The organism is Lysinibacillus capsici (assembly GCF_003367505.1).
Lineage (GTDB): Bacteria > Bacillota > Bacilli > Bacillales_A > Planococcaceae > Lysinibacillus > Lysinibacillus capsici.
The window spans coordinates 1-57,671 of the sequence record NZ_PXXX01000002.1 but is presented as its reverse complement, the minus strand read 5'-3'; the positions used below and the strand labels follow the sequence as shown (position 1 = coordinate 57,671).

Below are 57,671 nucleotides of genomic sequence, written 5' to 3'. Positions count from 1 at the left end.
AAACATTTAAATAGGTACTATAGTGTTTATTACGTCTAAAAATATGAAAATAGAATGTAAATGTTAGTAGTCTATCCTTTTAAATTTTGCGCAAAGCTCGCTAATTTTTCAGCTGAATTTGTTACCTCAGTAAATGAAGTGCCTAATTCACTTAATATGCCTACAATTGCTTGTATTTTTGTTGCCATACACTCATTTTGATCTTTTGCTTCTGTCATGGCTCCCAATATACTCGTAAATTGGCCTTCAGTTTGTAACATATTTTCTTCACCTGCTGCAACTTCATCTTGAATGTTGGTCAAAGAATACTCTAATTTCTCTGTTCGTTCACCTGTCTTTTTCAATAACAAAGCCACCGCTGTAACAGATTCTTTTGTCTGAATTGATAATTTACGTACTTCATCGGCCACTACGCTAAAGCCCTTTCCCGCTTCCCCAGCACGTGCTGCTTCAATTGCAGCATTTAAAGCCAATAGATTCGTTTGATTCGCAATATTGGTCACAACACTCATAATTGTTTCCATTTCCTTAGACATACCTGATAATTGTTCAATATTTTCTTCTATATCATGAAGAGAATGACTAATATTGAGCATATTTTGTGATTGATTTTTTAAACGCTCGCGACCCTCAAGTGCTTGGTTTTCAGCCAGTGTAGACACATCGAGTGATTTTTTTGCCAAATGTTTAATTTCGTCAGATTGCTTACTTAAGCAGCAAAAAGAATTATTGGTTTCCTGCGAGATAGCTGCAAGTGCTTCCGAAGAATCTACAATCTGTCGTTCAATCGCTTCTTTTTCATGAACCATTTTTTCTTTCAGTTGTTCCACAGTGTTTTCAAAAGCTTCTAAAACGAGTTGTTGCTCAAAATTACAAATTTTCGATATAGCTCTGATCGTATTAAATTGATCTTGTGGAAATTCTATATTTTTTTCGACTAAATCAATAAATGATATCGATAAATCTTGGAATGCGCAGATATACCACTGTGTTCTAAGCCCAATGTGGACATGCACCTTTGCAATTTTTACACGCCTTTGGTAATACATCTCATCAATGGTTCCGTTAAACATTTCAATAATATGTTGCCGTAATGTTACTTTAAGCTTTTCTACAGAACTATGATGACTGATAATATCTACCAAATGATGCTCTGTTCCAATCATGTTGTAAAAACGGTTTACGATGTGATCTACATTATCCATAACTATTGGCTGGAAAGCTTTTAAATATTGTAAGTCGTTCTTCGTTAAGTTCAGCATTTCAATTTGCTTCGCCATCGATTGACGAGAGGACAAATCCATTTTCACTGTGTATTGCTGTAAATCCAATACCTTCGTCTTTCTCTGTTTTTGAAAAATCACACATCTTCCCTCTTTCATTCCGTTTACTTTCATCAGGCTGAGAAACATCAAATCCCTTTTAACATATTGATGGATACACGAAAAAATACCGATAAAATCTGATTAGTCAGATTTAATGGTTACATTCGATAGCGCAATTCCGTATGACAAACTTCCTCCAAAAGTATGTCGGGTACCCCTTTGCTCAATTTATCCTAAGGTCATTTGCTCTCAGCAAACAGATATAGTCCCTACATGACTAACAGTAAATTATTTACGTATGCTTCTTTTCAAAATCACTCATTTACATTAATCATTTTATAAATGACTGTCAATCTTATTAATACCATTATTTTACACAAAATGTATAAAAAGTCCTTGTTGTTAAATAAAGCGTAATAAACTATAAAAAAGCTACCACAATATTATTGGGTAGCTTTTTTAACTATTTTTTTGTTTATTATGCTTACTTGCTTTATATTTATTCTACTTTTTTATCGATCATCTTCAAATTTCACTATACTAATATTTTTTATCCTCAATCATGATCTATCTAAATACTCGTAAACAGCAGTCTATTTTAGACCAAAATACCCTCATACCGTAGCAACATAAATAATTCTAAAAGCCTATGTTTTTTTAACACTAAATTTACAATCCTTTAAGTTCCTGTAATATTTTAGCCGCTTCTTCGGATCCTGCATCTGCCGCGAGTCCATACCATTTAATAGCTTCTTTCAGATTTCTATCTAACCCTGTATCTTTATTAAAAATATGCCCCAACTGTAGCTTGGCTTCCACATCTCCTTGAAGTGCAGCCTGCTTAAACCAATGAATACCTTTTTCGAGATTGCGTATTCCTGCCAGACCATTACTCCATATATAACCTAAATCATAAAAGGCGTCTACATGATATTGCTCCGCAGCTCTTTCATACCAAAACAGACCACGATTGACATCTTTCGCTTGGCCTAAGCGTCCCTCTAAATAAATTCCACCAAGTCGATATTGTGCTTCCACATACCCTGCCTCAGCTGATTTTTTATAGGCGTTAAAAGCTTCTTTCTCATCTACCTCAACGCCTAACCCCTGCTCATAAATTATTCCTAACGTAAACATTGCCTCTGCCACATTCTTTTGTGCAGCATAATCAAACCATTTTTTTGCTAATGTATAATTCGTTGCTACGCCCTCGCCATTAAAGTACATATCTGCTAAATTATTGGCAGCATCCGCATGTCCCTGCAAAGCTGCTTTTTCATAGTATGAAAAGGCAAGGGAATAATTTTCCTCCATACCTATGCCCCCAAAGCAAAAATTCCCAAGCATATATTGAGCATCTGCATTTCCCTGGGCAGCGGCTAGCTCAAACCATTTCAATGATTTTTCAGGTTGAAAATGTTTACCCTCTCTAGAATTATAGTATTCACCCAGTTGATATTGGGCATCCCCATCCTGCTCTTCAACCGCTTCTTTATACAAATCAATAATGAGCTCATGATCTAAGTCCTCTTCATCTAGAGCAGCAACTTGTTCATCTTGATGGCGAAAATACCACTCTACAATATCAAGCACATCATCTACTACTTCTATACTGTTTTTTAACTTTTCTAGCGAAGAAATTTGCCAAATGAGTATATAGATAGGCTGTGGAATGGCATCGCGCAAGACATCATCATATTCTGCCAACAGCGTTAATACATTCTCCTGTATCGATTGAGATTGCACTGTATGAACAATCTGTAAATGACGTTGTTGCTGTTCTTTTAATAACCCTCGTACTACTTGATACAGTATTTTCTGCAAGGCTGTTAGGTTAACTTCAGCGAATGTAAGTAATTTTATATTTTGAGCAAACCACTGATCTTGAGTTTGTGTAAGATTTTGTAGGGAAATTATTCGTTCTTTATTTCGCTTGGCTAAAATTTGCTCGTACATTATTTTCCTCCCTTGCACACTATGTAAAAAAACTGCCTTACCACTATTATATGGAAGACAGTTGAAGTTTGGTTACACATATGCTCTCAATAGTAAGCCTACGAATAGCGTAATAATTAAAAATACTGTGACATGGGTCCATTTATACATGGCTAATAAACCTATAAATTCTCGTGTGAATGCATTAGGAACATAGTAAAAAGCAGTTTTTGAGCCAATCCCCTCGGCATCTAATGCTGCTTTCCTAGCATAAATACTTGCACGAAACACATGGAAATTATTCGTAACAAAAATGGAACGATAGTTCTCTCCATGAGAATGGTGTTCCATTATTTGCTTTGAAAAGATCATATTTTGTTCTGTATTGGCTGAACAATCCTCCATTATTATCTTGTCAGTCGGAATATGATGTACTTCTATTAGGTATTGTTTCATTGCATATGCTTCTGATACCTTTTCATCATTTCCTTGACCACCAGAGACAATGATATAAGGCTTCATCTCATACTTTATATATTGCTTTACTGCTTCATCTAAACGGCTTGCTAAAAGTGGAGGTACTCTATCGCCAATTAATCCTGAACCTAATGCAATAATGTAATTTGGTTTATAACGTATTGGTGTAAGAAGATACAATATTGAATAAGCAAGGACACTAGTGTATAAGAACATTGTATAACCAAAAATTAAAAACGCATAGAAGAAAAGAATATGCCAAAACACATTTTCAATTTCAATAAAAATGACGAATACATACCATAACATCATAATAACAAAACTTAGCCCTAATATGGCTAACATTAAGTTACGGAATTTGCGTCCTTCCTTTTCTAATAATACTTTACTATTGAAAAACATGGCTATTGATAAAATAAACATAATACTTGGAAAGCTTCCTAATATAATGAATATCCCCATTTCAGAAATAATCCCCTGATCATTTGGTAGCAATAAAGGATAATGAATAATAAACGCTCTGACAATATATATCCCTATCACGCCAAGGGCTACAACGTTGAGAAAGCGCCTTTTTTCTGTTAGGTACAAAATGATAAAAATGGTAAGGAAGATTGATAAAGTTAGTAGCATTTTTTCACTCCTTCCTATTGCATAATTTCTACAATCATTACATCTGCCACTATTTGTCCATATTTTTTGATATAGCTTAATTTTTGAAAGCGTTTGTTTTATTTTTTAATATAGTTCATGTAATATTACTATATAAGAACTAGTTTATGATTAGATTAAAAATTATATTGGAGGAATGTATGTAATGAAAAAAATTCTTGCCGCTCTTTTTGCAGCGACACTGATATTTTCGACTGTTGGTGCAACATTATTTATTTCTGATACGCCAACGGCAGAAGCTAAATCCTATAAATCGGGTAAAAAAGGCTTCTCTAACAATAATAATAGCTCGAATATCCAAAAATCGGATACTACTAAAGATCAAAACAATGCAACAACAAATAAAAACAACTCAACATCTACTAATAAAGCAGATACTACTAAAAAAGGTGGTTTTTTCTCAGGTGGTCTGATGAAAGGATTAATGCTTGGCGGACTTGCTGGATTATTATTCGGTAGTCTATTTAGTGGTATGGGTATACTGGGGAATATTTTAGGTTTACTTATTAATGTGGCAGCAATTGTTGTTATTGTGATGCTTGTTGTGAAGATAATAAATATGTTTAAAGATAAAAAGCGCAAAGAGGAAGCACAATGGCACAAATAATCAACGAACAAGATATTATTAATGCTATTTGTTTATCTCAAGCCTACTATCAAAACATTCGCCCTGAGGATGTTCTTGTTGAATTAACTTACGAGGATGATGCAGGTTTTGGTGCAGAGGTCGAAGTCAACGGTCAAATCGAGGTGCTTAATACAGCAGCCATGATTGGTGCCTTACGTGTTTGGATCAAGGATGTTCTACACGGTGATCCATTCTCGACAGGGATTGAACTAGTTTTAGATGACGAAGAAGGCATTATTGCCAAACTATCATAAATAAAAAAATAGCAGTACAATGAATCGTCCAAAAAATTCATTGTACTGCTATTTTACTTTTTCAAACGTTTTTTAACCTCTTCTTTTTCTTCTTCATTCAGAGAAAAATCTACGATAGAGCGTCCCAGCATTAATAACATGATAAACATTACTCCTGTACCAACAATTAAATAAATCATTGTAAATACTTTAGAATAAGCCGTTGTTGGATATAGTCCTGTTTCGACTCCAGTTGGAATTAAGCTCACTACAGCAAAATACATGGCATCCAACCAGTACCATCCTTCTGTCCCCTTGTAGAATAGAGTTCCTGATAGAATGATTAAAAATAGTGTAGTAAACAATGATAGGAACTGTGGACGTTTAAAGGACCTCCACAGTCCTTTTCCTAATCTTTTAGCAGATAATATAAATGACAGCATCCCATTCTCCTTTATTTAGATAGACTATATTCGTTTCTTACGAAAACATCAAAAGGTAGAGGAGAAAATCCCCCTACCTTTTAATGATTATTGAATGAGTAGCTGACTAAGATTGGTAAATATTTTAGCTGCTTGACCTCTTGTTGTGACAGCCTCAGGTGAAAATTTCCCTCCATCCCCTGTCACGATTCCTAATTCATACAGCATTGTGATTGCACGTTTGGTTTCTGCATTATATGAAGCGACATCTACAAATGGCACATCGCCTTTTGCAATATACGGCTGATTAGATTGCTGTTCATAAGCGCGATGAATCATTAAAGCTAATTGAGCGCGTGTCACAGGGTGTCCAGGCTTAAATTTCCCATCTGTTCCTTTAATAAGACCATGTACATATGCTGCCGCAATTTCTGCCTGTGTTGCTGCATCATAATTTTCGATATCAGTAAATGGTGCTTTTTCTTCTGTAGTTAAGCCAAGGCTTCTTACAAGAATAGCTGCAGCTTGGGCACGTGTTACACTACTCTCAGGTCTAAATGTCCCATCAGTATAGCCGTTCATTATACCTATATTTGCAGCTGTTTGAATATAATCTTTTGCCCAATGATTCTGTGTATCTGTAAAGCTAACTGTTCCTTTCGTAGTGAAAGTTACTGTAGGATTTTGAACACTTTCATTACCAGCAGCATCAATTGCTTTGATAGATACATTGTAGGTTGTATTTTCTATTAAATCTTTGAGCGTAATTGTAGTAGTGTCAGCATTTAATGTTGAAGTTAATTTTCCATTCACATAGACAAGGTAATTTGCTACGCCTACATTATCTGTCGCTTCTTGCCAGCTAACCTTAACAGTTGTACGATCTTTTACCTCTACTCCAATAGCCTGCGTGACATCCCATAAAGAGCTTGTTTTAATGATTGGTAAAAATGCTTCATTTGCTACTGCTAAATAACCAGCTTCACTTAAATGAATATTTTCAGGGTTTGGTAGATAGTTGGCAACATCCTTTGCAACAACATCATATGTAGGAACAAAAATAGCGCCCGCTTTTTCAGTAGTTGTTTTAATTGTTGCATTCAATGTAGCTAATAACAAATTAAATTGTTTTTGTAAGTTCTCACTATAGTATGGGAAGGAATTATAATAGCCCATTACATATACTTCAGCTTGTGGATTAATCTTTTTGATTTCAGATAGAATAGTAGCAATGTTCGATACAGCTTCTTTAGTAGCTTTTATGATAGCCACAGTGTCAATTCCCGTTGCTTGAGATTCTTTTAATATTGGCAATAGATCATTTGCCCCAGCTGTTAATGTGATGATTTCAGCTTCTTTAATAGAAGCCCGTAACTTTGCCTGTTCGTCTGTATAGCCAAAACCAGTCACTGTTTTTGCAACATCATTTTGTAGATCAGCTAAAACATTTTTAGTTGTGTAGCCTGACATAGCAAAGCCCTTATTAAAGGAAGTAAGGAAGCCGTCTTGCTGTAATGCCTGTGCAATAAAATCGGTATAGCCTAATCCAATTACACCTACTTCATTCATCCCATGTGCTAATGAATCACCAAGTGCCACATAATCGGTTTGTACAACCCAACTTGGTGCTATATGGTCACCCTGTCCTTCTTCTGCACTAGCTGCTACAGGTATAGCTAATTGCAAAGCCAATACACTTGAAGCTAAAAAACGAAATTTCTTTGATAATCGCATTTACTCTCTCCTCTACTTATAAAATAGTCGTTATTTTCACTATTTTACTAGAGGAACGATAAAAATAGGTTAAATTACAACAATCTTTTTGAAACATTTCATTTTTTATCTAATTAACCTGTATCTTTCCATAAATCCCACCACCACCAACTTCAATGGCTAATTGGCCCTTTCTCGCTAAATCGATTAAATGGGCTAGTTTATGTGGCACAATTTGTTCAAGCTGGTCGATTGTTACACGATGCAAAATATTCATTTCTGTACCAAATGCTTCGATTAAACGTTCCATCATTTTAGGACCAATACCTGGAATGAAATCAAGTGGTATCTGATGAATATAAGGTGGTCTATTTCGTTTATTGGGAAAGTCTTCAGATAGCTCCTGTATACGGGTAGCTACTCCCTTTATAATTTGAGTACTCCCACATCTTGTACAAATGGTAGCCTCTTTACTTAGCTGTTGACTACATTTTGCACAAACTGTTTGATGATATTTGCCAAGCAAAGGGTTTAGGCCATAATTGGCTATTACCGCTCGTCCCTCTTGCTCATGCAGGGCCATTTTTAATTCTGTAAAATTCGCTTCTGCTAATCGTAACTTTTGATACTCTCGTGCTAATTTCCCAAGCGAATGTGCATCAGAATTGCTAACGAATGTATATGCTTGTAATTCTTTAATATGACTTACCATATTTGTATCAGAGCTTAAACCTAATTCAATACCATCAATAAGCTGCGGATCAAAGACTTCAGTTAAACTTCGACGAACCCCTTTGCCAAACAAGCTTTTAAATGGTGTAAATACATGTGCAGGAATAAAAATACCTCCCAATTCATGTACCTTTTGCTGCAAGGTCTGACCATCACAATAAATACGCTGTGAACTTAAATGGATATTCTTCATATGTTGTGACATCCATTCTGAGAACAGCTTCATGAGCTCTAGTGTAGGAAAGTAAGCAAGCACATGAATAGGACCCTGACAATGTTGATCATAAATTTCGATCTCTGATCCGGGAATTAAAGTTGTTTCCTGAAATCGCAGACCACCTTCTTTAAGTTCTTGTAGTTCTCCGTGTTCAATCATCCTCACCATTTCTTCGATTACTTCAGGTGAGTGACAGTCAATGATCCCAATGATGTCTAATCCCTTTCTTGCACTAGCCGTCTCTAAAATTCGTGCTAATGTTAACGTTTTACTGCCAGTAATTTTCACTGCCCTTCCACTAGAAGTACGTCCAATATGAATATGTAAATCAGCATAGAATTCATTCAATTCAAACACTCCTTTAAATACATTCTATAAAACGAAAATACCTTACATTACTGCAAGGCATTTCTCACTTCATTATGATGGATGATTTGTAGTAGTGCTATTATTTGACTCAAAAGCGCCGGAACCGTGTGATGGTGTGGAGGAAGCATCATAGGCAACTAATGTTACACCAATCTTTTCTTCAAGCTCATTAATTTTTTCTAGTTGCTGCGGGTCTAATTGTGCAAACTTAATTTCTTTCATGGTCATCAATCCTTTCAATTATACAATTCCCCGAAATATAGAAAATATACTCCTTCGCATAATTGTGGAATTACGAACGAACATTGGATAATAAAAAATGACTGATAATCAGTCATTTTTTATTGACATTATTTTTCTTATTCTATAACATAATAATTAAGTAAGGCAAAAGTGAGGGATTGCATGTCAAAAGAAGAAAAAATTATTCAAGCTGCCATTGAGGTTTTTCGAGAAAAAGGTATAGAAAAAACAAAAGTTTCAGATATCGTTAAAGCTGCTGGGATCGCTCAAGGAACATTTTATCTTTATTTCCCATCACGCCTTTCTGTTATGCCTGCTATTGCAAAAAATATGGTAGAAAGAATTATTGCTACCTTAGATGAAGGTATTTCAAGTCATAAGCCCTTTGAACAGCAACTTGAAGAGGTTGTGGAAATGGTTTTCTTAATCACGAAAGATTATGGAGATATCGTTGCACTTATTTATGCAGGTATTGCGCAAACTGAGCATTTAAAAGAATGGGAAAATATATATGCACCCTATTATGACTGGATGAGTCATTTCTTATTATCTGGCCAGCAACAGGGAATGATACGTGATTCAATTGACCCAACACGTTCTGCTAAACTGATGATTGGTCTAATTGAATCTGCTGCTGAACAAATTTATTTATTTGATGATAGCAAGGACGAAACAATGAAATTGCTCAAGCTTGAGCTTATAGACTTCCTATCTCACGCACTTGGCCTACGTCACCCATAAAAGTGACGTTCTCTTTTACCTCGAAAATGACTGAATGTCAGTCATTGTATTACCTAATAGAAAGGATTTTATTGATGAAAAAAGAATGGATGTACGTCGTTTTAACAAGTTTATTTGAATTGCTTTGGGTATTTGGCTTTAACGTAGCAAGCTCATGGTGGCATTGGATAATTATTGTGACAATCATTGCTATAGATTTTCATTTCTTATCGAAGGCTTGTGAGAGCTTACCTACTGGTACAGTCTACGCTATTTTCGCTGGAGCAGGTGCAATCGGTACCACATTAATGGATATTTTCATTTTCGAAGGAGAATTTAATGCCATTAAAGGACTGTTCATGATTATTTTATTATTAGGTGTGATTGGTCTAAAATTAGCGGATAATTCCTCTAAAGAGCAGATGCAAACGAAAGGAGAGAATGTATAATGGGTTGGATACTTATTATCTTAGCTGCATTGTCTGAAATTATAGGTGTGGTTGGCTTACGCTTCTATAGTCAGCATAAAACATTACGAAACTTAATGTTTTATATTGGTGGTTTTGGTGTGTCTTTTGCCCTTTTATATGCATCCTTCAACTATTTGCAGTTAAGCATTGCCTATGTTGTTTGGGTAGGAATTGGTACTGTTGGAGCTGTACTCGTAAATATCATTTTCTTTGGCGAATCTAAAAATCTATCACGTATTATCAGTATCATAGCAATTATCATAGGTGTAGCAGGCTTAAAAGCAGTATCTTAATGGCTTTACAATATAGGACGCCACTCTTAAATCGGAGGCGTCCTGTATTCATTTATTTAAAATGGCATGAAATGGGAGTAATTAAGATAAAAATTCATAAATACCATCCGCTATAAATTCTGCAGGTCCACGCATCCAGATATGGTCATTGTCAGCCCATCGAATGACTAAGTCACCGCCCCTAAGTTGGACTACTATCTCTTCTTCCTTCTGACAAAAACCATTTAATATAGCAGCCACTACCGCTGCACAAGCACCTGTCCCACATGCCTCTGTTATACCCGAACCTCGTTCCCAAACGCAGCATTTTAATGCCTTCTCATGAACAACCTCTACAAACTCAACATTGCAACGATAAGGAAATCTCATATCGTTTGCTATAATACCGCCTAATGTTCTTAATGGTGCTTGCTCGATCGCATTCACAAAAACTACGGTATTGGGATTGCCCAAAAACAAAGCTGTTACTAAAAGAGATTGTTGGGGTAAAGGAAATATTTCATTGATGACAAGCTCATTTGGGTTTCCTAACATCGGAATGTCTTTGCGCAATAAGAGAGGTTTGCCCATATCGACAATCACTTCTATTACACGATTGTCTTGCACCACTACCTGTGCCAGCATAATCCCGGATTTCGTTTCAATCGTAATTAGCTCTTGTCGTACAATATGACGTTCAAAAATATACTTAGCAACACAGCGAAGACCGTTACCACAATTTGTCCCCTCAGATCCATCTTTATTAAATACACGCATACCACAGTCAGCAATTTTAGAGGGTTGGATAATAATCAATCCATCTGAGCCAATACCAGTATGGACATTGGCCATTTTTTGAGCCAATTCACAAAAGATATCTTCCTTGTAATCATGTTGGAAAAGATCAAGGTAGATATAGCTGTTACCAATACCATGCATTTTCGTAAAGGCTATTTGCATACAGTCACTCCTTAAAGGATGTTTTATGTATCTAATAGAAGATGACACTTTTCTATATTTGGCTAAACCCCTTAGTGAACTGTTCAGGAACATATGTAAGATACGGCTTCCCTGTCATTGGATGTATTTGAATATCCGCAAAAACACCAAATACATCTTGCAGCACTGTTGGCGTAAGTACTTCCTCTGGTGTACCATGACAAACTATTCGCCCTTGCTGTAAAACGTAAATTTGATCGCAATACATAGCAGCAATATTCAAATCATGTAAAGCTGCTACTACGGTTAAATGCAAAGTCTGAATTAAATCCATAAGTTGAAGTTGATGTTGAATATCTAAATGATTCGTCGGCTCATCTAATATTAATATCTGTGCTTGTTGAGCGAGTGCCCTTGCAACCATGACACGTTTTTTCTCGCCACCAGAAAGCGAACTAAAGCTTCGTTTCTCTAAATGCGATATGCCCGTTTGCCTAAGAGCCTCTTTAACAATTTGAAAATCTTTCTCTTGATCAAGCTCTAACAGCTTTTTATGTGGGGTTCTTCCCATACTGACTAAATCATGCACAGTGAAATCAAATAATACGGGTGTCTCTTGGCTTACAACAGCCAAATTTTTCGCAATTGCTTTACTTGATTGCTTTAATATATCTTGCTCATTTAATACTACTGATCCACTTTCAGGTTTTAGGAGACGATACATATTTTTTAACAATGTTGATTTTCCGCTCCCATTAGGACCAATTAATCCAACAAATTGCTTTTCTTTTATTTGAATGCTTACATCATGCAGTATACGCTGATCGTAAATGGAGAATGATACTTTTTTCGCTTCTAATGTCATGGAAGTTAATCTCCTTCACCGAAAGAATAGTTGTTACGACGGAGAAGCCAAATGAAAAATGGTCCTCCACAAAAAGCCGTAATAATACCAATTGGCATTTCCTGAGGAGCAATAATAATTCGAGCAAAGGCATCTGCCCATACTAAGAATATTCCACCTATTAAAGCACTGATAGGTATTACGTATTTATAGTTTGAGCCCACAATTAAACGCACAATATGGGGAATAATCAATCCCACAAATCCTATAGAACCACTAACTGCGACAAGCACACCTGTTAATAGAGATACTAGTAGTATTAACTGAATACGGAATTGCTGAAGATTAACGCCTAATGTCACTGCCGCCTCTTCTCCTAGTAATAATAAATTTAAATTGCGATAGTGTAGCCACAGTAGCCCAAATACAACCAAGAATACGAAAGCTGGAATCACAATATTATTCCATTTGGCTCCAGCTAAACTACCTAGCATCCAAAACATAACAGCCTTTAAGGCCCCTTCTTGCTTTGACATCATTAAAATAAAGTTAGAGATAGCCGTTAAGATAAAGGACACAGCCATGCCTGCCAATAGCAAGCGGAAAATAGAGACACGTCCCCCAACACGTGATAAGAAAAAGACAAGTGCAATGGCAAGTAATGAACCAAGGAATGCGGATACTGAAAGAGCGTAAATACCTAAAAATGAAAAGGCTCCTAAAATAATCACAGAAGTAGCTCCGACAGCTGCCCCTGAAGAAATCCCTAGAATATACGGGTCTGCAATAGAATTACGTACTAGTGCCTGAATGGCTGCCCCTGCAATAGCTAACCCCGCTCCTACTATCGCAGCTAGCAAAACACGAGGTGCTCTTATTTGCCAGATGATGATTTCCTGAGAGCGACTCCAATCTTGCTCGATCGAATTTTGTATAAAAGGAATTTTAGAAAGAATAACTTTCCATACATATAACGGTGTAACTGAAACTGAGCCAACCATTACAGCAAAGGTCATTGAAACAATTAATACCATGAAAAGTACGAAGGAAAATAACATAAATTTTTTATTCATCTGTTTTAAACTCCTACTGAATATTGATGAATGAAGCAATAAAAAAAGGTATCCCATGCGAAAATGCGCATAGAAATACCCAAGATTAAACAAAGTCAGAAAAATATCCAGCTATTGTCCGTAATTGCTTGCATCCTCGTGGGCATTACAGGTATTACTAAATGGCAGGTCTCCTGGCTTCGATTCACTATCCTATAATTGCCTTCCCATTCTTAAACAGTGGCAAATCATATTATAGGATTCCTCGTTACAGTTGCGGGACAGCGTCGGACTTCCACCGACTTCCCTTTTAAGTGACATTCAAAATGTCACACCAATAGTATTTGAAGTTATAAAATTGTGACGGTTCTATCATACATTTTTATAGATAGATAGTCTACTTCAATTTAATTCAGCAATTGAGTTAACTTATATAAATAATAAGGTTGACACAAATACATTCGTTTTTTACACTAGCAGTAATAACTTATAAAACGAGGTGAAATCATGGCAACTGTTACACAACATAGTCACCATAAGTTAAGAACTGTTGACATTACCTACATTGGATTATTTACAACGTTAATGATGGTGGGTGCTAATATCACTTCCTTTGCACCTTTTATGGTAGTTGGTGGTGTACCCATTACGCTTCAAACCTTCTTTGCAATTTTAGCAGGGCTTATTCTTGGTAGTAGAAAAGGTGCGCTCGCCTGCACAATTTATATGTGCGTAGGATTGGCAGGAGCTCCTGTCTTTGCTCGTTTCGGTGGTGGAATTGGCCAAATTTTAAGCCCTACCTTTGGGTTTATTATTACATTTATATTTGCGGCATTTGTTGCGGGGTTAATTGTAGAACGAAGCAGAACAAAGAAAAGTTTTATCGTAGCTGCTTTGGTAGCAACGGCTATAAATTATTTGATAGGAACAAATTGGATGTTTTTTGCCTATAAGCTATGGGCAAGTGCGCCAGAGAATTTTTCATATAAGCTCGCTTGGCTTTGGATGATTCCTCCACTACCAAAAGATATTATTTTAGCTATTTTTGCTGGTATCTTCGCCCATAGATTACAAAAAACATTGAAGATCATGCCTATTCAATAGCATATCTCCCCGCCAGACTAAAGAAATGTTTTTCATAGGTTATATCCATCGTTTCTGCACATTTATTTGCTACATTAGGAGCACATAGTGAGGAGGATATCATATGAAATTCAATAAAAGATGGTCAGTCGGACTATTATCAGTAGTCGCTCTAATTAGTTTATCGGCTTGTACAGAGGATCAAACAAAACCTGCGTCCACTTCTAATGAAGCTGCTGAAGAAATGGATCATTCTACAATGAACCATTCAAGTTCTGGCGAAGTACCAGTAACGTTAAAAAAAGCTGAAAATCCGAAATTTCCTATAGGAAGCACAGCCATTATTACAGATGGACATATGGAAGGTATGAAAGGGGCCGAAGCAACAATAGTAGGTGCCTATACTACAACTGCCTATGTTATTTCCTATGAGCCTACAACTGGTGGAAAGCGAATAGAAAAGCATAAGTGGGTAATTCATGAAGAATTAATTGACCCACAAGAAGCACAACTGGCTCCTGGAACAGAAGTAAAAACGGACGCAACACATATGGAAGGTATGGAAAATGCGACTGTCCTTATTGACGAGGCTGTGCAAACAACTGTATATATGGTTGATTATACTGCCACTACAAGTGGTGAAGCTGTAACAAATCATAAATGGGTAACAGAAGAAGAGCTTAGTCCAAAATAATAGAAATAACCTCTACCTTCAATTCTGGTAGAGGTTAATTTCTAGCTTTTATGTTCCATTTGCTTTCTCTTTGCAGACTTATGCCATTTATAGCCGATGCCCCAAACGGTTTGCAAGTAATCATCCGCCGGAAAACCACTTTTTCTTAATTTTTCTCGTAAATTACGTACATGTGAATCAATGGTACGATCTTCAATCGTTACATCATATCCCCAAACGGCATGTATAAGGTGTTCTCTAGAAAATGCTCTATTTTGATAATCTAAAAATAGGGCGAGCATGGCAAATTCCTTTGGTGTTAATGGAATTGCCTTATGTTGAAAATATACTTCAAAGGACTCTCTATCTAAACAAAGCCCTTCAAAGTTAATCACTTTTTCTTCAGATATCGTTCTTCTTAATACAGCATGTATGCGTGCTAACAATTCTTCCTCATCAAAAGGCTTTAAAACGTAGTCATCAGCACCAAGATTTAAACCTTTTACAATATCAGCGTGTTCTCCTTTTGCAGTAAGCATAATGATAGGAACATCCCAAAACTTCCTAATTTCCTGGCAAACCTGCCACCCATCCATCTCTGGCATCATAATATCCAAAAGAACTAAATCCACATGCTCTTCTTCTAAAAAATCCAATGCCTCTTGTATAGAAGACATTGCTCTACAATTAAATAGTGGTTCCAAATAAAGGGTTAATAAATCTAACATTCTTGGTTCATCATCAATGCATAAAATCGTTTTCATTCGTTTCTACTCCTTTAAATGATAATTCAAAAGTAGTCCCTTTATTTATTTCACTTCTAACCTTTATTTCTCCCCCATGTGCTTGTACAAGCTCCTTGACAATAGCAAGCCCAAGTCCAGATCCACCTAAAGCACGACTACGTGATTTTTCCACTCGATAAAACCGATCAAAAATATACGGTAAATCCTTCTTTGGAATTCCTTTCCCTGTGTCTTCAACGATGATGCTTAAAATTCCACTGTCTTGTTTTACAGTGACTGTAGTCATATCTCCTGGTGCACAATAGATTAATGCATTATTTAATAGATTAATCAGAATTTGCTCAAGTCTTGCTTCATCTGCACATAGTGTTAAGCCATTATCACAACGTACAACTAAATAGATACCTTTATCTTGAAAAGCGGGACTTAATTTTTCTTCAATGCTTGTAAAAAACGGCTCTAAATGTAAGCAATGTTTTTCAATTACAAATGAGTTTTCATCCATTTTCGCTAAATCAAATAAATCTTTGATTAATCTAGAAAGTCTATTTGTTTCTTCTATTATAATAGCTAAATACTTTTGACGATCTTGCCCTGTTAAATCCCGTTTAGCAAGAATGTCTGTATAGCCTTTAATAAAAGTTAGCGGTGTACGAAGCTCATGTGCAATACTCGATAAAAACTCCTTACGCTCTTGCCTTAGATGATTTAAATCATTGGATAAAAGCTGGATAGCATTTGATAAATCCCCAAGCTCATCTTTTCCATTCGTAGAAAGAGCAACTGTAAAATCACCCTTACTCATTTTCAATGTAGCCTCTTTCATTTGAATAAGTGGCTTAGCCAGCTTACGAGATAGAACAACAATGACTGCAATACTGACTAGACCAGATACAATACCCACGATGAGAAAATGCTTATTCAGCCGTTTCATTAATGCATGGATGGAATCGGTATTTTGAAACATAAATACATAGCCAATCGTTCCTTGCTGATTTTGAATAGGGCTTATAGTCGCAATTGCTTTAACTTCTTGCCAATTGTCTTGTAAAACCCTTCCTTCATAAGGTATTTCCCCCTCTATTTCACGAATCAGATCACTGATTTCTTGATGTGGCTGTGAGGATGCAAGGATTGTCCCGAAATGGTCAGTCACCACGACATCTGTACTTGCTTCTGATTCCATAAGAACGACATGTGCTAGTGTTTCATTATTGAAGTTCTGTTCTAATATAGTACGATGTGAATTTCCTCTCGCTTGTAAACGCTCTAGTTCCTCTTCCACTCTAGAATTCGTCAGGGAAACATGCAAAAAAAACATCATAAAGGTTTCAATACAAAACAATGTGATGAAGAAGATAATGCCCAGCTTTAATGATAATTTTCTCATCCGTAACCACCATTTTAGAATTTCTTAAAAGTATATCTTGAAAGTGTGAAGATTTCATGCAGAAGTAGCATCTTTCCAAACAAAAAATGCCCATAAGTATATTGTATACCTATGGGTCATAGTATTGAACATTCATTAGAATTTGTATGAAAAAGGCTTGCCGCTTCACAAGAATTACCATCTTAGCAAAGATTTTATGGGTAACTAATCACTTCTCCAAGTGCCTATCCTTTCTCTAATGGGCTATTTTATCCGTTACTGCTGTATGAAAAATAATCTCTTGATGTATGGTTGATGGGAGAGGAGCTAGCGTCACAGAGTAGACCCTAGAGCGAACGGAATTGAGGGAAGCGGCATCGGACGCTAGCGGAACCGAAATCAACCATTCGCCTTAACAAAAGAGCTTTTTTTGCTAGTGACATCCTCTTTTTTTCAACAATATAACCCATAAGTATATTGTATACTTATGGGTTATATTTTAATTAAACGTATTTTTTTGCCCAACTTAAGAAATTATCAATAACTACGTCAAGGAATTTCACTGTACCTTCATCAGTTAAATTGCCTTCTTCATCAAATTTAGTGTGAACAGCACCAATATAAACGTCATTACCGCTAAGTAATGGTGAGTTAATGCCTGGAGAGAATAAAATATCACGTAAATGTAATTGTGCTTTTACAGTACCTAAGTTCCCCATTGATGCACCCATAATGATAGATGGTTTGCCAATCATTACTTTATCTACACGAGATAGCCAATCAATAGCATTTACCATAACCCCAGGAACTGTACCATTATATTCAGGTGTAACCCAAAGTACAGCGTCTGCAGCTTTTACTTTTGCTTTAAAATCAAGAACTGCTTGTGGAGCCTCATTTTCAATATCTTGATTATACATTGGTAGGTCCTTTAAGCTTAATACTTCAAGATCTAACTTTTCTGTATAACGTTTTTGAATAAATTGAGCTAATTGCATATTATAAGATTCTTTACGGATACTACCTACGATTGCTACTACTTTCATGATGTTTCCTCCTAAATGTACATTATTCATAGTATTTGTATAGCTATTGTATTTTATACCATTTCAATAATAAATGGCAAATTCTTCAACTGGCTTGCGATACCCACGTAATCGACGACTGCTTTCTTTTTCTTTCCCAATAGTAATCATTAAGGCTATTTCATGTGTTTCTGGCACATTGAAAAGCTCACGCATTTTCTGATTATCAAAGCCAATCATTGGGCAAGTGTCCCAACCACGATTTTTCGCAGCTAGCATGAATAACATTGCAGACAGAGAAGCATTACGAATGGCTTCATCTTTCATGAATCCTTCACCGCGATCCTCATAAAATCTTGTATTCTCTGCTACAATATCCTCTAGTTCACCCGCTGTAATTATGCCTAAATCCACCATGCCCTGACTTAACTCAGCAGTATTTTTATATGCTTCCTTGTCACCTAGTACAAGAATTACACCTGAAGCTGAATGTACTTTATATTGACCATATGCTGCCTCTCTCACCTTTTCTTTCATATCCTCATCCAGCACAACAATATAATTAGCATGCTGTAAGTTAAATGCTGAAGGGGCAAGCTTAACATCCTCCAAAATAGGGCGTATATCTTCTTCAGTCATTTTAACGTCCTTGATAAAATTATTAGCAGAGCGACGCTTATCAATCAGCTTGGAAAATTCCATTTTTTTATCCCCCAATACAGTTATGTATACATCCAGTGGGGCTTTGCTTTCCCAACTGGATGAAATTGTGTTACTCATATTCTTTATCGAACATAATGGAACTTCTTACAGTGTCAATCGGACGAACAAGACTTTCAATCTGTTCACGTTTTGGTTCTAAAAATGGTGGTAATGACAGTTTTTCTCCTAATGTTTCATATGGTTCATCGCCCATAAATCCTGGACCATCTGTAGCCAATTCAAATAAAATCTGCGGAGCTACTCGTGCATACAATGATTCAAAGAAATGACGATTTACATAGCCAGAAGTGTGGAAACCAAAACTTTCGAAACGTGCAGTCCATTCATCTAATACCGAACGATCCTCTACACGAAAGGCAGCATGGTGAACAGTACCAAAACCTTGACGAGCAACGGGTAACACTGTGTTGTGCTCGACAATAATCTGGGCGCCATTTCCTCCCTCGCCTACTTCAAATAAATGGAAGTCCCCTTCATCTGCAATCTCTGTAAAAAGCATTACCTTTTCTAAAACATCCTTAAAGTATTTAAAATTAGCGACACGGACAAAAACTGGTCCTAAACCTGTAATGGCATACTCAAGTGGGATGGGGCCATTCTGCCAAGGCGTACCTGCCGCCACACCTGTATTGTGCTCATCAGAAATTAACTGATAGTGCTGATCATCAAAATCTACGAAAGATAGTGTTTTTTTACCAAACTGTTCTTTCATACCTGTATGCTTCACATTTAAACGGTCAAAGCGCTTTATCCAATAATCTAAAGCAGCATCCGTTGGTACACGGAAAGAAGTCTTTGAAATTTCATTTGTACCATGTACACCTTTTGGGATATTAGGGAAATCAAAGAACGTCATATCTGTACCCGCACTACCCTTATCATCTGCAAAGAATAAATGGTATGTTTGAATGTCATCCTGATTCACTGTTTTCTTTATTAAGCGCATTCCTAAAACATAGGTAAAGAATTTATAATTTTCTTCAGCACTACTTGTGATAGCCGTTACATGGTGTACACCTTTTAAATGATTCATAGTATGCTCCTCCTATATATCTCGATATCGAGATATATATTTAAATTTTTTTATTGGTTAGTGGCGTTCTTGCCAACTTTTTTAAGTGATAAAATCATGTTGTCCAGCTCCTGGGCTTCCAATACTTCAAATATCTCATTTATTTTCTGTTCATGCTTAGGGAATATTTCCTCCATCAAAACCTGTCCCTCAAGCGTTAGTAATACGTACGTAACACGACGATCTCTTGGACATGCCTTACGGTACACATAGCCCTTTTGCTCGAGCTTATCAATCACATAAGTAATACTACTGCTTGCAATTAATATTTTTTTACCAATCATTTGAACTGGTTGTTCTCCATGGTGATACAAAAATTCAAGAACCGAAAATTCAGTTTGATTTAAATCGAATTGAAGTAAATCTCTTCTAGTTGCATCTTGAATCGTTTGATATGCTCGGAACAAGACCGTAAATGCTTTTAAGTTACGATTGTTTTGCTTCATACGACTCCCTCTTTTTACTTCGAATTTAATTATCTCTAATTCGAGATAATAATAACATATACATTTTTAAACAGCAAACAATTTGTTTCTTTATGTTTGTCATCTTTTCGTTCGGGTAGAAGGTAGTTGTAACTTATAAAGGAGGATTCTAAATGAAAAAAGATGTCAATCAAAAACAACAACAGCTAGAAGCATTCCGAGTAAGTGATAAAGATCAACCTCTCACAACCAATCAAGGATTAAAAATATCGGAAGATGAACATTCACTAAAAGCAGGTGAGCGAGGACCCACTTTACTAGAGGATTTTCATTTCCGTGAAAAAATGACTCACTTTGACCATGAACGAATTCCTGAACGAGTAGTACACGCACGTGGCTCAGCCGCTCATGGAATTTTTGAAACATATGAATGCGCAAGTGATATTACAAAGGCTCAATTTTTAAATGGAAAAGGCACTAAAACCCCTGTTTTTGTCCGCTTCTCTACCGTTGCCGGGTCTAAAGGCTCTGCAGATACTGTTCGTGATGCACGCGGCTTTGCTACTAAGTTTTATACACGGGAGGGCAATTATGATTTAGTTGGAAATAACATACCAGTATTTTTTATTCAAGATGCTATTAAATTCCCCGATTTTGTACACGCTGTAAAGCCCGAACCAAATAACGAAATACCACAAGCACAAAGTGCCCATGATACTTTTTGGGATTTCATTGCAAATAATCAGGAGTCTGCTCATATGGTTATGTGGCATATGTCAGATAGATCGATTCCACGAAGCTATCGAATGATGGAGGGCTTTGGTGTTAATACTTATCGCTTTATCAATGCCGAAGGAAAAGCCCACTTTGTTAAATTTCATTGGAAACCTGTACTTGGGGTAAAATCATTAGTATGGGATGAAGCACAAATCATTGCTGGAAAAGATCCCGATTTTCACCGCAGAGATTTATGGGAATCCATTGAACGTGGGTATTTCCCAGAGTGGGAGCTTGGTGTGCAACTTATTCCAGTTGAAGATGAATTCAAATTTAGCTTCGATATTCTTGATGCCACGAAAATATGGCCTGAAGAAGAAATTCCAGTACGCATTCTTGGGAAAATGACCTTGAATAAAAATGTGGATAATTTTTTTGCAGAAACGGAACAAGCCGCATTCCATGTCGGGCATGTTGTGCCTGGCATTGATTTTTCAAATGATCCTTTATTACAAGGTCGTTTATTCTCCTACACCGATACACAGTTAATACGACTGGGAGGACCTAATTTCCATGAGCTTCCTATTAATAAACCAATTTGTCCATTTCATAATAACCAACGAGATGGCTATGGCCGACAAACCATTAATGTGGGACAAGTTAGCTACCATAAAAATTCCTTAGCCAATAATACACCACATCCTGTTTCTGAAGCAGATGGTGGATATAAGCATTATGAAGAAAAAGTTGAAGGGCATAAAGTACGTGCACGTAGTGAGAGCTTCAAAGACCATTTTTCTCAAGCAAGATTATTCTGGCTTAGTATGACAGATATTGAGAAAAAGCATATTATCGATGCCTTTAGCTTTGAACTTGGCAAAGTAAAAAATAAAGCGATTCGAAAACAAGTTGTAGACATGTATGCTCATGTCAGTTACTCACTTGCTTCAGCTATCGCTGAGCGTATTGGTATAGTTCCACCTGTAGAAGTGGAAGTACCACATATTCAACAAACTTCTCCTGCTGTTAGCCAAGTAATCAATGCAAAGGAAAGTGTCAAATCTAATAAAGTAGCTGTAATTGTTACAGAAAATAGTAGTGAAAAATTAAATGAACTTATTGCTACATTTTTAAGTGAAGATATCGTAGTTGAACTAGTAAGTAATAAACAAGGCATAGTAAGCGGTTATGAAATTCACGAAACATTTGCTACTACCTCCTCAGTTCTTTATGATGGGGTTTATGTTACAGGAGCCTTTCAGAATTCCTATGAACAAGCAAAAGCAGAACAGTTTATTGAACAAGCCTATCAGCACTGTAAAACAATAGGTTATACGGAAAATGTTTTATTTTTACAGCATATAGCCAATAAACATGGGGTTGCAACCGATCCAAAATCTTTTGTTCATGCCCTTGCTAAACATCGACATTGGGTACGAGAATGTAAATGAATGTAAAGCCAGCTAACTGATTAAATCAGCTAGCTGGCTTGTTTTTATTATTTAATTCGTTTAAATTCCTTTTCATTGCCGTCTACAAATTCGACATCCACTTCAATGGATTGATAGTTATCTTCAATATTGAATACTTTGATTACTTGATCAATCACTTCATCATTAGATGTTGTAGAATCAAAATTCAACTGCTTAAATAACGGCTCTAATTTAGTATAAGCTTCATCGCCCTGCAGTTTTTCATTTTTTCGATCATCTTCTAATTTTGCTTCTATTCCTGTTTTTTTATCCTCATATTCTACCTCATAAGACTCCGTTGCAGAGTAATCAACATCTAAAGAAAACTCTAAAAAATTAAATGTCACTTGGTCAGTTGGCGTCTCACCCGTCTGTTGAGTAGCATTCTGATCTGCTGGAGCATTTGCAGGCACATCTTTTACCTCATCCTTATTACAGCCGTAAAGAATAACAGTCATTAAAGAAATCACTAAAATAAATTTCAATTTCAATTTATTCACTCCTTTCTTTACATATTATTTCCCCATTCTTCTACAAACTAACCTAAAAAGGGCATCTCCTACAAATAAGGAGATACCCTTTTCATGGAATGCGACTTAATAATAGAAGTTACGATCCACTTTATTTTCTTGAATAGCTTTTGCTAAACGAACTGTTGACACAGCCAAATCGGCATATGACACACTCTTGGTAGCATTAAAGTTATTTTGCTGTGTATCAATCAGCCCCATCCCATTTGCTATTGCTATATAGCCTGTATACGCTGGATCAATAGAAGCTGCATCCGCAAAGTTTAATTTGTAAATATCCTTATACTTTGCAACATTCTCCAATTGCATTGCTTTAACAGCCCATACTGCTAGCTCTTGACGAGTCAATGTTTCATCCAAAGCGAATTGGTTTGCTGGCTGTAAAATTCCCATTCTTACAGCTTGTTCAACCACTCCATATAATGGATGGTTTTTATCGATATTGCTGAAGGTTTGCTTTTCACCATCGCCACTACCAAAATGGCCATATGTTAAAGATTTTAGTAGAATCTTTAATGCTTCTCCCTTTGTCACAGCAGCATCAGCATTAAAGTTTGCTATATCTTTTATCTCTAATACATTTTGATGTAGAAGATAATTTAATTCATTGGCTGCTGTTGGGTGTGAAATAGATTGCTTTTCTTTTGAGCCATCTACCTCATACAACCATTCACCAGTAATTGCATCAATTTGATTAACTAAGCTACCGTTGTAAGTTGGAGCATAGACTAGATCATAATGTTGTTTACCTTCAGTATCCTGCTTTACATATTGTAGTTGTAATGTAAGAGCCTTACTATAGGCTTCTTTTGCTTTATCAGCAGAGATTACTTGACTAAGAGAAGGCCAGTTATTAATCTTTTGTTTATTAACATTCAATGAACGTAATGATCCATCAGAGCCAATACCTACGTTTATTTCATCTCCAACAACCGCAATTCCGTTTACGATGCGTGGGAAGGAGAAGTAATAATCTTTACTATAATCATCATGTACAGGATCATCAATTGGCATCGAATACTCATGTAAATAGGATGGAGCCCATTGCTTTAAGTATTCAACAGCCTTTGCTAATGCCGCATCCTTTGAGACGGTAGTTGTTTTGTCAGTGTTGATAAAATCTCTCATAATATCGTGATACTGTACGATATCGCCTGTTGCCTTATTAATTTCTAAAGAGGTACCGGACCCGCCATTATTGTACATATACATGTAATTTACTGTATAAACCGTTTCACCATTGTCATTTTCTCTTTCGTCAACCATATCAATAGTGAGCTTTGCCTTGTCTTCATCGACTTTTAATAAATTTTTAGCGAATTCCTCAACCTCTGCTACTGTCATACCGCTTTTTCTTGGTGGTAATTGCTGTGAGGATATTTTCTCAGGGCTTTTCGTCTTAGGAACTTGTGTAGAGAAGCCATTCGTTGTTTGCCATTGACCCGTTAATGCATGTACACCATTAAATCCTGTTGCTGGCATATAGACAAGCTTCACATTACGTTGATCGCTAAAATAGTCAACGTAATAACGAAGTTCAACTGCTAAGTTATCACGTACTTGTGCAACAATTTCTTCCTCATTTTTTTTCTGGCTTGAGCTATCAAAGGTTGCTTTACCAATTGATTCTGTATTTTTATACATTCCTGTTATTTGACCATTAGCAAGAACATCTATAGTGATACTTTGATCGCCAATAAGCACTCCATTATAGGTTGGTGAATAAACAAATGAGTAGGTAATTGGTTGTGATAATGGACGATTAATGTCATTGTAATAACCGAAGCCATCTTCACGGAGTTTATAGTTCTCTATTTTCGCAAATTTTCTTAGGAAGTCATCTGCAATTTTTTTTGCTTCAGTCTCTGAATATTTTGCGGGATATACTGCTTCAGCGATATTAGCTGGCTGATAATAGAAATGTTCTAACTCTAAATCTTCACCTTTAAATGTAAAACCACCATATACATCTTTACCATTTACCGTTTTATGGAAGTTTAAATCATAACGGACCGTTGTATCATCTCTAAAAAAATGACCGCCTCCAGAATTAAACTCATTATCAGCTACAAATTTGAACTCTTCAGGGAATAGTGCACGTAATTTGTTAATTAGCATACCTTTTGTCACTTTCGTCTCTGAGGCAGCCAACTGTATTGCAATACGCTCTGAAGGTTCTTTCACATTTGCAGAAGCTTGTGAAACGGGTGCTAGAATACCAACAGAAAATGCAGTAGTTGTTAAAATAATACCTAACTTTTTAAATTTACCCAAAATATACCTCCTAAAATACTATTTACCATAATTATAATATATTTACCCTTAATTAGAAATGAATTTTACAGATAATTTCCTCTTCGAAGAAAATACATTGGGCAATCCGTCCTTTTTTCTTCATTTTCTCATTTCTTTACCACATCAAAATTGGCACCAATTAACACCCAGTTCTGAGGGAATGGTAGTCCTAATTTCCAATAACCAATACCACGAAGGTTATATTGTTTAATGAGATTGAATTTAGCTTGAATAGATCTAGCATCTTCAAACCACACCATATGCGCCCTACCTTGCTCATCATAGTATTCAAAAAATGGTGCTTGGGCTCTCCAATCATACTGAATTGCTGCATTATAACGTTTAGCAATTTCAATGGCTCGCTGTGGACTAAGCGCTTCTGCATACGGTCCCCCCTGAACAAAAGGTAACGTCCAATCGTAGCCATATAAATTTTGCCCTAACATAATTTTGCTTGCAGGTATTTCACTCACCGCATATTTTACAACTGCTTCTACCTCTGGGAGAGGTGAAACGGCCATTGGTGGGCCAGCTGAATATCCCCATTCATAAGTCATGAGTAAAACAAAGTCCACGATTTCCCCATGTGCTCTATAATCATGTGCCGCTGTCCATGGTCCTCGTTCACTATCACTTGTTTTAGGAGCTAATGCTGTAGACACTGTATATCCTTGAGCGTGAAATTTTTCTACAGCTCTTCTTAAAAAATTGTTATAGGCTTGTCGTTGATCTGCTGGCAAATTTTCGAAGTCAAAGTGGATATCTTTAACATCCCCAAGTCGCTTTGCTTCTGCAAGAATATTATCAAATAATAAATCTTGAACAGCTGTACTTTGAAAAATATCTCTCGCTAATTCACCACTAAAACTAAAATTCTCCAAATTAGAAATAACCATTGCCATTGATGCTCCCGTATCATTTGCAATTTGTGTCACACCTTGGCTTGGTGGCCTCTGTAAAGTACCTTCACGCCTAGCCTCATAGCTAAATAAAGCTAAATATGTTAAATTAGGACCCGCTTCCCTCGCTTGATTCAAGAGTGCTTCACTAACTGATGTTCCTCTCGGCTCTAAATAGGCTAATGTTTCTGCCCTTGTTTTTGGTGGCTGTGGGATATATAATCTCGTTCCAACTGCTAATGGTTGATTTGGATTAATGCCATTTACTTGTGCAAGTGTTACATAATTAATACCGAAACGTTGGCCAATTGACCATAGGCTATCACCTGGCTGTACATAATAAAAGCTTCCGACAATCGGGATTACAAGAGCTTGCCCCACAACTAAACGATTTGGCTCTGGAATTTGATTGGCATCTATAATGCTCTGAACCGTAGCCCCATACGCCTGTGCAATTCCCCATAAAGACTCGCCAGCCCGTACAACGTGTATTTGAATGATTTTGCCTCCTTCTAGCTTTATAAAATCATACCTATAAAGCTTATGAAATCAGAGATGAAAAGATGTCTCTTAACAACTCCACAAAAGTACACCACTATTCAAAGCAAATAAATAGTATGCTATATTATGTCACCTATTTAATACTAATGATAATAATCTTCGTTTATGAGATTTCATGAAAGAATGTTCTTTTAAATACGTATGTCTAAAAAGTTAAATGAATAATATATTCTGCTTCTTCACCGTTATTAGAATAAAAAAACGCAAAATGATACTTATCTTGATAACAATAATCGTACAAATGTTCTATTTTCTGCATAATCTTCAGTAAATTTTTACCCACTTTCTACCCTACAAATCAGTTGTAGCAGGCTACTTTTGATAACACTTTTCCCAAATTTTTTTACGCAACTAGCGTCATATGCCTTATTCTTTTCCCTGTTCTCACTCTTGTATAATGAAATTATTGTAAGGAGGTGTTAGATTGCGTTTATTTTACCAGCAAAAAGTAATCGGTAAGAAGTCTCGTAAACTTGAAAAAATTTCATTTTCAATTGAAGAGCCTGTCATAACGTTACAAGATTTACTTGTTCAGCTTGTTACACAGCAGGTTCAACAATTTAATGAGAAAATGGTAGATACACCACTTCATGTTTATTTATCGGATCAGCAACTAGAAGAAGCTGCTCAATATGGCAAAGTACATTTTGGAGAAAAGAAAAAGGATACTGTACAGTCAGTGGATCAAGCTATTTCCACAATGCTTCAAGCCTTTCAGGACGAGCTGTTTTTAGTCCTTCATAATGAAGAATCTTTAGATTCTCTTTCTACACCATTAAACATACAGGAATACGATGTCTTTACATTTATTAAACTTACTATGCTTGCAGGACGAATTTGGTAAGGAGGGATTTATATGACACTTTCACATGAACAAAAAATACATTTTCAAAGTATAGTTGATTCTGCACCTATAGCAATACAGCCTTTAGCAGCTGCATTGTTAAAATACATGGACAATAGAGATTATGACATTGAAACGCTTATAGCTGCTCAGCAATATTCATCACTTGAAGAACTATTTAGTGGACCATTATTTGAAGTGCTTACCATGTTTTCTTCACAAGAACGTGCACTTAAGATCAAGAAACTAGCATTACGCTTTGATGCTACAATGTTCCAAAGAGGTGTTTTACGTCGATCTTTTCGTTCTTCTCAACCAGTGCAAGACCATCTGTTTCAATGTTTACAATTAATAGAAGAAATGCTGACATTTGAGGAAATTACTTTGCAGGAGTTGTTAACGAATCATCGTCAATATGAGCATGGAACCTATCCAAACTATAGCTCCTATGTCTTAAAGAATGAAAATACAAAAGTAATGGGTTTTAATGTCTTTGAGCAGTTGCTTGCTGAAGAACTATCATTAGAAAACCCGTCAATTGAAGAAGCAGTAGAAGGTATTTTATTTGATGAACATCATAGTAGCTTTTTCGGTCATCCATTCATTCGAGGTATTTTTAAATCGAGTAATCACCGGATGCATAATGCACTTGGCAAACTCTTATTAGCAGCTGCACGACAAGAAGGTTTACGACAGGCAATAGTAGAAAATATTGACCATGGCAATCTTGATGCACAACTCAACATGATGAAGCTTATTCAGGAACATCGCCTAACACGCTTCTCCTCTGTAATTCGAGCAGTCGATACTTGGATGGGACTTGGCTATAATAGTTTCGAAAATCAAAAAATAACAGAGGAAGTTCTTGCATTAGCCATCCAAGCAATCGAAGAAGACAGCTTTGTTGAACAACTGTTAACGAGTGAACGTACAATTGATATCTATGTTGCATTATGGGCAACTGCTACAAAGGACTATACAAAATTAAATGACCTTGTAACAATACTCTTAAAGCGTGACAAGCATATCCAACTTACAACGCTTGCCTTTTTGAAAAACTTATCGAAAATTTCCTTCACTGCGCCATTTGTAAAGGATTTAATCTTATCAACAAAAGATATCGAGTTGTTTGCCTTTGCATGGGGCAATTTTCTTTATGCTAATCACCATATTAATAGTGAGTATGCAAGAGACAATGAATGGGCGCAAATCCTTCAAACCTTCATGCAAGAAAACACACAGTTACAAGGGATTGAATACCTTTTATTTGAACAGCTTGAGTGGGCAAAAAATGAAATTACGAAAGATGGACTTAACATTACAGGTAAACCTCTATCCTTTGTCCATGTCCATTTGTCATTAGAAGATTTAATTTCAACACAAATTATTTTAGCCCATCATGTACAAGACGAGGCATTATTCCAACGGATTATTGAGCATGCAGATTCTTACTCACCATCTAGCAGAATCGGCCTACTGAATATTTATTGTCTTGACCCTGTCACAGAAGGTCAACGTGAATTTTTATTTAATTCATTACGGGATCGCAGTTCCATCAATCGTTCTCTGGCGTTAAAGAAAATACATGCTCTAACACCAACAGAAGAAGAAATAGCAAAAATTGAAGATCTTTTAGCTAATAAATCAGGTGCACTTCGTAAAGAGGCTATTTCACTCTTAAAAGTTCAGGCACAGAATAATCTGTTACAAAGTGCTGAAAGGCTGTTAAAAGATAGTAAGCAGTTAAAGAGACTTGGAGGGCTTGAATTACTATTAGAAGCCTCTAAGCGACACAACTTAGCAAGCGAGCAAATTACAGCTTTATGCTCCTTATTACCAAAAGTAACTAAAAACGAGCAAGTTTTGTTAGAGCAATTAATTACAAGGGATGTCCCTGAGTATAACGAGAGTAATGGCTTTGGCTTGTATACACCACATCCCCCTATTCAATATGGCTGTATTTCGGATGGAGCCATTCAAATGAATGGTGTAGAGCCTTGGCAACAGCTTGCTCCACTTTATGTACAGGCACCTACACCTTTTGAAAAATTCTTTCAATATGATGTTGATAAGTTATTATCTAAGCTTGAACAGCTTATTCAGGTTTTAGATCAACATGCTGAACTAGAATATGAAACATACCAATGGAATGACACACCCATTAGCACTACATTAGGACAAAGATATAGTGTAATGGCAACTAAATCGGATAATCAACGACATGCTAGTCTTGATGCTTATCCTATCCCCGAAGAAATTGTTCAATGGATGAAGACAGCATTATTTAGTAATGAGGACTTAGCCTATTTTAATTTTTACCATAATCTATCAGAATACCCTGCTGCTCATGATCTTTCCGAAGCAGCTCATACACTAATTAAACCGTTCTTCCAATACAAAGATTTAAAAGTACGTGTTGCGCAATTTAATTCCTTGAAATATGACGATACAATTCAACAGATTTTCTCAGTGCTATCCCAAGACATCGACAAAATCTCAGGTGATACAGTGCTACATCAGGAAGCACTTTCATTACTCGAAAAGCATGCACCCGAATTTAATCGCTTCGAACAGGCAGTAGGCATAATGTTACAGCTATTCAAACAAATCCCTGCTGATCAGTGGCAACTTGATGTTCGAGAGAAGGGTTATTATTACTATCGTTCCACTTCTACTATTATCGATTTAGATGTCGTTGAGTCATTCGTTGATCGATGCTGGTCTGATTACTCAACCTATGGTGAATATGTCAAAATGCTAGCTGTTAATGAAGAGCTAACAAAGCGTATGAAAAATGCAAGCTATAGCCCAAACGTCTACAATTTATCTTTGTTCCAATATTTAGACGCCATGAAAGTTGGTTTATTTACGCAAGATCACCTATTTGAAGCCATATTTACCAACACGCTCGCTTCAGAAATATTTAATGAGCCAACTAAGTTACAAGAACGCTATCAACAATCGTTTGAAGATTTAACAGATTTCTTTGCTATTCGTGAACAAGCGATTGATCGTATTTTAGCCATAGAGCTAAAACGTGGTGATACGCCTACTGCTGTAACAAAGCTTGCTAGTAGCATTTCTTATTTTGAGGGTATTGATTATTTCTTACAGATTCTACAGGCACTTGACGGAGAAAAGCTTGCGAGAGGATATATTTGGCAGGCAGAAACGAAAAAGGATGTATTCTCCAGATTGCTAACTAACTGTTACCCTAAAAGAGAAGAAACAGCCCAGCAATTAAAAGAAGCATGGCTGAAAACAGACATTTCTAAAGAACGTTTAATTGAAGCCATGATGTATAACCAACATTGGATAGACCTTGTCAGTGAAGTGATTGGCTGGGATGGACTAAAAGAATCAGCCTGGTATTTTATTGCTCACACAACAGATTCATTGTCTGACTATGCCAAAGATCAAATTGCCCTTTTCTCTAGCATAACTGCTGAGGATTTCCGTGATGGTGCATTCGATTTAGCTTGGTTCCAAAGCGCCTATCAAACACTTGGGGCTAAGAAATTCAAACTTGTTTATGATGCTGCAAAATATGCTTCTGAAGGAGCCAACCATCGTCGGGCACAGCTTTATGCAGATACAGCTATCGGTAAGCTCAGTCCAAAACCGTTAATGCAAGAAATTCAAGATAAACGCAATAAAGATAAACTGCGCGCACTTGGTCTTATCCCTTTAATAAAATCCGATGACAAAGACGCCCTGACACGCTATCAATTTATTCAACAGTTTTTGAAGGAAAGTAAGCAATTTGGTGCTCAACGCCGCGCAAGTGAGGCTCGAGCAGCAAGTATCGCTCTAGAAAATTTAGCGCGCAATGCAGGGGATGGAGAAGCCACTCGCTTCACATGGCGTATGGAGTTATCTGCCTTTAACGATATGAAGCATTTATTTAAAGCACAACAAATCGAGCAAATTACAGCCCATCTACAAATAGAGGATGATGCCTCTGTAGCTATTATTGTTGAAAAGGATGGTAAACGTCTAAAGAACGTTCCTGCTGCATTAAAAAAGCATGCTGATATTGTAACCTTGCAGGAAGCCCGAAAAGACTTACAAGAGCAATATAAACGAGCACGCCCAGCGCTTGAGCAAGCAATGGAATTAGAAACAGTATTTTCGGTCGAGGAGCTCATTCATTTATTAGCTCATCCGATTCTAGCTCCGCTGTTACAAAAACTACTATTTATTAGCGATAATTACGTTGGAATGCTGACATCAGAAGGTTTACAGCTTTTATCGGCTGACGTTGTGAACCTTGCTCCTACGTCCTCTATAAAGATTGCTCATCCTTACCATCTTCTAGAGAGCGGTCAATGGAGACAGTGGCAATCCTATATGTTTGAGCACAACATTAAACAGCCATTTAAGCAAGTGTTCCGTGAGTTATATCTCATCAATGCTGATGAAAAAGCACAGAAACATTCATTGCGCTATGCAGGGCATCAAGTAAATCCTTCACAAACAGTAGCCCTGTTGAAAACACGTGGCTGGCAAATCAGCTATGAAACAGGACCACGTAAAGTATATTATAAGGAAAATATTGTGGCATCCTTGTATGCACAGGCAGATTGGTTTACGCCAGCAGAAATTGAAGCACCTGCAATCGAAGGTGTTTACTTCTATGATCGACTAACAGGCAAAGATATCGTTTTAGATGATATTCCAGCTGCGATATTCTCTGAGGTTATGCGAGATATTGATCTTGTTGTCAGCGTAGCTCATGTTGGTGGTGTAGACCCTGAGGCAAGTCATTCTACTGTTGAAATGCGCAGCATTATCGTAGAAGAATTGGCTAAATTATTGAAGCTAAACAATGTGGAAGTGAAAAAACAACATGCCCTCATAGAAGGTAAGCTAGCAAGTTACTCCTTACATTTAGGAAGTGGTGTGGTGCATCAAATAGGCGGTTCCATGATCCCAATTATTGCTGTCCCATCTCAGCATCGTGGACGAATTTTCTTACCGATGGTGGATGATGATCCACGGACGGCTGAGATCATGTCCAAGCTCTTATTACTATGTGAAGATACAAAAATTAAAGATCCAGCTATATTAACTCATATTCGAAGCTATGAGCAAATGCACTAACGTACTCTAGATAAAAACAGGTGACTCCATTCGTCACCTGTTTTTACTTTATATCTGTTTTAATCATTTCAAACAATAGCGGTACATTCGTGCCACGATGCAATGAATGACAGCCTTCCATTAAAAATGACCAACTTTTCTTTATTTTTTCCCTATAAGACAACTCTGAACTAACTGGGAGATAGGTGCTTAAATATTCCTCAATCGTGCATGTCAGATTGTCCATAAATTTATCTGCTTTTTGTATTTTTTCTGTTGGGATTTCATTGCGCTCATTCCATAAGACATGTTCTAAATTCGTAGAAAAATAAAATAATTGATAAGGTACTTTCATACGGTTAATGCTAAAGTGGTCGTTGGCAATCAAAATTCTAGCATTCTTAGCCTTCATATCATTGCGTTGTTCTATTTGTTCTTTGCGTTTATCCGACTTCACTAAAATAGCATCCTCTGTATAAAATAAGTTTTGCTCGATACGCTCATCTACCTTGACGCACTCTGGTGCAATAAAGCATCCATCTGCATCTGTAATATGAACAACCGCTGTTAAATCATTGGCTAAAAATTTATATTTTTCAAGATAGCTTTGAATCACTCGTACAACACTGTTTTTAATATTCGGTATTCGTTTGTGCGCATCCCACTTTGTTAAGATATCTTCTCGTTGTACATCAAAACGTATTGTGGAGTTCGCAAAATGAGCATCTAAATAATCCTCTAAAATAATTTGCTCCGTCTGCCCTTCCACAATAATCAAAAGTACTTTTTTAGTCATGTTGAACACCTGCTTTACGAAAAGCCCGCTTTATTTTAAATGTTTTAGTTTCCTTATATATCTCTTCCTCTTGCCCGCCAAGCTGGATAGCACGTAAATAGACATCTCTAGCGTTATTCACTTCTTTGATACCTTTTAGCTGCATATAACGGTGATGTTCATTTGTTGTCGTAAACCATAAATTTTTAATAGCTAGCACCTCTAACACACGTAGATTATGGGAAGTAAAAATAAGTTGCCCTTTTCCATCCTCATCTATCACTGTTAACAACTCACCTAACAAATATTCAAATACACCTGAATCTAATTCATCAATAACCACGCATGCATTCGGATTATTGTATACAGCAATTAATACACTAAGAATAGAAATGATCTTTAAAATTCCCTCTGACTCTGTTCGTAGCGGTAATTCCTGCTCCCCACGCTGAGACAAAAATTCAAAACGAATTCCTTGCTCGCCACTGTCCATCATTTGCTTTGTAATGATATTAATTTTAATCGTCAGACCAGGAATAATTGCTGAGAGCACTTGATTACTTTGTTCAATAACTTCACATAATGCATAGAATGCATCCTCTGGTAATAAAGCTGGTCCATTTAAATCATAAGGAATAAGACCTCTTGTTTTCTCTAAATGAATACTGAATGGCATCATCCGTTCTTCAAATAGTGGGGCAATATTTTGAGTATTAACAACATGTAAGTCTCGACTAAAATCAACAGCAATATTTTGTAGCAACTGCATTTCTAGCTCAGAAAGCCGTTCCTGTAATAATGTCTTTATATCTTTATGGAATAGAAATGATATATATTGTTTTCTTGCTAACTGTTGAATAACCAGTAATTGAATTCGTGCTTGTTCACTCAAATCATCCAGTTTCGATTGACGAATTTGTACATCCCTCTCCGTCACAGCCACTAAAATCTTTGATCGCTTCCCTTTCGTGTTTTCTCGATAGGTAAGGCGCTCCAACGTAGTATATAGTCGATGTTGATCCTCCTGTAGCTCCACATAGTAATTCACAAAAAATGTACCGAATTGATTCTGAACTAGAAATTCTACATCCATGCTAGCTGTTTGCTCTCCTGCCAATATAAGTCGCTTCTTTTGAGAGGGCAACTTCACTTCAGCAAGCCATCCTGATAGAAGTGTCTTCAATAAACTAAATGCATCTACAATGGTTGTCTTTCCAGAGCCATTTTGTCCATATAGGCCAACAACATTCGCTTGTAGAAATGTCTCAAAATTTACTGTGAGAACAATTTCACCCTGTCGTACATTTCGTAAATTTTGTATGTTTATTTTTTTTATCTTAATAATTGCCATGTGCTAAACATCCTTTTAGCTTTTTCCCTTATTATAATGAAAATCGTTTTATTTTATAACAAATTCGAACTTAAGCATCCATAGCCTATAGCCTATGACAAAAATCGTAATAGGCATATGTTAGAAAAAATGAAGAAAGGTGTGTTTCATTGGTTTATCCTAGATTAGCCCCTGATGATTTTAACAGTCAATTTCGCCCAGGTATGAAAATATGGGTAACACTCCCTACTGGTACTTATTCAGGTACATTAATTCGGACATTCGGAACTGGAGGAAGAACTGCTGAAATTCAGTTAGATAATGGTCAAATAGTGACTGTGGATGTTAGTCAAATCACTGCTGCAGGTACAGGAACACCTCCTGGTAGTTCCTATCCGCCGCCATACCCACCACCATATCCACCATATCCACCATATCCGCCTCAACCTTATCCACCGCGGCCATACCCACCACAGCCTTATCCACCGCAACCTTATCCGCCACGTCCTTATCCACCACAGCCTTATCCACCGCAACCTTATCCGCCACGTCCAGGGGGGCAATATCCTGGTTTCCCACCACCATTAATACCTGGACTCCCTAATATTTTACCGGGCATATTTGGTAATCCGCGGCCTTAGCAACAATAGAAAAGGTTATTTCTTTATTTAAGAATAAAGAAATAACCTTTTTTCATTTTATTCCCATAACAATAATCATCAAATCCCTTTACATATAAGTCATGACAAAATAAGTAAAAAGCCCTAACAAGGAATTGGAAATTGGTATTTCAGCCAAATTTTTAATCAACTAAAAATAAGTTAGATCTGAGCATACTTCTTTTTTATACTAGGAAATATATAGCTTTTTGTAAAAATTTAACCTAACCTAAAAAATATATAGACTAAAAAACTATATATCATCATTTATTTATAGAAATCATGACTTGAAATAGTAAGTTTTCTGGGTTGTGAATCAATTTTTTTGGCAGTATAGTAGTTAAATGATAGGGGATAAATAGATTATTTTGCATTTATAAATAATTAACACGCATCTGGACTTCTACGAATAACATCAACATCTTCAATGTGTAGTACATTGACTAAATTATCCATTTATAGTCCTTAGCTTGAAATATTTGCTATATCATATTAGGAGGAAAAGCATGAAAACACGCAAGAAGCAGCAAATGTCTATTAGTAAGAAATTAACTGCAATAGTAGTGAGTATTTTATTATTATTTGGATTAGTTACTTTAGGTCTTTCTTATTATATAGTAAGAAATAGTAATTTAACAGACATGAATCAATCTCTTTCTGACAAAGGCATGATCCTAGCCAAAACCATTGATATTACTACACTAAAATCGATATTAGAGAATCCTACAAATAGTAACCCTGATGCTCTACGATTAACTAGTGAAATGGATGCAATCAATGATAATTCAGATAGCATTACCAATCTATTTTTAATTACAGTTAACGGTGAAAATATTAATGCACCTGTTCTATCATCTAGTATACTTGAACTAGGGGCAGAGTATAACCAAGATATGATTGCAATGGGTTTATCTCCAGATTTCCTAGCAAGAATTAAAGAAGTCTTTGATACAAAAAAAGCAACAGCAACAGATATTTATAGCGATGAATATGGTAGCTATAAAACAGGCCTTACACCAATCTTGGATGAGAATGGGAATATGCTGGCTGCTTATGCCATTGACTATGACGTATCAATGGTAACAGGAAAAGCGATGTCTGAAGCCCTATGGACTTTATTAGTAACGGTTATTTTCTTAATTGGTTCATCCATTGCTGTTTACACTCTTTTAAGAAAAAAATTAACACCAATTCAACAACTTTCCTTACAATCTAAAAAAGTCGCAGAAGGTAATTTAGAGCTGGAACCATTACCAGTTACTTCAACAGACGAAGTAGGAATGCTCACACAAAATTTTAATTCTATGATCGATAACTTAAAAAATGTTATTAAGAGTACAACGATTGTTTCTGAGCGTGTTTCAAACACAGCCAATGTTTTATCTGTAAATATGCAAGAAGCTTCCGATTCATATAATAATGTAGCATCTTCCATGCAGGAGATTGCAAGTGGCGCTGATCTTCAAGTACAAAAGGCAAAAGAAAGTACAATTACCATTGAAGAAATGAATATTGGTATTCAACGTATTGCCATGACGTCCAATCAAATTTCAGAATCCTCGATTTTAGCATCAGAGGAAGCTGAAAGAGGGAATGAATCGACAAATAAATCTGTTGCACAAATGAATGCTATTAGCAAAGCTGTTAATCAATCTGCAGCTTCTGTTAAATTACTTGGCGATCATTCCAATAAAATAGAAGAAATCGTAGGAATCATTACAGGGATTGCTTCGCAAACCAATTTACTTGCATTGAATGCGGCAATCGAAGCTGCACGTGCAGGGGAGGCTGGTAGTGGCTTTGCAGTGGTTGCTGATGAGGTACGTAAACTTGCAGAGCAATCTGAGGCATCTGCAAGAGAAATTTCTACACTTATTTCTCATATCCAGCATGATACAAACGAATCTGTAAATATCATGGTTCACGCTGTAGAAGAAGTAGATCATGGTATTGTCATGATCAATGATTCGGAAAAATCATTTAGCCAGATTTTAACTTCCATTCACCATGTGACAGGGCAAATTCAAGAGCTTTCTGCAACAATTGAAGAAATGGCAGCTGGTATGGAAGAAGTAACATCTGCCGTAAAAGATATGGAAGATTTTTCAGTCAATTCAAAGGACAATACAAGAGCAGTAGCAGCAACTTCTGCCTCTCAATTGAATACAGTACAACGAGTTTCTGAAGAAGCTCAAGTATTATCCGAGCTATCTGATGAATTAATGAATGTTGTTAATACCTTTGTAGTGAAATAAAAAATGAAAGGGCTGCCCTTATTAAGGAGAGTTATGTCCGTTAGTTTCTCACAGATCGATTCACTACTGTGGACCTAATGACGATAATCGCTCCTTCATAGGTGTCGGCCCTTTTCTAAAATAGGAGTTGTCATAATTGAATAATAAAAAAGAATTTGATGTACACCCATCACAGAATAATATGCTTTCTTTTGACCAACAAACACTTCAATCCAATAGTACACAATTATTAAACAGAGAAGACTTACTCGCATATCAAACGTTAAACCGTACAATAGCTGACTACGATCAAAACACCACAATACCTGACGTATTTTATCAGGCAGCACAAAAATTTGCGGAACGAATCGCATTATCCTATGAAGGTGGTAAACTTACCTACCGTCAGCTAAATGAACAATCCAACCAAGTTGCTCATATGTTAGTTGCCAACGGTCTACAAAAAGGAAACTATGTAGCGATAGTTATGGAACGCAGTAAAGAAACTGTCATTAGTTTGTTAGGTATCCTGAAAGCTGGTGGAGTTTATGTTCCCATTGATCCGAGCTATCCAAAAGAACGTTGTCAGTACCTATTAAACGATACAGGTGCTCCATTTATCATAACGAAAAACGAACATACAGCTCTACTGAATGATTTTATACATAATGATTCCCAAACACGCACAGTGTTCACAATCAACCAAATGGAGCAAGGATATTCACAGGAAAATATCCAATGTGAAATTCTTCCATTCGATTTAGCCTATATTATTTATACATCTGGTTCAACAGGTAAGCCAAAAGGCGTCATGCTTAAGCATGAGGCTGTCATTAATTTAATAACAGATAATCAACGAATCTACCATTCAACTAAAGAAGATGTTTATTCCCAGTTTATTTCTTTTAGTTTTGACCCTTCTATAACAGAAACTTTTACCGCTTTATTTTCAGGTGCAAGACTTCATATGCTTACAAGTATAGAGCGTTTGTCCATTGAGGCATTTGCTGATATGATCGACCGTGAGCAAGTAACGACCGCTACTGTTCCAAATGCTTTCTTTACACAGCTAGCTACACATTTACCAGTAAGCTATAGAAAAAAGCTTTCGACATTAAATTATTTATCTGTAGGTGGTGAAGCCCTATTGCCTGCCATTGTTCAAAAATGGCAAGACAAATTTGGACTCTCTACAGAAATTATTAATGTGTATGGACCAACTGAATGTACAGTATTGTCCTCCTATTTTAAGGTGAAAAGTCAGATAACAGACATGCAATCTAGTATCCCTATTGGTAGACCAATCGCCAATTATGAAATGTATGTTATTAATACGGACGATCAGCTATGTCCCGTTAATGTAATCGGAGAATTATGTATTGCTGGTGCTGGTTTAGCAGCAGGTTATTTACATCAGCCTGAAAAAACAGCTGAAGTATTTGTACCTCATCTCTTAAAGCCAGATCAAAAAATGTATCGAACAGGTGATTTAGTTCGACTATCGCCAACTGGTGTCATTGAATTTGTTGGACGTAAAGACTCTCAAATTAAAGTAAGAGGCTTCCGTATTGAACTTGGAGAAATCGAAACAGTATTGAGCAATCATACGAGCATTCAGGAAGCTGTGATCATTGCAAAGAAAATGGCTGATGGGAATAATCATTTATTTGCCTACTATACGGTGGCAAGTGGGATGCAGCTTGAGGAGAATCTTTTAAGGGACTACTTAGCAAATCTTTTACCAGATTATATGGTGCCAGAGCAATTTATTGAATTGCAAGAAATGCCATTATCCCCTACAGGAAAAATTGATCGAAAACACTTAGCTTCATTGGAATTATCTTTATCACGCAGTACTACATATATTGCCCCAGAAAATGATACACAGCGTATGCTTGCTACTGCATGGGAATTTGTACTCGGTATTGAGCCAATTGGCATTCACGATAACTTCTTTCATATCGGAGGGCATTCGCTAAAAGTGCTCGAGATTCTTGTACAAGTGAAAAAACATATACCATTCTTAAAGATTCAGGATTTCTTCCAATATCAAACGATTGCTGAACTAGATCATTATATTCGTCATTATCAACCAGAAGCGATTGAAGATCAAGACGAGCCAGCTAAAAGCATTGTATTCAAGGACTTAATGGAGCCTAGTCCTCTAAAAGTCTCCCAAAATGTGAAGCCCTTGCCAATGACATCGGTATTACTAACAGGTGCTACAGGTTATTTAGGTAGTCATGTATTATATGAGCTATTAGCAACAACAACTGCGCACATATTTTGCCTTATTCGACCAAGCACCCAAACTACGATTGAAGATAAACTAAGAGAGAGTATGCAATTTTATTTTGGCAATACTATTGCTCAGCAGATGAAAGATCGTATTACTGTTATCCAAGGTGACTTAGGGAAGCAACGACTACACTTATCTGATAAAGATGAAAAAATCATTATGAAAGAAATTAATGCTATCATTCATTGTGGTGCAGATGTACGTCATTTTGGTGCAGCTGATCATTTTAATAATGTCAATGTGAATGGAACTCGCTACTTGCTTGAAATAGCCAAACAGAAACCAGGTGTGCATTTCCATTATGTATCTACAATTGGCATTCCAGAGGAGCTAGCCGCCATACAATGGGGACCAAATGAAGCAAAAGGTAACTTCAATTACAATGTAAAGCTTGATAATGTTTATACTCAAAGTAAGCTAGAAGCAGAAAACCTTGTTCGAAACGCTGTACAGGATGCAATCCCTGTCTCCATTTATCGTGTAGGAAATTTAAGCTGTCATTCTGAAACAGGTAAATTCCAACGTAATATCGATGACAATGCCTTTTACCGTATGATTAAATCAATGCTTTATTTAGGTAAAACACCTACCGCACAATGGCATGTTGACTTCACACCAATCAATTATGCTAGTCAGGCACTTGTTTCTTTGGCAAGCCAGCCAGCAACCAACGGCCATGTCTTCCATTTATGTAACCCTGTATCGCTTACTTATTTAGAATTAATCGATATGCTTAAGGAAATTGGTTATGACCTAACAATTGTGTCAACACAAGAGTATACAGATTGGCTATTAAATGGTGATCATTCAAAAGATGTACAGGAATATTTATCGTTAGCCATTGCGCAGCTTGAAGGTGATGGAGCAAGTGACTCCCCATTTATCTTCAATTGCAAAAAAACGATAGAATTTTTAGCTCATACCAAGATTGAATGTGCGGCACCAAATAAAGCCTTTATTTACAGAATGATTCAATATGGCATTGATACAGGCTACTTTCCTGAACCAAAACAAGTCAATATAAGATGATAAAACAAACTATACAGTTATTTGCACTTCCTCTAGGAGTACAGTTAGCACCACCAGAACGGGATGCTTTCCTTAAAGTACTCCCTTTTGAGGTGCAAAGAAAAGTTCAGCAATACAAGCACTGGCAGGATCAGCAAAGAGCGTTGCTAGGTAGCACTCTTATTAGATGGGCACTCCTTCCCTATATAGATGACGTTCTGTTACAACTAGCTCATAATGAATTTGGGCGCCCTTATATTGCAGGACACCCTCATTGGCAGGGAGATTTTAATCTCTCTCATTCTGGGGATTGGATCGTGTTAGCAGTCACCACTATCGGACGAGTGGGCATTGATGTTGAAGAAATAAAGCCAGTGAGTGAAGATATGATGATATATGCGCTTTCTGAGACAGAGCGTCAATTGGTCTCTCATCAGCCTTTACATGTTTTTTATGAGTTTTGGACTTTAAAAGAGGCTCTTTTTAAAACAGGCTTGTTGCCAATCCTATCGCCATATTTGCTTGATACCACCAACATAAAAAAAACAAGGAAAGACCTTTTTACCCAATTACTCTATCTCGATCAGCAGCATCCTGTATCCGTCTGCTGGAACAATGAAAATTCTAAGTTAATAACCACAATATTAAATAAAGAGCAGCTTCTACAGCCATAACAATAATTATTCCTCCGTATTAAGAAAACGCTGCCCTAACGTGTCATTTATTCGACCCGCTAGGACAGCACTTTTTGTTTTATTTAAATAAGTCTGGATACATTTCTTTTGCTAATGCTTCCATTCCATCAATTGTGTTATAGCCATAGCCAAACATGTAATTGTAATCTACAATATACATTTGTTTATTTTTAATAGCCTTCATGCTTGATAGTTTAGGATTCGCATAAATTTCTTCACGTACTTTTGTCAAATCAGAACCATCCCAGTTAGGAAGAATTAATACATCTGGATCTGCTGCAATTAATGTTTCAACACTTACATCGCCTGTTTCATCTTTAAAAATATTATCTAATTTAACCATTTTGAATGCATCATTAAAGAATGTTTCATCGTGTGCTGGATAAACAAAAAGCTCTTTTGGATCATTTGTATGCAAATAGGCAAATGTTTTTTCTTCTTTTATACTTTCTAATTTTGAGGAAATATCTTGTTGTCGACCTTTTAATTCTTTAATAAAGCTATCTGCTTTGTCTTGAACATTAAAAATTTCACCAATATTCTTTATATCTTTATAAATAGAATCATACGTGCCGCCTGTTACGGATGACTCTAAAACATATGTTTTTACACCCATTTCATTAAGCGAATCTACTGTCCCTACTCCCCATTCAGCATTATCAAATAAGCCACCACGACCAAATACTAAATCAGGATCAGTACCTAATGTAACCTCTTTCCCAACATATTCATCACTTAAAATATTTAGCTTTGCATACTCTTCTTCAACAGCTTTATCAACTGCACCAAAGTTTGCACCAACACCAACGATTTTATCGCCTAATCCTAAATGTAATAATAATTCTGCAGCTGGGCGTGTATTTGCCATAATTCTTTCTGGTGCTTTATCAAATACTTGATCTTTCTTTTCCCATGTTGATCCACCTTCAGCCTTTGAAAAGTTCTCAATTGTCAGTGGATAATGCTCTTTTGTTTGTGTTTCCTTAGATGTATCTTTTGATGTGTTACCGCAGGCTGTTAATGTTAATAAAGCTGCTAAACCAATTCCTAATAATAATTTTTTCTTCATGTTTTTCCTCCTACAGTCCATATGCAAAGCCTAATCCATTCGTCACTGGATTAGTAAACGTTTGACATTTGATATGATATAAAGCTTCTATTGTTTCTGGTGTTAAAACTTCTTGGGGTGTACCATGTGCATAGATTTCACCATCTTTTACTGCATAAAGATAATCACAGTAATGTGCTGCCATTTCTAGATCATGAAGAGCTGCTAAAACACCGATGTTTAAACTTTTTACACAGGATAGTATTTCAATTTGATAACGAATATCTAAATGATTTGTTGGTTCATCCAAAATCATAAATTTAGGCTGCTGGGCAATCGTTCTAGCTAAAATAACCCTTTGCTTTTCACCACCAGATAGTGAAAGAAAACTGCGCTCTCTATAAGATTGTAAGTTCGTTCTTGTCAATGCCTCTTCTACGATGTCAAAATCCTTTTGGTTATCTGACTCTAGCATTTTTTTATGAGGTGTTCTACCTAACATCACCATTTGTTGTACCGTTAAATCAAAGTGCATTTCATTGAATTGTCCAACTACACCTAAGTGTTGAGAAATCTTTTTTTCGGCGCTTTTTAAAACATCTAAATCATCTAAGAAGACCATCCCTTTTTGAGGTACTAGGCTTTTATAAATGCTTTTCAGTAAAGTTGATTTTCCGCATCCGTTTGGTCCGATTAAGCCCACAAATTGTTGCTTATTCACATGAATGGATATGTTTTTTACGATTTCCTTTTTGCCGATTTTTACTTCTATTTCCTTTGCTACTAATTCCATTGTTCTACCCTCCGAAGTTGTAACCTTTTTTTACAATCATATAGATAAATAATGGTGACCCAATGACAGAAGTAATAATACCAATCGGTAATTCCACATTTTGGATTAATGTTCTAGACAGAATATCAGCCCAAATCATGAAAAGGCCTCCTAAGAGCAATGTTCCTAACATTAATCGTTTGTGATCTGCACCGAAAATACCTCTTGTGATATGAGGAATAATTAAACCAACAAAACCGATCATACCTGCATAAGCGACCATCGTTCCTGTAATAAGCGAGGTAAGAATCATATATAATTTACGATAAGCACTTAAATTGATCCCTAAGGTGATAGCTGATTCATCTCCAAGTAGCATTGTGTTTAGCACACGATGTTGGAAAAGGAATAATGCAGCTCCTAGTACAATCACGATTGTTAAAATTGGTGTTTTGTCCCAGCTGGCAGATGCTAAACTCCCCATAGACCAGAACGTAACAGTTTTAATGCCCTCTGCATTATTGGCAAAAAAGATGATAAGGCTTGAAAACGAACTACATAATGCACCGATAACAACCCCTGATAAAACCAATTTTACTGAGGTTGCTTTACCTCCAATGCTGGATAAGATAAGCACTGCCATAGAGGTAATCATCGCCCCTGCAAATGCACCAAAGGCTACTCCAAATTGTGCTAACAATGCACTACTCCCAAAACCAACTAGAATAGCAAAGGTTGCACCTAATGACGCTCCTGAAGAAATACCAAGTATGTATGGATCAGCAAGCGGGTTTTGGACAACTGCCTGCATGACAGCCCCACACAATGCAAGACCGACACCAATCAATAAGGCAAAAACCACACGCGGCATTCTGACCTGTAGAATAATATTCAAATAGGATTCACTTTCCACACTATCAAGTGTTCCAAGTTTTCCATTGGATATAGTATGTAGCAAAATATCCATCGATTGCTTGAAAGGAATGCTGACTTGTCCTATTGATACAGAAAAAACGGCAGATATTAAAATGGAGGCTATTAAAAGCAAGATAATAACATAATAAATATTGCCCGTCCCTATTCTGTTAGCTTCCTGTTTATTCAAGATTTCACCTCTATCTATTTAACTATTAATCAATGATAACGATTATCATTTTCATTTGTATTGTAAGTGATAATCCATTGAAAAACAACAGGAAAATTTTTAATTATAGATTATGCATACATTCAGTAGATAAATATTCCACTACTGGCGGGTTTTAATTCGCTAAAATTATTGTTCCGGTAGAAATTAAAACAGCTCATTGTAAATTCCGGATATTATATAGCGAAGAAAATTTAAGGATTTTTATTTAAACTCTGTTCTAATAAAAAATCAAAATAAAAAACCACTTTCCATAAAACTATGGAAAGTGGTCATATTACTTAAAAGATTGTGCTTATAGACTAACTAAATCTTACATCATTCCTGGCATACCGCCCATGCCGCTCATATCTGGCATTGCTGGTGCTGCTTCAGGGATATCTGCTACAACCGCTTCTGTTGTTAAGAATAGGGCTGCAACTGATGCTGCGTTTTGTAAAGCTGAGCGAGTTACTTTTGCTGGGTCTACTACGCCTGCTTCCATCATGTTTACCCATTCGCCAGTTGCTGCATTGAAACCAATGCCAACTTCTTCACGTTTTAGACGATCTACGATAATTGAGCCTTCAAGACCAGCATTATTAGCAATTTGACGAACTGGTTCTTCTAAAGCACGTAGAACGATTTTCACACCTGTAGCTACATCGCCTTCTACTGCTTCAGCCGCTTTTTCCACTGCTGCATAGACGTTAAGAAGTGCTGTACCACCACCTGATACGATACCTTCTTCAACAGCCGCACGAGTTGAGTTTAAAGCATCCTCAATACGAAGTTTACGCTCTTTCAGCTCTGTTTCTGTTGCAGCACCAACTTTGATAACTGCTACACCACCTGCTAATTTAGCAAGACGTTCTTGTAATTTTTCTTTATCGAACTCTGAAGTAGTTTCAGCAAGTTGTGCACGGATTTGACCAATGCGTGATTCAATCGCGTCTGCTCCGCCTACACCTTCAACGATTGTTGTGTTATCTTTTGTTACAACTACTTTTGCTGCACGACCAAGTGCAGAAATATCAGCTGATTTCAGGTCTAAGCCTAATTCTTCTGTAATCACTTGGCCACCTGTCAGGATAGCAATATCTTCAAGCATTGCTTTACGTCGATCACCGAAACCTGGTGCTTTTACTGCTACAGCATTAAATGTACCACGAAGTTTGTTCACAACAAGTGTTGCAAGTGCTTCACCTTCTACATCTTCAGCAATCATTAAAAGTGGACGACCTTGTTGCACCACTTGTTCTAATAATGGTAATACTTCTTGAATGTTTGTAATTTTTTTATCAGTAATTAAAATGTATGGGTTATCAAGAACCGCTTCCATTTTATCTGTGTCAGTTACCATGTAGTGAGAAGCATAACCACGATCAAACTGCATACCCTCAACTACATCTAACTCTGTTGTGAAGCCTTTTGATTCTTCAATTGTAATAACTCCATCGTTACCAACGCGTTCCATTGCTTCAGCGATTAGTTGTCCAACTTCATCATCTGCAGCAGAAATAGCAGCAACTTGTGCAATTTCTTCCTTATTGCTTACTGGGCGAGAAATAGCGTGTAATTCAGTAAGTGCTGCAGCAACTGCTTTATCGATACCTTTACGGATACCTACTGGATTTGCGCCAGCTGTAACGTTTTTCAAGCCTTCACGAATAATTGCTTGAGCTAATACTGTTGCTGTAGTTGTACCATCACCAGCGATTTCGTTTGTCTTAGAAGCAACTTCTGCTACTAATTTTGCTCCCATGTTTTCGTATGGGTTTTCTAGTTCGATTTCTTTAGCGATTGTCACACCATCATTTGTAATAAGTGGTGAACCGAATTTTTTTTCTAAAACAACATTACGTCCTTTTGGTCCTAATGTTACTTTTACTGCATTTGCTAATTTATCTACACCTTGTAACATTAATGAACGAGCGTCTTCTGAGAATTTAATATCTTTTGCCATGAGAATTTACCCTCCTGAAATGGAATATTCGTTAAGCTTCTTCAATATATTTATATCAATTTCACCTTATTGTCACATTTGTTATGCAAACAATAAGTATTCACCTTACGTAAGGTGCCTTTAAAGTTCTTATTCAATAATTGCAAGAATATCGCTTTCGCGTAAAATTAGGTATTCATTACCTTCAAATTTAACTTCTGTGCCAGCGTATTTAGAGAAAATAATGCGGTCGTCAACTTTAACGTCAAGCTCTACACGTTGCCCGTTCTCTAATACACGACCTGTCCCAACTGCTACTACTTTACCTTCTTGTGGTTTTTCTTTTGCAGAGTCAGGTAGTACAATACCGAATGCAGATTTTTCTTCTACCTCGATTAGTTCAATTACAATACGATCTCCTAGTGGTCTTAACAAGTGAAACAACCTCCTAATAGTTAAATAATTGTTGATATTTATTAGCACTCTATATCAATGAGTGCTAACACAATTATTATGATAATCAATCACTCTTTTTTTTGCAAGTCAGAACTTCAAAAAATTTTGTTTTCTTTCCATATTCCTCTACAATAGAAAGGAAGCATATGAATGGAAAGGATTTTGACTGTGACTAATTCTCAAAAAGTAACGAAACATAAAAAAACAGCCCTGTATGTTTTGCTGATTTATATCTTGATGCAAATCTCTAGCAGATGGTTGCTCTTACCGTTCCATAGGCTCATCATGAAGGTAACTGGTTTAGCTTCTGAACAAGCGGCTCCTATTACTCAAGGTTGGTATATCGCACTAAGTTTTGCGGTAGCGCTCATTTTAAGCTTAATCCTTACATCTCGAGATAAAGCATTTTGGAACATTTACCAAGGAAAAAAAGAAACGATACCTCTTACCATTGTGTGGGGAATCATCGGCTTCTTCCTAGTGTTCTTTGGACAAATGATTGGTGCAGCTATTGAGATGGCTGTTTTCGGTATTGAAGGAGGCTCACAAAATACTGCAGATATTGTCGCGATAGCTAAAGGTGCTCCCATCGCCATATTAGCAATTGTTGTATTCGGGCCAATCTTAGAAGAATTCGTCTTCCGTAGAGTGATCTTTGGCTCGCTTGTCCAAACAACAAATTTCTGGGTGGCAGCAATTGTGAGTGCCATTTTCTTTGCGATTATCCACTTCGACTTCTCACATATCTTGCTTTATACCATTTGTGGTTTAATTTTCGCCTTTTTATATCACAAAACAAAGCGCATTTGGACGTCTATTATTGCACACGTCATGCTTAATGGATTTGTGACACTTGTACAATTCTATGCGGAACCATTGCAAAAGTTTCTTCAAGAACTCGAAAAAATGCAATAAATTTTTGTAAAGCGATTGTAAGATGCAAAAATAACACAAAAGCTCGGTGTCCCATTTAGGGCACCGAGCTTTATTTATTACTGTTGATTCAATTCTTCTATTTGTCGTCGTTGCTGCTCAAGTGCTTCTTCAATCTGGCGCTTTTGTTCCGCTTCCTGTTCTTCTTTTAATCGAATCTCTTCGGATTTAAGATATTTCTTATAGCCAATTCGTGAAATCATAATACTAATTTCATACAAAATAAACAGCGGAACTGAAACCATTAAATGCGAAGCCAACTCAGGTGGTGCAATAATCGCAGCACATACAAATAAACCGAAGTACGAGTATTTACGAATACGAATTAGTAATTCCGGACTTAATATGCCAATTCGTGAAAAGAATAAAACAACAATTGGCAACTGGAAAAGGAAACCGAACGGTATTGTAAGCTTAAACAAGAATGTAAAATACTCATGTATACCAATGGTTTGCTGTATCTCCAAATCATTCGATAAATTCATCATGAATTTGATGACATATGGGAATAGTAAAAAGTACGAAAAAGATAACCCTGCAAGAAACAATAAAAATGAATACGGAATATAGCTTAGAGTTGCTTTACGCTCTACTTCCCTTAATCCAGGGCTAATAAACGACCATAATTGATACATCAACACGGGTGATGAAATAATAAATGCAATTATAAAAACAACTTGTATATAAATTGCAAGTGGTGTGACTACGTCAAATGCATGAAGCTCTATATTATATTTGGCTCCAGTCATTTGAAGGTATTTTACAAGTGGCTTTGCGACAAAAAAGGCGCCGGCCATAGCTAGAACAAAGAAAACGGCAACAATGAACAGCCGTTTTCTTAATTCTTCTATATGCTCAATGACAGTTAGATCTTTTGGATTCATTCCTCAAACATCCTAACTTACTTATCTAGTTCTTTCTTTTTCTTATCATCATCATCTTCGTCGGCTAAACCTTTAGTAGCATTTTTGAATTCACGTAATGTTGAACCAAATGCCTTACCAAGCTCTGGTAACTTTTTAGGACCAAAAATTAGTAACGCGACAACTCCGATAATAATGAGGCTCATAGGACCAATACCACCCATTACAGCCACCTCCTCTTTATATCCATCATTTTAACGCATATTTCGCCATTTTGCTAACTAATTATATGTGAAAGTTTTTCGTCACACTCACTGATTTGACCTCATTTTATTTAAATTATCTATTTGACAGAAACGGTGAATTACACTAAAAAATATGTATGGTTTTCACTCTTCCTGATTACGTATTAAATAAATAAGCGCTTGCAACTCTACCGATAAATCGATTGTTAAAAGCTGCATTCTATCAGGTACTGTTAATCGCTCTGGCGTAAAGTTTAAAATTCCCTTTGCATTCATGGCTGCTAAGCGATCCGCCATTTTTTGAGCGGAGCGTGGTGAAACGGTTAAAATAGCAAGCTCTGCACCGTATTCTGCATATTTTTCTTCCAATAAATCTGGATGAAAGACCGGAATGTTACTGATCATTTTGCCATCCTTCGGTGCTTTTGAATCGAATGCTACCACAATATGTGTATTATGGTTTTTTTGAAAATTATATTTTAATAATGCACTGCCTAAATTCCCCACACCAATTAACGCTACTTTTGTCGTTTCATGTTGATCAAGCGTCTGGCTAAAAAATTGTAATAGATGCTGCACATCGTAGCCATAACCTTTTTTCCCAAGTGCACCAAAATAAGAAAAATCACGGCGAATAGTTGCAGAATCTATTTTCATCGCTTCACTCAATTCCTTCGACGAAATACGTTCCATACCTTCTTGTGCAAAGTTTTGAATAAATCGATAGTAAAGAGGAAGTCTTTTTGTAGTGGCTTGTGGAATTTTTAATTCTTGTTTCAAACTTTTTCCTCCTTATGATGTACCTCCATCAATTTTACTGTCTTTAACTACTAATTTTAATACATTCATCCTTAACAATATACAACATTTTTGCAATCCCCTGCTGTATTTCTCTTTAGTTAATGGCGCCTTATACGCAGCTAACTAAAAAGAAATCGTTTCAATCTTACATGACTGCTAGGAATAAGTAAAGCACGGACATTGCATGCAAATCGTTCATCCATTACACTAAGGTAGAATTGAGGTGTCAAGAATGATTGTTTTACAGGTCAATCAACTAACTAAATCCTTTCTTGCAGATGAAATTTTAAGTGGTGTTAAATTAGAAGTTCAACACCGTGACCGTGTTGCCTTAGTAGGACGAAACGGTGCAGGTAAATCTACTTTATTAAAAATAATTGCTGGTCAAATGTCTTATGATTCAGGTGATATCATTATCCCAAAGGATATTCAAATAGGCTATTTAGAGCAACATGCAGGATTAAACTCTACGCTAACAATTTGGAATGAAATGATGACTATATTTGAATCTCTTTTAGCCCAAGAACAGCTGCTACGCTCACTTGAACAACAAATGGCTGATCCTACTGTCTATGAAAACCCTACTATGTATGCGAAAGTTATGTCGGAATACGATCAATTACAGCATACGTTTAAAGATGCAGGTGGCTATCAATATGAATCAGACATACGGTCAGTCCTTCATGGTATGCAATTTTATTCCGAAGACTATGACAAACCCATCAGTTCCTTATCTGGTGGACAGCGCACACGTTTAGCACTTGCTAAGCTCTTACTTAGTAAACCAGATCTTTTAATTCTCGATGAGCCAACGAACCATTTAGATATCGAAACACTATCTTGGTTGGAATCCTATTTAAAGGGCTATGAAGGCGCTATTTTAATTGTTTCCCATGACCGCTACTTCTTAGACCAAGTCGTTTCTATTGTCTACGAAGTATCTCGTCATCGCGTTACCAAATATCCGGGTAATTATAGTGCATATTTAGATGAAAAAGCTAAAAATTATGAGCGTGATGTCAAACTCTATGAACGTCAGCAAGATGAAAAGGCCAAGCTAGAGGATTTTATCCAAAAAAATATTGCACGTGCTTCTACAACAAAAATGGCACAAAGTCGACGTAAAATGCTTGAACGTACCGAGTGGATGGAATCGCCAGATGGTGATGAGAAATCCGCTAGTTTCGGTTTCACGATTGAACGTCAAAGTGGAAATGATGTTTTATCTGTTGATGAATTAACGATAGGTTATAACGATCGTACCATTTCTAGTGGGATAAACCTCCGCACTTTTCGTGAGGATCGTATTGCCCTTGTTGGCCCAAACGGAGTTGGTAAATCGACATTATTAAAAACAATTGTAAAAGATTTATCCCCTCTTGGAGGTAGTATTCGTTATGGTACGAATGTACAAATCGGCTACTATGATCAAGAGCAAGCAAAGCTATCGAGCAATAAGAGTGTCCTAAAAGAATTATGGGATGAATGGCCACTCATGAACGAAAAAGATATTCGAACTGTATTAGGGCGTTTTCTTTTTAGTGGTGAAGATGTGGATAAAGTTGTATCCTCTTTATCGGGCGGTGAAAAAGCACGCCTTGCACTCGCAAAGCTAATGATGCAAAAGGCTAATTTCTTAATTCTAGATGAGCCTACCAATCATTTGGACTTAGATAGCAAAGAGGTATTAGAAAATGCCTTGATTGATTATCCAGGTACGCTTCTATTTGTCTCACACGACCGCTACTTCATTAATCGTATCGCAACAAAAGTGGTGGAGTTATCTGGAACGGGTTCATTTGAATATTTAGGTGACTACGATTATTACGTTGAGAAAAAGCAGGAACTATTGGAGCTAGCACAAATGAAAGTTGCCTCCCAACCACAAGCACAGCAAGACCTACCTGATAAAACCTCTACATCAAAAATTGATAAAGAAGCAAAAAAGCGTGAACGTCAAATTAGACGTATGATTGAAGATTTAGAAAGCAAGATGCAAGAAACATCTGCTATTGTTGCAAGACTAGAAGAAGCTCTTTGTGACTCTGCCATTTTTACCGACCATGAAAAAATTTCAATGCTTCAAGCAGAATTAGCAACTGCTAAAGAACAGCATGAGCTATTAGAATTAGAATGGCTTGAGTTAAATGAAGAACTTGAAAATATTAGTATGTAAATGATGTAAGCCATGTGAAAGGTCACATGGCTTTTTCTTTACTTGTCTTCATTTTTCATATATATTGGTCAAGTGCTATTTTTCGACAAAAAATGCCCACAGTTTTATTCACACTACAAATCTAGTAGTACCAACATATCAACAGAGTTTTCCACATTGTCCACAATGAAAATTTATTTTATCCACATTCTATCGTATAAAACCAGCTACTATATATTGAATAATCACAAGTTATACACAAGTTATCAACAATTTGTGCATAAGTACGCGTGTTCGCCATTTAATTCGCTCCTTTACCTGTGGATAATTTTCTGAAAAATTTGTCAATTGTGATGCCTCTACTGACTATTCCCTTAGCACGGTTCTTTTTTATCAACAATTATTCGACAATTAAAAAAAGAGATATCTAAAAATATAGATACCTCTTTCTTACACTATACCCAGGATTTTAACTCCATTCCTGGACGTCCATTCATCATTAAGTTTCCTCGAATACCAGCCTCAAACATCGGCATAGCTGCTGCGCCAATCATTGCCGCATTATCAGTACACAATTTAAGCGGCGGTACAAAAAACGGGATACCTTCCTCTTCAAATACAGTCTCCAAAGAAATTCGCAACCCCTTATTTGCTGCTACACCTCCAGCTGCAATAACCTGTTTCACCTGATATTCGCGAGCAGCACGTAATGTCTTAGCAGTCAGTACTTCAATAACACTTTCCTGAAAGCCCTTGGCAACAGCTGCTGGTGAAATAGCTTCACCTCGTTGATCCATATTATGTTTATAATTGATGACAGCTGATTTTAAACCGCTAAAGCTAAAATCATATGAATCCTCTTCCAACCATACTCTTGGAAAAGGAACAGCCTCTCCTTCCTCATGAGCAAGACGATCAATATGTGGCCCACCAGGATAAGGTAAATTTAAAACACGTGCTACTTTATCATAAGCTTCACCAGCTGCATCATCTCGTGTTTCACCAATGACTTCAAAAGAGCCATGTTCCTTCATATAGACAAGCTCTGTATGACCGCCTGAAACTACTAGTGCTAATAAAGGGAACTCCATCGGCTGAACAAGCGCATTGGCATAAATATGCCCTGCAATATGATGCACACCTACAATTGGTAGGTTGTTCGCAAAGGCAAAAGCCTTCGCCGCATTAATGCCAATCAACAATGCCCCTACAAGACCTGGACCCTCTGTAACAGCAACCGCATCCAAATCTACCGGCTTTAAATTTGCTTGGGCTAATGCTTCTTCAATTACCATCGTAATTTGTTCAACGTGATGGCGTGATGCAATTTCAGGAACAACGCCACCAAATCGCTTATGACTCTCTATTTGAGAAGCAACAACATTCGACACGATTTCATGACCATTTCGTATAATCGCTGCAGCTGTTTCATCACAGCTTGATTCTATTGCTAATATCAATCCATTATTCATTATAAATTCACCCACATGACAAGGGCATCCTCCCCGTTATCCGTATAATAGCCTTTCCGTATACCACCATCTTGGAATTGGAGCTTACGATAAAGATTTTGTGCAACTGTGTTCGTTACTCGTACCTCCAATGTCATAACCTCCATTCCATGTAAACGAGCTATTTGCATTGCCTCACGCATTAATCCCTCGCCTATACCTCGTCCACGAGCTGCCTCAATAACAGCTACATTCGTAATTTGGGCTGCATCTATAACCATCCACATCCCGCAAAAACCAATAATACGTCCACTTGCATCAACAGCCAGCACATAATGGGCATACTGATTTTCATGTACTTCATAGTAAAAGGAATCCAACGTCCAAGGTACAGGAAATGAAGCTACTTCAATTTCATAAACTGCTGGTACATCATCAGAAACCATTTTACGATAAGTTACATCACTACTCATGTTCTTTCTCCTTCTGTTCTTTCAGCCAATTTGCTTCAGCCTCTGCAATTCGTTTATATTGTGGGACAAAGTGATGAGTAGCTTCAACACTCGGTAATTCCACTTTAGTTCCTACACGAATAACTTCCGTTGCACGTGGCAAGTCAAGACTAAAAGGTGCACGAAAAGCGTTATCGCCAAGCTCCTCTACAATGTTATCCCAAAATAAGCCCACATCTGTTCCTACAAATAAAATAGGTGCATCTAATGCCCTTAAACGCTCTAATAAATCAGCGATATGTGCATGATGATCCTCCACAAGAGCCTCTAGAGTCACTCCTTGATAAACAGCTGTATAAACATTATCTCTTCTTGCATCAAAAATTGGACAAATTAATCCATTATAAAGGGTAGCATTTGCAGCTAATGCTTTTAAGCTAGAGACACCAACTAAAGGTATCTGTAATGTCCATGCTAGGGTTTTCGCTAATGTTACACCTATACGGACCCCTGTATACGAACCTGGCCCTTCAGACACTGCAATAACATCCAAGTCGCCTGCCTTCAAACCTGCTCTTGCTAATACCTCTTCAATAGCGGGCATTGCGCCTGCTGAATGTGTTAATTTTATATTTTGTACCAGCTCAGCTACCACTTTTCCATCCCTCACAATAGCAACGGAAAGTGGTGTATTCGCTGTTTCTATTCCTAACCAAATCATTTCATTAGCTCCTCACATAGTGCCTCATAGCGTTCCCCACTAGGTATTAACACAAATCGTCGTTCATTGTCTCCGATTCGATAAATCTCTATCGCTAATCGATTCCGTGGCAAATCCTGTTCTATTAAATGCGCCCACTCTACCACTGATACTGCATCTCCATAAAATAATTCATCCCAACCAAGGTCCTCGTCACTTTCAGCCAAACGATAAACATCTAAATGATTGAAGGGTAAACGTCCTTCATACTGTTTAATGATTGTAAATGTTGGACTGTTGACCGTTCTTTTCACACCAAGCCCTTTTGCTAAGGCCTTCGTAAACGTTGTCTTGCCTGCACCCAAATCTCCTTCTAATGTAATTGTATCTTGAGCTTCTAGTAATTTTGCAAGTGTCACGGCAAAACGCTCTGTATCATCAACTGAATTCATGATTATTTCATACATTCTCATTTTTCCTCTCATCACTACATTACCTCTAGTTTACCTAAACTAGCGAAAATGTTCAAAGCATCCAATATCATTATATCCTACATAGATTATCTTCGTTAAAAAGCCTAATTTTATGACATAGGTAGCCATTTAAATAAAAAAACACGCCTTCTTTTACAAAGACGTGACAACTATTTATCTGTTTGAATGACCTTTCACTGCTATGATTTCTTTGCCAATTAGTTTATCATCCTTAAATTTTACTATATAGGCCTGTGTCATCAAGATTTCATCATTCCAACGATATTCATTATTTTTGATTTTTTTACCTGCGCCGCCTGCTGCTTCTACTACCTCAATATATGACATATCATTTTTTAATTTCTCAAATTCTACTTCGTTCATATTTTTTTGCCAGTGATACGCATTTGATTCTTCAATCTCCATAATAGGATCTCCACAGCCTACCATCATTATCATGGAGCCAATAAGCAAAGGGAAATAAATACTTTTAAAAGAATAATCTTTGCTCATATAAACACCTCCGTAGTCAATCCGATTACTTCTACTTTTTTACCCCTAATCTTTATATTAGAAACATCTCTAATTTTACCTTATAGAAACGCTATCATTTATCGGTAATTTTTACTATTTTTAGATAATGTTAAATATATGAAATTCGCTATGTTTATGGCAATATTATCGATCATTTCACAGCGATTTAAGCCATTTTTTAGATACACTTGATATGTTTTAGGGAAATAGATGTTGTTTATGAAATAATAAAGGGAAGTTGGTCTCAAATACTTCACAAAATGTTATGCTTTTAGCCTCTGTGTTTCTACTAGGCAGTGTTGATCCTTTCGACATTATTCATTTGTCATGTAATTTCTACTTAATTTACTGATAAACTCCTGAAAGATGAATTGGATCCATACTCCAATCACATACAAAAAAGTCCCTATGATGTAAAATCATAAGGACTGTAATATCAATTTAAATGGCGGTCCCGACCGGGATCGAACCGGCGATCTCCTGCGTGACAGGCAGGCATGTTAACCGCTACACCACGGGACCTCTTTAAGACATTTATAAATATATCATAGAAAATATAGATATACAATATCTTTTTTCACATTTTTTTAATATATTTTCCAACACTCTTTAATCTAGGATAGAGGTTATCCTGAAATGCATTTTCCACATAATCAACATCTACTTTCATATAAGCTCTAAACATGATGCAAATTTTGCAGTATATTTAACTTTGAAGGGGGAAACATTACATGTCAAAATTAGAACAATTACAAGCAGCCTTACAGCTCCACAATACCGATGCAATTATTATCACAAATGCTCAAAATCGTCGCTATCTAACAGGTTTTACAGGTAGTGCAGGTACAGTTATTGTAACAAAGACACGCGCACTTTTATTAGTAGACTTCCGCTACACTCAGCAAGCAACAAATCAGTGTGACACCTTTGAAGTACTAGAGATTGATCGCAACCATTTATATGAAACCATTCAGGAAATTCTTGAACAGGAATTAATTCAAACTGTTGGTTTTGAGCAACATCATGTAACTTATTTTAGCTATCAATTAATGAAGAGCAAATTGACAGCTATATTAAAACCAATGCCTACTATTGTAGAAGATTTACGGATGATTAAAACACCAGAAGAAATTGAAATAATTAAGAAAGCAGCATGGATTTCCGATGAGGCGTTTAATCATATTCTGACATTCATCAAACCAGGTATTTCAGAACTTGATATTGCCTATGAATTAGAGTCTCATATGCGAAAAAATGGTGCAACAGGTGCAGCCTTCGATATGATTATTGCTTCTGGCCATCGTTCAGCACTCCCACATGGCGTAGCATCCTCTAAAATAGTGGAGCAAGGTGACATGTTGACAATGGATTTTGGTGCTTACTACCGAGGTTATCGTTCTGATATGACAAGAACGATTGCTGTTGGAGAACCATTAGAGCAATTAAAAGAAGTATATCAAATAGTTTATGGTGCCTTACAGCATGCCCTTTCCAATATGAAGGCTGGTATTACTGGACAAGAGGCCGATAGTTATTCACGAGACTTCATTACTAAAAAGGGATATGGACAAAATTACGGACACGGTGCAGGACATGGTATAGGCTTAGATATCCATGAAAACATATTTATGTCTACCATATGTAAAGACATGTTAGAAGAAAATATGGTACTAACTGTCGAACCGGGTATTTATATACCTAATGTAGGTGGTGTTCGAATCGAGGATGATGTTATCGTTACAAAAGAAGGTGTGGAAGTCATCACTCACTCTCCTAAGGAACTCATTATTTTATAGCCCATTAAAGTGATGCTGCTTACTTTGATATATAACAAATGTTTTAAAGAGTAAGTACAATAAATTCTTTGTACTTACTCTTTTTATAAAAGAAAAAAACAGCCAACACACAGCTGACTGTTTTGTTTGCCTAGCGACGTCCTAC

The 57,671-nt window shown here is 36.7% G+C and carries 51 protein-coding genes, 1 tRNA gene and 1 riboswitch; of the genes, 17 read left to right on the top strand and 35 right to left on the bottom strand.

Annotated elements, in window-relative coordinates:
• Window positions 1–71 precede the first annotated feature (71 nt).
• The 3 genes from C7B89_RS00945 to C7B89_RS00935 all read right to left on the bottom strand — a co-directional run bounded on the left by C7B89_RS00945 (window position 72) and on the right by C7B89_RS00935 (window position 4,370).
• Window positions 72–1,364, bottom strand: a complete 1,293-nt coding sequence (locus C7B89_RS00945; RefSeq protein ID WP_048394980.1) for a globin-coupled sensor protein — start codon at window positions 1,362–1,364, stop codon at window positions 72–74.
• 630 nt (window positions 1,365–1,994) lie between these two features.
• Window positions 1,995–3,281 carry a tetratricopeptide repeat protein gene (locus C7B89_RS00940; RefSeq protein ID WP_066038129.1) on the bottom strand — a complete coding sequence of 429 codons (1,287 nt, stop codon included), beginning with the start codon at window positions 3,279–3,281 and terminating at the stop codon, window positions 1,995–1,997.
• A 72-nt stretch (window positions 3,282–3,353) separates the two neighbouring features.
• Entirely contained in the window at window positions 3,354–4,370 is a 1,017-nt protein-coding gene (locus C7B89_RS00935) for a YdcF family protein (RefSeq protein ID WP_115673000.1), read from the bottom strand.
• Window positions 4,371–4,554: 184 nt separating this feature from the next.
• Between C7B89_RS00935 and C7B89_RS00930 the strand changes: the two genes are divergently transcribed.
• Both C7B89_RS00930 and C7B89_RS00925 read left to right on the top strand, forming a co-directional pair.
• Complete coding sequence (locus tag C7B89_RS00930) at window positions 4,555–5,016, top strand: hypothetical protein (protein WP_048394976.1); 462 nt, start codon at window positions 4,555–4,557, stop codon at window positions 5,014–5,016.
• On the top strand, window positions 5,004–5,291 hold the full coding sequence (locus C7B89_RS00925; RefSeq protein WP_004224435.1) for a DUF2653 family protein: 288 nt from the start codon (window positions 5,004–5,006) through the stop codon (window positions 5,289–5,291). Before C7B89_RS00930 ends, C7B89_RS00925 begins: the two co-directional genes overlap by 13 nt.
• A gap of 53 nt (window positions 5,292–5,344) precedes the next feature.
• Here the strand turns inward: C7B89_RS00925 and C7B89_RS00920 are convergent, their stop codons facing one another.
• From C7B89_RS00920 to C7B89_RS00905, 4 genes are all read right to left on the bottom strand, one after another.
• Window positions 5,345–5,713: an ion channel gene (locus tag C7B89_RS00920; RefSeq protein ID WP_048394973.1), complete on the bottom strand. Its 369-nt coding sequence runs from the start codon at window positions 5,711–5,713 to the stop codon at window positions 5,345–5,347.
• An 87-nt stretch (window positions 5,714–5,800) separates the two neighbouring features.
• A complete protein-coding gene (locus tag C7B89_RS00915) occupies window positions 5,801–7,426 on the bottom strand; it encodes an S-layer homology domain-containing protein (RefSeq protein ID WP_115672999.1) in 1,626 nt (541 codons plus the stop codon).
• A 109-nt stretch (window positions 7,427–7,535) separates the two neighbouring features.
• Complete coding sequence (locus C7B89_RS00910) at window positions 7,536–8,702, bottom strand: endonuclease Q family protein (protein WP_115672998.1); 1,167 nt, start codon at window positions 8,700–8,702, stop codon at window positions 7,536–7,538.
• Between the two features lie 72 nt (window positions 8,703–8,774).
• On the bottom strand, window positions 8,775–8,945 hold the full coding sequence (locus tag C7B89_RS00905; RefSeq protein WP_175400775.1) for a hypothetical protein: 171 nt from the start codon (window positions 8,943–8,945) through the stop codon (window positions 8,775–8,777).
• 183 nt (window positions 8,946–9,128) lie between these two features.
• On the opposite strand from C7B89_RS00905, the gene C7B89_RS00900 reads away from it, so the two are divergent.
• The 3 genes from C7B89_RS00900 (at window position 9,129) to C7B89_RS00890 (ending at window position 10,449) form a co-directional block, all read left to right on the top strand.
• Window positions 9,129–9,707, top strand: a complete 579-nt coding sequence (locus C7B89_RS00900; RefSeq protein WP_048394966.1) for a TetR/AcrR family transcriptional regulator — start codon at window positions 9,129–9,131, stop codon at window positions 9,705–9,707.
• Between the two features lie 74 nt (window positions 9,708–9,781).
• On the top strand, window positions 9,782–10,135 hold the full coding sequence (locus C7B89_RS00895; RefSeq protein ID WP_048394965.1) for a DMT family transporter: 354 nt from the start codon (window positions 9,782–9,784) through the stop codon (window positions 10,133–10,135).
• Complete coding sequence (locus C7B89_RS00890) at window positions 10,135–10,449, top strand: DMT family transporter (protein ID WP_115672997.1); 315 nt, start codon at window positions 10,135–10,137, stop codon at window positions 10,447–10,449. Before C7B89_RS00895 ends, C7B89_RS00890 begins: the two co-directional genes overlap by 1 nt.
• An 81-nt stretch (window positions 10,450–10,530) precedes the next feature.
• Here the strand turns inward: C7B89_RS00890 and dapF are convergent, their stop codons facing one another.
• The 3 genes from dapF to C7B89_RS00875 are packed head-to-tail and all read right to left on the bottom strand — an operon-like array spanning window position 10,531 to window position 13,284.
• Entirely contained in the window at window positions 10,531–11,388 is an 858-nt protein-coding gene (gene dapF / locus C7B89_RS00885) for a diaminopimelate epimerase (RefSeq protein WP_115672996.1), read from the bottom strand.
• A gap of 52 nt (window positions 11,389–11,440) precedes the next feature.
• A complete protein-coding gene (locus C7B89_RS00880; protein WP_048394959.1) occupies window positions 11,441–12,232 on the bottom strand; it encodes a heme ABC transporter ATP-binding protein in 792 nt (263 codons plus the stop codon).
• A gap of 5 nt (window positions 12,233–12,237) precedes the next feature.
• Complete coding sequence (locus C7B89_RS00875; protein WP_066038133.1) at window positions 12,238–13,284, bottom strand: FecCD family ABC transporter permease; 1,047 nt, start codon at window positions 13,282–13,284, stop codon at window positions 12,238–12,240.
• Between the two features lie 146 nt (window positions 13,285–13,430).
• Window positions 13,431–13,617: riboswitch (cobalamin riboswitch) on the bottom strand.
• A gap of 153 nt (window positions 13,618–13,770) precedes the next feature.
• Here C7B89_RS00875 and C7B89_RS00870 point away from each other — a divergent pair.
• Window positions 13,771–14,367, top strand: coding sequence for a biotin transporter BioY (locus C7B89_RS00870; RefSeq protein ID WP_115672995.1), 597 nt, complete (start codon window positions 13,771–13,773; stop codon window positions 14,365–14,367).
• A gap of 103 nt (window positions 14,368–14,470) precedes the next feature.
• A complete protein-coding gene (locus C7B89_RS00865; protein ID WP_115672994.1) occupies window positions 14,471–15,040 on the top strand; it encodes a YdhK family protein in 570 nt (189 codons plus the stop codon).
• Between the two features lie 41 nt (window positions 15,041–15,081).
• Here the strand turns inward: C7B89_RS00865 and C7B89_RS00860 are convergent, their stop codons facing one another.
• The 6 genes from C7B89_RS00860 to C7B89_RS00835 all read right to left on the bottom strand — a co-directional run bounded on the left by C7B89_RS00860 (window position 15,082) and on the right by C7B89_RS00835 (window position 20,400).
• Entirely contained in the window at window positions 15,082–15,783 is a 702-nt protein-coding gene (locus tag C7B89_RS00860; RefSeq protein ID WP_054548876.1) for a response regulator transcription factor, read from the bottom strand.
• On the bottom strand, window positions 15,761–17,155 hold the full coding sequence (locus C7B89_RS00855; RefSeq protein ID WP_208644719.1) for a sensor histidine kinase: 1,395 nt from the start codon (window positions 17,153–17,155) through the stop codon (window positions 15,761–15,763). Before C7B89_RS00855 ends, C7B89_RS00860 begins: the two co-directional genes overlap by 23 nt.
• Window positions 17,156–17,637: 482 nt before the next feature.
• Complete coding sequence (locus tag C7B89_RS00850; RefSeq protein WP_048394950.1) at window positions 17,638–18,180, bottom strand: NADPH-dependent FMN reductase; 543 nt, start codon at window positions 18,178–18,180, stop codon at window positions 17,638–17,640.
• A gap of 63 nt (window positions 18,181–18,243) precedes the next feature.
• Window positions 18,244–18,861: a nitroreductase family protein gene (locus C7B89_RS00845; RefSeq protein WP_004224402.1), complete on the bottom strand. Its 618-nt coding sequence runs from the start codon at window positions 18,859–18,861 to the stop codon at window positions 18,244–18,246.
• Between the two features lie 70 nt (window positions 18,862–18,931).
• Window positions 18,932–19,915, bottom strand: a complete 984-nt coding sequence (locus tag C7B89_RS00840; protein ID WP_048394949.1) for a ring-cleaving dioxygenase — start codon at window positions 19,913–19,915, stop codon at window positions 18,932–18,934.
• Between the two features lie 50 nt (window positions 19,916–19,965).
• Entirely contained in the window at window positions 19,966–20,400 is a 435-nt protein-coding gene (locus C7B89_RS00835) for a MarR family winged helix-turn-helix transcriptional regulator (protein WP_004224400.1), read from the bottom strand.
• 152 nt (window positions 20,401–20,552) lie between these two features.
• On the opposite strand from C7B89_RS00835, the gene C7B89_RS00830 reads away from it, so the two are divergent.
• A complete protein-coding gene (locus C7B89_RS00830) occupies window positions 20,553–22,547 on the top strand; it encodes a catalase (RefSeq protein WP_115672993.1) in 1,995 nt (664 codons plus the stop codon).
• 47 nt (window positions 22,548–22,594) lie between these two features.
• Here the strand turns inward: C7B89_RS00830 and C7B89_RS00825 are convergent, their stop codons facing one another.
• The 3 genes from C7B89_RS00825 to C7B89_RS00815 form a co-directional block, all read right to left on the bottom strand.
• Entirely contained in the window at window positions 22,595–23,068 is a 474-nt protein-coding gene (locus C7B89_RS00825; RefSeq protein WP_231595732.1) for a YusW family protein, read from the bottom strand.
• Between the two features lie 96 nt (window positions 23,069–23,164).
• Window positions 23,165–25,372 (bottom strand): YcdB/YcdC domain-containing protein, encoded by a 2,208-nt coding sequence (locus C7B89_RS00820; RefSeq protein ID WP_115672992.1) that lies wholly within the window; start codon window positions 25,370–25,372, stop codon window positions 23,165–23,167.
• A gap of 128 nt (window positions 25,373–25,500) precedes the next feature.
• Complete coding sequence (locus C7B89_RS00815; RefSeq protein ID WP_425269266.1) at window positions 25,501–26,673, bottom strand: glycosyl hydrolase family 18 protein; 1,173 nt, start codon at window positions 26,671–26,673, stop codon at window positions 25,501–25,503.
• A 604-nt stretch (window positions 26,674–27,277) separates the two neighbouring features.
• Here C7B89_RS00815 and C7B89_RS00810 point away from each other — a divergent pair.
• On the top strand, window positions 27,278–27,697 hold the full coding sequence (locus C7B89_RS00810) for a hypothetical protein (protein WP_066038137.1): 420 nt from the start codon (window positions 27,278–27,280) through the stop codon (window positions 27,695–27,697).
• A 12-nt stretch (window positions 27,698–27,709) separates the two neighbouring features.
• Window positions 27,710–32,800: a DUF4132 domain-containing protein gene (locus C7B89_RS00805; protein ID WP_115672990.1), complete on the top strand. Its 5,091-nt coding sequence runs from the start codon at window positions 27,710–27,712 to the stop codon at window positions 32,798–32,800.
• 43 nt (window positions 32,801–32,843) lie between these two features.
• On the opposite strand, the gene C7B89_RS00800 is transcribed toward C7B89_RS00805, so the two are convergent.
• On the bottom strand, window positions 32,844–33,575 hold the full coding sequence (locus C7B89_RS00800) for a hypothetical protein (protein ID WP_048394942.1): 732 nt from the start codon (window positions 33,573–33,575) through the stop codon (window positions 32,844–32,846).
• Window positions 33,568–34,905 carry an AAA family ATPase gene (locus C7B89_RS00795; RefSeq protein WP_048394941.1) on the bottom strand — a complete coding sequence of 446 codons (1,338 nt, stop codon included), beginning with the start codon at window positions 34,903–34,905 and terminating at the stop codon, window positions 33,568–33,570. The genes C7B89_RS00800 and C7B89_RS00795 overlap by 8 nt, the downstream gene beginning before the upstream one ends.
• A 149-nt stretch (window positions 34,906–35,054) precedes the next feature.
• On the opposite strand from C7B89_RS00795, the gene C7B89_RS00790 reads away from it, so the two are divergent.
• The 4 genes from C7B89_RS00790 to C7B89_RS00775 all read left to right on the top strand — a co-directional run bounded on the left by C7B89_RS00790 (window position 35,055) and on the right by C7B89_RS00775 (window position 41,758).
• Window positions 35,055–35,525, top strand: coding sequence for a hypothetical protein (locus C7B89_RS00790; RefSeq protein ID WP_082148177.1), 471 nt, complete (start codon window positions 35,055–35,057; stop codon window positions 35,523–35,525).
• A 524-nt stretch (window positions 35,526–36,049) separates the two neighbouring features.
• Window positions 36,050–37,798, top strand: a complete 1,749-nt coding sequence (locus C7B89_RS00785) for a methyl-accepting chemotaxis protein (protein ID WP_054548886.1) — start codon at window positions 36,050–36,052, stop codon at window positions 37,796–37,798.
• 136 nt (window positions 37,799–37,934) lie between these two features.
• Window positions 37,935–41,105 carry a non-ribosomal peptide synthetase family protein gene (locus C7B89_RS00780; protein ID WP_115672989.1) on the top strand — a complete coding sequence of 1,057 codons (3,171 nt, stop codon included), beginning with the start codon at window positions 37,935–37,937 and terminating at the stop codon, window positions 41,103–41,105.
• Window positions 41,102–41,758, top strand: coding sequence for a 4'-phosphopantetheinyl transferase family protein (locus tag C7B89_RS00775; protein ID WP_115672988.1), 657 nt, complete (start codon window positions 41,102–41,104; stop codon window positions 41,756–41,758). Before C7B89_RS00780 ends, C7B89_RS00775 begins: the two co-directional genes overlap by 4 nt.
• A 79-nt stretch (window positions 41,759–41,837) precedes the next feature.
• Here the strand turns inward: C7B89_RS00775 and C7B89_RS00770 are convergent, their stop codons facing one another.
• From C7B89_RS00770 to groES, 5 genes are all read right to left on the bottom strand, one after another.
• Window positions 41,838–42,848 carry an ABC transporter substrate-binding protein gene (locus tag C7B89_RS00770; RefSeq protein WP_115672987.1) on the bottom strand — a complete coding sequence of 337 codons (1,011 nt, stop codon included), beginning with the start codon at window positions 42,846–42,848 and terminating at the stop codon, window positions 41,838–41,840.
• 10 nt (window positions 42,849–42,858) lie between these two features.
• Window positions 42,859–43,620: an ABC transporter ATP-binding protein gene (locus C7B89_RS00765; RefSeq protein ID WP_115672986.1), complete on the bottom strand. Its 762-nt coding sequence runs from the start codon at window positions 43,618–43,620 to the stop codon at window positions 42,859–42,861.
• A 4-nt stretch (window positions 43,621–43,624) separates the two neighbouring features.
• Window positions 43,625–44,704 (bottom strand): FecCD family ABC transporter permease, encoded by a 1,080-nt coding sequence (locus tag C7B89_RS00760; protein WP_054548891.1) that lies wholly within the window; start codon window positions 44,702–44,704, stop codon window positions 43,625–43,627.
• Between the two features lie 352 nt (window positions 44,705–45,056).
• On the bottom strand, window positions 45,057–46,688 hold the full coding sequence (groL, locus tag C7B89_RS00755) for a chaperonin GroEL (RefSeq protein WP_036075467.1): 1,632 nt from the start codon (window positions 46,686–46,688) through the stop codon (window positions 45,057–45,059).
• 129 nt (window positions 46,689–46,817) lie between these two features.
• The gene (groES, locus tag C7B89_RS00750; RefSeq protein ID WP_004224358.1) at window positions 46,818–47,102 is read right to left on the bottom strand and encodes a co-chaperone GroES; all 285 of its coding nucleotides are present in this window, start codon (window positions 47,100–47,102) and stop codon (window positions 46,818–46,820) included.
• A 171-nt stretch (window positions 47,103–47,273) separates the two neighbouring features.
• On the opposite strand from groES, the gene C7B89_RS00745 reads away from it, so the two are divergent.
• Window positions 47,274–48,038: a CPBP family intramembrane glutamic endopeptidase gene (locus C7B89_RS00745; RefSeq protein WP_115672985.1), complete on the top strand. Its 765-nt coding sequence runs from the start codon at window positions 47,274–47,276 to the stop codon at window positions 48,036–48,038.
• Window positions 48,039–48,115: 77 nt separating this feature from the next.
• Here C7B89_RS00745 and tatC read toward each other — a convergent pair whose 3' ends face one another.
• The 3 genes from tatC to C7B89_RS00730 all read right to left on the bottom strand — a co-directional run bounded on the left by tatC (window position 48,116) and on the right by C7B89_RS00730 (window position 49,944).
• Window positions 48,116–48,940, bottom strand: coding sequence for a twin-arginine translocase subunit TatC (gene tatC / locus C7B89_RS00740; RefSeq protein ID WP_115672984.1), 825 nt, complete (start codon window positions 48,938–48,940; stop codon window positions 48,116–48,118).
• A gap of 17 nt (window positions 48,941–48,957) precedes the next feature.
• Complete coding sequence (locus C7B89_RS00735) at window positions 48,958–49,143, bottom strand: twin-arginine translocase TatA/TatE family subunit (protein WP_008176991.1); 186 nt, start codon at window positions 49,141–49,143, stop codon at window positions 48,958–48,960.
• 165 nt (window positions 49,144–49,308) lie between these two features.
• Window positions 49,309–49,944, bottom strand: a complete 636-nt coding sequence (locus C7B89_RS00730; RefSeq protein WP_004224350.1) for a redox-sensing transcriptional repressor Rex — start codon at window positions 49,942–49,944, stop codon at window positions 49,309–49,311.
• Window positions 49,945–50,197: 253 nt separating this feature from the next.
• On the opposite strand from C7B89_RS00730, the gene C7B89_RS00725 reads away from it, so the two are divergent.
• Complete coding sequence (locus C7B89_RS00725) at window positions 50,198–52,141, top strand: ABC transporter ATP-binding protein (protein ID WP_115672983.1); 1,944 nt, start codon at window positions 50,198–50,200, stop codon at window positions 52,139–52,141.
• Between the two features lie 434 nt (window positions 52,142–52,575).
• Here C7B89_RS00725 and tsaD read toward each other — a convergent pair whose 3' ends face one another.
• The 6 genes from tsaD to C7B89_RS00695 form a co-directional block, all read right to left on the bottom strand.
• Entirely contained in the window at window positions 52,576–53,592 is a 1,017-nt protein-coding gene (tsaD, locus tag C7B89_RS00720) for a tRNA (adenosine(37)-N6)-threonylcarbamoyltransferase complex transferase subunit TsaD (protein WP_112118008.1), read from the bottom strand.
• Window positions 53,592–54,044, bottom strand: a complete 453-nt coding sequence (rimI, locus tag C7B89_RS00715) for a ribosomal protein S18-alanine N-acetyltransferase (protein WP_048394918.1) — start codon at window positions 54,042–54,044, stop codon at window positions 53,592–53,594. Before rimI ends, tsaD begins: the two co-directional genes overlap by 1 nt.
• Complete coding sequence (gene tsaB, locus C7B89_RS00710) at window positions 54,037–54,744, bottom strand: tRNA (adenosine(37)-N6)-threonylcarbamoyltransferase complex dimerization subunit type 1 TsaB (RefSeq protein WP_048394916.1); 708 nt, start codon at window positions 54,742–54,744, stop codon at window positions 54,037–54,039. Before tsaB ends, rimI begins: the two co-directional genes overlap by 8 nt.
• Complete coding sequence (gene tsaE, locus C7B89_RS00705; RefSeq protein ID WP_048394914.1) at window positions 54,741–55,190, bottom strand: tRNA (adenosine(37)-N6)-threonylcarbamoyltransferase complex ATPase subunit type 1 TsaE; 450 nt, start codon at window positions 55,188–55,190, stop codon at window positions 54,741–54,743. The genes tsaB and tsaE overlap by 4 nt, the downstream gene beginning before the upstream one ends.
• Before the next feature lie 180 nt (window positions 55,191–55,370).
• A complete protein-coding gene (locus C7B89_RS00700; RefSeq protein WP_048394912.1) occupies window positions 55,371–55,709 on the bottom strand; it encodes a hypothetical protein in 339 nt (112 codons plus the stop codon).
• A gap of 467 nt (window positions 55,710–56,176) precedes the next feature.
• Window positions 56,177–56,252, bottom strand: a tRNA-Asp gene (locus tag C7B89_RS00695).
• A gap of 209 nt (window positions 56,253–56,461) precedes the next feature.
• On the opposite strand from C7B89_RS00695, the gene C7B89_RS00690 reads away from it, so the two are divergent.
• Entirely contained in the window at window positions 56,462–57,526 is a 1,065-nt protein-coding gene (locus C7B89_RS00690; RefSeq protein ID WP_115672982.1) for a M24 family metallopeptidase, read from the top strand.
• Window positions 57,527–57,671: the final 145 nt, after the last annotated feature.

Coding starts and splice junctions, on each gene's coding strand:
- C7B89_RS00940 (WP_066038129.1), bottom strand. CDS start 3,281: ATGTACGAGCAAATTTTAGCCAAGCGAAATAAAGAACGAATAATTTCC.
- C7B89_RS00935 (WP_115673000.1), bottom strand. CDS start 4,370: ATGCTACTAACTTTATCAATCTTCCTTACCATTTTTATCATTTTGTAC.
- C7B89_RS00930 (WP_048394976.1), top strand. CDS start 4,555: ATGAAAAAAATTCTTGCCGCTCTTTTTGCAGCGACACTGATATTTTCG.
- C7B89_RS00925 (WP_004224435.1), top strand. CDS start 5,004: ATGGCACAAATAATCAACGAACAAGATATTATTAATGCTATTTGTTTA.
- C7B89_RS00920 (WP_048394973.1), bottom strand. CDS start 5,713: ATGCTGTCATTTATATTATCTGCTAAAAGATTAGGAAAAGGACTGTGG.
- C7B89_RS00915 (WP_115672999.1), bottom strand. CDS start 7,426: ATGCGATTATCAAAGAAATTTCGTTTTTTAGCTTCAAGTGTATTGGCT.
- C7B89_RS00905 (WP_175400775.1), bottom strand. CDS start 8,945: ATGAAAGAAATTAAGTTTGCACAATTAGACCCGCAGCAACTAGAAAAA.
- C7B89_RS00900 (WP_048394966.1), top strand. CDS start 9,129: ATGTCAAAAGAAGAAAAAATTATTCAAGCTGCCATTGAGGTTTTTCGA.
- C7B89_RS00895 (WP_048394965.1), top strand. CDS start 9,782: ATGAAAAAAGAATGGATGTACGTCGTTTTAACAAGTTTATTTGAATTG.
- C7B89_RS00890 (WP_115672997.1), top strand. CDS start 10,135: ATGGGTTGGATACTTATTATCTTAGCTGCATTGTCTGAAATTATAGGT.
- dapF (WP_115672996.1), bottom strand. CDS start 11,388: ATGCAAATAGCCTTTACGAAAATGCATGGTATTGGTAACAGCTATATC.
- C7B89_RS00880 (WP_048394959.1), bottom strand. CDS start 12,232: ATGACATTAGAAGCGAAAAAAGTATCATTCTCCATTTACGATCAGCGT.
- C7B89_RS00875 (WP_066038133.1), bottom strand. CDS start 13,284: ATGAATAAAAAATTTATGTTATTTTCCTTCGTACTTTTCATGGTATTA.
- C7B89_RS00870 (WP_115672995.1), top strand. CDS start 13,771: ATGGCAACTGTTACACAACATAGTCACCATAAGTTAAGAACTGTTGAC.
- C7B89_RS00865 (WP_115672994.1), top strand. CDS start 14,471: ATGAAATTCAATAAAAGATGGTCAGTCGGACTATTATCAGTAGTCGCT.
- C7B89_RS00860 (WP_054548876.1), bottom strand. CDS start 15,783: ATGAAAACGATTTTATGCATTGATGATGAACCAAGAATGTTAGATTTA.
- C7B89_RS00855 (WP_208644719.1), bottom strand. CDS start 17,155: ATGAGAAAATTATCATTAAAGCTGGGCATTATCTTCTTCATCACATTG.
- C7B89_RS00850 (WP_048394950.1), bottom strand. CDS start 18,180: ATGAAAGTAGTAGCAATCGTAGGTAGTATCCGTAAAGAATCTTATAAT.
- C7B89_RS00845 (WP_004224402.1), bottom strand. CDS start 18,861: ATGGAATTTTCCAAGCTGATTGATAAGCGTCGCTCTGCTAATAATTTT.
- C7B89_RS00840 (WP_048394949.1), bottom strand. CDS start 19,915: ATGAATCATTTAAAAGGTGTACACCATGTAACGGCTATCACAAGTAGT.
- C7B89_RS00835 (WP_004224400.1), bottom strand. CDS start 20,400: ATGAAGCAAAACAATCGTAACTTAAAAGCATTTACGGTCTTGTTCCGA.
- C7B89_RS00830 (WP_115672993.1), top strand. CDS start 20,553: ATGAAAAAAGATGTCAATCAAAAACAACAACAGCTAGAAGCATTCCGA.
- C7B89_RS00805 (WP_115672990.1), top strand. CDS start 27,710: ATGACACTTTCACATGAACAAAAAATACATTTTCAAAGTATAGTTGAT.
- C7B89_RS00800 (WP_048394942.1), bottom strand. CDS start 33,575: ATGACTAAAAAAGTACTTTTGATTATTGTGGAAGGGCAGACGGAGCAA.
- C7B89_RS00795 (WP_048394941.1), bottom strand. CDS start 34,905: ATGGCAATTATTAAGATAAAAAAAATAAACATACAAAATTTACGAAAT.
- C7B89_RS00785 (WP_054548886.1), top strand. CDS start 36,050: ATGAAAACACGCAAGAAGCAGCAAATGTCTATTAGTAAGAAATTAACT.
- C7B89_RS00775 (WP_115672988.1), top strand. CDS start 41,102: ATGATAAAACAAACTATACAGTTATTTGCACTTCCTCTAGGAGTACAG.
- C7B89_RS00770 (WP_115672987.1), bottom strand. CDS start 42,848: ATGAAGAAAAAATTATTATTAGGAATTGGTTTAGCAGCTTTATTAACA.
- C7B89_RS00765 (WP_115672986.1), bottom strand. CDS start 43,620: ATGGAATTAGTAGCAAAGGAAATAGAAGTAAAAATCGGCAAAAAGGAA.
- groL (WP_036075467.1), bottom strand. CDS start 46,688: ATGGCAAAAGATATTAAATTCTCAGAAGACGCTCGTTCATTAATGTTA.
- C7B89_RS00745 (WP_115672985.1), top strand. CDS start 47,274: ATGGAAAGGATTTTGACTGTGACTAATTCTCAAAAAGTAACGAAACAT.
- tatC (WP_115672984.1), bottom strand. CDS start 48,940: ATGAATCCAAAAGATCTAACTGTCATTGAGCATATAGAAGAATTAAGA.
- C7B89_RS00735 (WP_008176991.1), bottom strand. CDS start 49,143: ATGGGTGGTATTGGTCCTATGAGCCTCATTATTATCGGAGTTGTCGCG.
- C7B89_RS00725 (WP_115672983.1), top strand. CDS start 50,198: ATGATTGTTTTACAGGTCAATCAACTAACTAAATCCTTTCTTGCAGAT.
- tsaD (WP_112118008.1), bottom strand. CDS start 53,592: ATGAATAATGGATTGATATTAGCAATAGAATCAAGCTGTGATGAAACA.
- rimI (WP_048394918.1), bottom strand. CDS start 54,044: ATGAGTAGTGATGTAACTTATCGTAAAATGGTTTCTGATGATGTACCA.
- tsaB (WP_048394916.1), bottom strand. CDS start 54,744: ATGATTTGGTTAGGAATAGAAACAGCGAATACACCACTTTCCGTTGCT.
- tsaE (WP_048394914.1), bottom strand. CDS start 55,190: ATGTATGAAATAATCATGAATTCAGTTGATGATACAGAGCGTTTTGCC.
- C7B89_RS00700 (WP_048394912.1), bottom strand. CDS start 55,709: ATGAGCAAAGATTATTCTTTTAAAAGTATTTATTTCCCTTTGCTTATT.
- C7B89_RS00690 (WP_115672982.1), top strand. CDS start 56,462: ATGTCAAAATTAGAACAATTACAAGCAGCCTTACAGCTCCACAATACC.